This is a genomic window from Anabaena sp. AL93, from assembly GCF_001672085.1.
In the GTDB taxonomy this organism is placed as follows: domain Bacteria; phylum Cyanobacteriota; class Cyanobacteriia; order Cyanobacteriales; family Nostocaceae; genus Dolichospermum; species Dolichospermum heterosporum.
The window spans coordinates 1-50,143 of record NZ_LJOU01000034.1 but is presented as its reverse complement, the minus strand read 5'-3'; the positions used below and the strand labels follow the sequence as shown (position 1 = coordinate 50,143).

General features: G+C 41.1%; 34 protein-coding genes and 1 pseudogene. 22 read left to right on the top strand and 13 right to left on the bottom strand.

All coding sequences use genetic code 11. The annotated features are described in order from the left end of the window. Both AN486_RS10940 and AN486_RS10935 read left to right on the top strand, forming a co-directional pair. The coding region (locus tag AN486_RS10940) for an S-layer family protein (RefSeq protein ID WP_290600620.1) at positions 1-2,103 on the top strand (2,103 nt) is incomplete at its 5' end. A 17-nt stretch (positions 2,104-2,120) separates the two neighbouring features. Then, positions 2,121-4,949, top strand: a complete 2,829-nt coding sequence (locus tag AN486_RS10935) for a CHAT domain-containing protein (protein ID WP_290600618.1) — start codon at positions 2,121-2,123, stop codon at positions 4,947-4,949. A gap of 86 nt (positions 4,950-5,035) precedes the next feature. Here the strand turns inward: AN486_RS10935 and AN486_RS10930 are convergent, their stop codons facing one another. Beyond that, a complete protein-coding gene (locus AN486_RS10930) occupies positions 5,036-5,983 on the bottom strand; it encodes a DUF928 domain-containing protein (protein WP_168635012.1) in 948 nt (315 codons plus the stop codon). Between the two features lie 559 nt (positions 5,984-6,542). On the opposite strand from AN486_RS10930, the gene AN486_RS10925 reads away from it, so the two are divergent. The 9 genes from AN486_RS10925 (at position 6,543) to AN486_RS10885 (ending at position 12,823) form a co-directional block, all read left to right on the top strand. Beyond that, positions 6,543-6,983, top strand: coding sequence for a DUF2141 domain-containing protein (locus AN486_RS10925; RefSeq protein WP_290600615.1), 441 nt, complete (start codon positions 6,543-6,545; stop codon positions 6,981-6,983). A gap of 550 nt (positions 6,984-7,533) precedes the next feature. Beyond that, the gene (cysE, locus tag AN486_RS10920) at positions 7,534-8,265 is read left to right on the top strand and encodes a serine O-acetyltransferase (RefSeq protein ID WP_053540243.1); all 732 of its coding nucleotides are present in this window, start codon (positions 7,534-7,536) and stop codon (positions 8,263-8,265) included. Positions 8,266-8,293: 28 nt separating this feature from the next. Beyond that, entirely contained in the window at positions 8,294-8,548 is a 255-nt protein-coding gene (locus AN486_RS10915) for an Asr1405/Asl0597 family protein (RefSeq protein ID WP_027404317.1), read from the top strand. 269 nt (positions 8,549-8,817) lie between these two features. Then, a complete protein-coding gene (locus AN486_RS10910; RefSeq protein WP_027404318.1) occupies positions 8,818-9,024 on the top strand; it encodes a DUF2949 domain-containing protein in 207 nt (68 codons plus the stop codon). A 339-nt stretch (positions 9,025-9,363) separates the two neighbouring features. Beyond that, positions 9,364-10,494 (top strand): homocitrate synthase, encoded by a 1,131-nt coding sequence (gene nifV, locus AN486_RS10905; RefSeq protein ID WP_039201681.1) that lies wholly within the window; start codon positions 9,364-9,366, stop codon positions 10,492-10,494. Further along, positions 10,484-10,771 carry a nitrogen fixation protein NifZ gene (locus AN486_RS10900; RefSeq protein WP_015078853.1) on the top strand — a complete coding sequence of 96 codons (288 nt, stop codon included), beginning with the start codon at positions 10,484-10,486 and terminating at the stop codon, positions 10,769-10,771. The genes nifV and AN486_RS10900 overlap by 11 nt, the downstream gene beginning before the upstream one ends. Next, positions 10,746-10,949, top strand: coding sequence for a putative nitrogen fixation protein NifT (nifT, locus tag AN486_RS10895; RefSeq protein ID WP_053540244.1), 204 nt, complete (start codon positions 10,746-10,748; stop codon positions 10,947-10,949). The genes AN486_RS10900 and nifT overlap by 26 nt, the downstream gene beginning before the upstream one ends. 481 nt (positions 10,950-11,430) lie before the next feature. Continuing rightward, positions 11,431-11,970: a (2Fe-2S) ferredoxin domain-containing protein gene (locus AN486_RS10890; RefSeq protein ID WP_193896100.1), complete on the top strand. Its 540-nt coding sequence runs from the start codon at positions 11,431-11,433 to the stop codon at positions 11,968-11,970. A 484-nt stretch (positions 11,971-12,454) separates the two neighbouring features. Next, the gene (locus tag AN486_RS10885; protein ID WP_290600609.1) at positions 12,455-12,823 is read left to right on the top strand and encodes a hypothetical protein; all 369 of its coding nucleotides are present in this window, start codon (positions 12,455-12,457) and stop codon (positions 12,821-12,823) included. A 416-nt stretch (positions 12,824-13,239) separates the two neighbouring features. On the opposite strand, the gene AN486_RS10880 is transcribed toward AN486_RS10885, so the two are convergent. Continuing rightward, positions 13,240-13,686 (bottom strand): type II toxin-antitoxin system VapC family toxin, encoded by a 447-nt coding sequence (locus AN486_RS10880; RefSeq protein ID WP_290600607.1) that lies wholly within the window; start codon positions 13,684-13,686, stop codon positions 13,240-13,242. Further along, the gene (locus AN486_RS10875; RefSeq protein ID WP_290600605.1) at positions 13,683-13,928 is read right to left on the bottom strand and encodes a hypothetical protein; all 246 of its coding nucleotides are present in this window, start codon (positions 13,926-13,928) and stop codon (positions 13,683-13,685) included. The genes AN486_RS10880 and AN486_RS10875 overlap by 4 nt, the downstream gene beginning before the upstream one ends. A gap of 441 nt (positions 13,929-14,369) precedes the next feature. On the opposite strand from AN486_RS10875, the gene AN486_RS10870 reads away from it, so the two are divergent. Beyond that, a complete protein-coding gene (locus AN486_RS10870) occupies positions 14,370-14,906 on the top strand; it encodes a hypothetical protein (RefSeq protein ID WP_290600603.1) in 537 nt (178 codons plus the stop codon). 109 nt (positions 14,907-15,015) lie between these two features. On the opposite strand, the gene AN486_RS10865 is transcribed toward AN486_RS10870, so the two are convergent. Further along, positions 15,016-16,410 (bottom strand): 1-acyl-sn-glycerol-3-phosphate acyltransferase, encoded by a 1,395-nt coding sequence (locus AN486_RS10865; RefSeq protein WP_290600601.1) that lies wholly within the window; start codon positions 16,408-16,410, stop codon positions 15,016-15,018. Between the two features lie 215 nt (positions 16,411-16,625). Here AN486_RS10865 and AN486_RS10860 point away from each other — a divergent pair, with 215 nt between their 5' ends. Further along, on the top strand, positions 16,626-18,434 hold the full coding sequence (locus tag AN486_RS10860; RefSeq protein WP_290600599.1) for a proline--tRNA ligase: 1,809 nt from the start codon (positions 16,626-16,628) through the stop codon (positions 18,432-18,434). 267 nt (positions 18,435-18,701) lie between these two features. Next, a complete protein-coding gene (locus AN486_RS10855) occupies positions 18,702-20,372 on the top strand; it encodes a bifunctional serine/threonine-protein kinase/formylglycine-generating enzyme family protein (RefSeq protein ID WP_290600597.1) in 1,671 nt (556 codons plus the stop codon). Positions 20,373-20,375: 3 nt separating this feature from the next. On the opposite strand, the gene AN486_RS10850 is transcribed toward AN486_RS10855, so the two are convergent. Then, on the bottom strand, positions 20,376-21,140 hold the full coding sequence (locus AN486_RS10850; protein ID WP_190382197.1) for a Uma2 family endonuclease: 765 nt from the start codon (positions 21,138-21,140) through the stop codon (positions 20,376-20,378). Between AN486_RS10850 and AN486_RS10845 the strand changes: the two genes are divergently transcribed. After that, on the top strand, positions 21,115-21,249 hold the full coding sequence (locus AN486_RS10845) for a hypothetical protein (protein ID WP_267902164.1): 135 nt from the start codon (positions 21,115-21,117) through the stop codon (positions 21,247-21,249). The genes AN486_RS10850 and AN486_RS10845 overlap by 26 nt on opposite strands. Before the next feature lie 236 nt (positions 21,250-21,485). On the opposite strand, the gene AN486_RS10840 is transcribed toward AN486_RS10845, so the two are convergent. Further along, positions 21,486-21,866 carry a hypothetical protein gene (locus tag AN486_RS10840; protein ID WP_053540250.1) on the bottom strand — a complete coding sequence of 127 codons (381 nt, stop codon included), beginning with the start codon at positions 21,864-21,866 and terminating at the stop codon, positions 21,486-21,488. 343 nt (positions 21,867-22,209) lie between these two features. Here AN486_RS10840 and AN486_RS10835 point away from each other — a divergent pair, with 343 nt between their 5' ends. The 6 genes and pseudogenes from AN486_RS10835 (at position 22,210) to AN486_RS10810 (ending at position 28,317) form a co-directional block, all read left to right on the top strand. Then, a complete protein-coding gene (locus AN486_RS10835; protein ID WP_053540251.1) occupies positions 22,210-22,926 on the top strand; it encodes a lipocalin-like domain-containing protein in 717 nt (238 codons plus the stop codon). A 321-nt stretch (positions 22,927-23,247) separates the two neighbouring features. Further along, on the top strand, positions 23,248-24,000 hold the full coding sequence (locus tag AN486_RS10830) for an alpha/beta fold hydrolase (RefSeq protein WP_290600593.1): 753 nt from the start codon (positions 23,248-23,250) through the stop codon (positions 23,998-24,000). 338 nt (positions 24,001-24,338) lie between these two features. After that, entirely contained in the window at positions 24,339-25,706 is a 1,368-nt protein-coding gene (gene gntT, locus AN486_RS10825) for a guanitoxin biosynthesis MATE family efflux transporter GntT (protein WP_290600591.1), read from the top strand. Between the two features lie 273 nt (positions 25,707-25,979). Next, positions 25,980-26,222 (top strand): annotated as a pseudogene (locus AN486_RS10820) (IS4 family transposase); the annotation flags it as partial. 16 nt (positions 26,223-26,238) lie between these two features. Continuing rightward, positions 26,239-27,378 carry an alkene reductase gene (locus AN486_RS10815; protein WP_290600589.1) on the top strand — a complete coding sequence of 380 codons (1,140 nt, stop codon included), beginning with the start codon at positions 26,239-26,241 and terminating at the stop codon, positions 27,376-27,378. Positions 27,379-27,600: 222 nt separating this feature from the next. Continuing rightward, entirely contained in the window at positions 27,601-28,317 is a 717-nt protein-coding gene (locus AN486_RS10810; RefSeq protein WP_290600587.1) for an SDR family oxidoreductase, read from the top strand. 231 nt (positions 28,318-28,548) lie between these two features. On the opposite strand, the gene AN486_RS10805 is transcribed toward AN486_RS10810, so the two are convergent. From AN486_RS10805 to AN486_RS10775, 7 genes are all read right to left on the bottom strand, one after another. Beyond that, on the bottom strand, positions 28,549-29,214 hold the full coding sequence (locus AN486_RS10805) for a GNAT family N-acetyltransferase (protein ID WP_290600585.1): 666 nt from the start codon (positions 29,212-29,214) through the stop codon (positions 28,549-28,551). A 249-nt stretch (positions 29,215-29,463) separates the two neighbouring features. Beyond that, positions 29,464-32,685 (bottom strand): beta-ketoacyl synthase N-terminal-like domain-containing protein, encoded by a 3,222-nt coding sequence (locus tag AN486_RS10800; RefSeq protein ID WP_290600583.1) that lies wholly within the window; start codon positions 32,683-32,685, stop codon positions 29,464-29,466. 288 nt (positions 32,686-32,973) lie between these two features. Further along, complete coding sequence (locus AN486_RS10795) at positions 32,974-38,595, bottom strand: type I polyketide synthase (protein WP_290600581.1); 5,622 nt, start codon at positions 38,593-38,595, stop codon at positions 32,974-32,976. 1 nt (position 38,596) lies between these two features. Beyond that, positions 38,597-45,037: a type I polyketide synthase gene (locus AN486_RS10790; protein WP_290600579.1), complete on the bottom strand. Its 6,441-nt coding sequence runs from the start codon at positions 45,035-45,037 to the stop codon at positions 38,597-38,599. A gap of 57 nt (positions 45,038-45,094) precedes the next feature. After that, entirely contained in the window at positions 45,095-45,370 is a 276-nt protein-coding gene (locus AN486_RS10785; RefSeq protein WP_199308362.1) for an acyl carrier protein, read from the bottom strand. Next, the gene (locus AN486_RS10780) at positions 45,367-46,965 is read right to left on the bottom strand and encodes an amino acid adenylation domain-containing protein (RefSeq protein WP_053540261.1); all 1,599 of its coding nucleotides are present in this window, start codon (positions 46,963-46,965) and stop codon (positions 45,367-45,369) included. The genes AN486_RS10785 and AN486_RS10780 overlap by 4 nt, the downstream gene beginning before the upstream one ends. A gap of 12 nt (positions 46,966-46,977) precedes the next feature. Continuing rightward, positions 46,978-48,123: an acyl-CoA dehydrogenase family protein gene (locus tag AN486_RS10775; protein ID WP_168635029.1), complete on the bottom strand. Its 1,146-nt coding sequence runs from the start codon at positions 48,121-48,123 to the stop codon at positions 46,978-46,980. 1,324 nt (positions 48,124-49,447) lie between these two features. On the opposite strand from AN486_RS10775, the gene AN486_RS10770 reads away from it, so the two are divergent. After that, positions 49,448-50,059, top strand: a complete 612-nt coding sequence (locus AN486_RS10770) for a GerMN domain-containing protein (RefSeq protein WP_053540264.1) — start codon at positions 49,448-49,450, stop codon at positions 50,057-50,059. The last annotated feature ends 84 nt before the right edge of the window (positions 50,060-50,143 follow it).

The following is a 50,143-nucleotide window of genomic DNA, read 5'->3' as shown; positions in this document are numbered from 1 at the left end:
GGCGGTTATATTGCTATAAACACCTCTAATTTAAACCTGAAAGATGGTGGTGTGATTTCTACTAGTACCTATGGTCAGGGTTCTGCTGGGTATATTGATATAAACGCGACAGATGGTATCAATATTTCTGGATATGCTAAGGGTGAAAATAACAAACCTATTTCTGACAGTAACGTAATTTACTCGGAAAACAAACTTGCTTCTTCTAGGATTGAGAGTGAGGTAAAAAGGGGTGCTACGCGTGATGGCGGTTATATTGCTATAAACACCTCTAATTTAAACCTGAAAGATGGTGGTGTGATTTCTACTAGTACCTATGGTCAGGGTTCTGCTGGGTATATTGATATAAACGCGACAGATGGTATCAATATTTCTGGATATGCTAAGGGTGAAAATAACAAACCTATTTCTGACAGTAACGTAATTTACTCGGAAAACAAACTTGCTTCTTCTAGGATTGAGAGTAATGTAGAGTCAGGTGCCGAAGGTAATGCAGGAAAAATTAAAATTGACTTAAACGCAGGTTCTTTATCTTTAACTGATGGTGGTCTTATTAATACTAGTACCTTTGGTAAAGGTAATGCGGGAGCGATAGACATTACAGCAAAAGATAGTGTAAAAGCAGATGTAAAAATAGATGGTTCTAGCAGAATTGCAAGTAATGTAAATTCAGGTGCTAAAGGTGATGCAGGAAACATTAAAATTGACTTAAACGCAGGTTCTTTGTCTTTAACTAATGGTGGTTCGATAACGAGTCTTTTCTATGGTGAAACACGTAGAGACGATACAAGTGTTAAACCAGGAGAAAGAAAAGGCGGGAAGATCACCATAAAAGCTGGTGATATAAACATCAAAGGCCGTTACAGTGACAATAATAGTTCATTTTCTTCTCAAATTAATACTGGTACTCTTGGTATAGGCGATGCAGGAGATATTGACATTACAGCAAAAAATTTGTCTTTAACTAATGGTGGTCTTATTAATGCCAGTACCTTTGGTATAGGTGATGCGGGAGCGATAGACATTACAGCAAATGACATTACTATTGATCAGAGTCGTGTTGGCAATGTTGTAGGTGAGACAGCTACAGGAATGGGTAATAATATCACCATTACAACCTCTAATTTAACCTTGAAAAATGGTGGTGAGATTAATACTGATACTCGTGCTAACGGTGATGCAGGAAACATTAAACTTGACATCACAGACAACCTTAAATTAACCAATAGCACCATCTCCTCCGGGGCTACTTCAGATTCTACGGGAAAAGCAGGAAACATTAACATTGACCCCACACTGATAGAATTGGATGGTTCTCAAATCACTGTGAATAGTCAAGGATCAGGCGACGGTGGTAATATTACTCTAATAGGAAAAAACCTAAATCTGAATAATTCTACCATCTCAGCCAGTACCAAAAGTGGACAGGGCGGTGATATCACCCTGAATATTCCCGATACTATCCGTCAAAATAATAGCAAAATTGAAGCTAGTGCGGGGGAAAATGGTAATGGTGGTAACGTGACAATTAAAACTAAATTTATTATTGGTAATGGTGGTAACATTAGTGCCAACGCAACGCAAGGTAGGGGTGGGAAGATCGATATTGAGGCCAAAGGAAGTTTCGGATACAACGGGTATAGAAAAGATGAACCCAAAAAACCCAAAATTGACGCTAGTTCGGAAACAGGTGTTAATGGAGTTGTAGAAATATACTCCGGAGGTGAAGATCCTAGTCAAGGATTAATTGATTTACCGGAAAATTTACTGACTGCTACCATTATCACCAATTCTTGCCGTCAAGGACAAAGTTCACAAAATTCAAATTCATTAATAGTTAAAGGTCGAGGGGGTTTAGCCTTGACTTCAGATCAACTGCCTAGTAGTAGTGAGGTAGAAGTAAGTTTAATTGCGCCCACATCTGTAAAATCATCATCAGCAATTAACTCTACATCTGCAAACATGGAGAAAACAGCATTTAAAACCATTATTCCAGCCCAGGGTTGGGAAATCAATAGTCAGGGAGATGTGGTTTTGGTCGGTCATTCCACAGGAAACCCCGCTGAGAGAGTCAATACTGCTATTACTTGTGCATCAAATTAAGGTGGAGTTGAAAGAAAATGAGCATAAATCAGAAAACAACCCGGAAAACAACCCAGAAAAACAAATTTTCTCTGCAAAAAAGATTCTATCGTTCTCTTTTGCCACTGATTTTACTTTTTTGTTTTTCCCTGGCTATTACTCCCGTAATTGCCCAAAATCAGATAAATAAACCGGATACTGGCCAATTAATTCAACAAGCAAGCCAATTGTATAAAGCTGGGAAATTTGGCGAAGCTATCCCAATTTGGGAACAAGCTGTCCAGTCCTTACCCCAGGATTCTCTTAATCAAGCCTTAGTACGAAGTAATCTTGCTTTGACTTATCAGCAAGAGGGAAAATGGGAATTAGCTAAAAGCGAAATTAACCAAAGTCTGAAGACATTAGAGTCTGCTAAAATTACTACAGAACAACAGAGGGTTTTAGCTCAAGCCCTTGACATTCAAGGACAACTTCAGCAAAAAACCGGAGATTCTCAAGCAGCTTTAAATACATGGCAGCAAGCAGCACAACTATATCCCAACTCTGTAAATAATCAAATGGGGTTGATAAATCAGATTAACCAAGCTCAAGCTATGCAAGACTTGGGACTGTATCCGCGAGCTTGTCAAACTTTATTGGCTGTTCTTGGTTATACTGAGAAAAAATGTATGATTTCTGATGTAGAAATTAATACAATCAAGGATAAAATATCAGCTAATTCTGAGAAAACCTATCAAGCTAAGGCTTTCAGAAGTCTTGGTAATGTCATGCGTCTGACAGGTAATTTAGCAGAATCTGAAAAAATTCTCCAGGCTAGTTTAGATATTGCCAGAAAAAGTGGTTCTAGAGAAGATCAGAGTAAGGTTTTACTGAATTTAGGTAACACTCAACGAGACTTAGCTAATAGAAATATAGAACTAAATAATAAGGAAGGACTTGAATACCAAGAACAAGCCTTAGCTCAATATAAAGAAGCGGCTTCTCTTTCTTCTTCACCAACTGAAAAACCTCAGTCTCAGTTTCCTTCACCAACTGGAAAACCTCAGTCTCCTTTGCCTTCTTTACAGATTATAGAACTTCAATCTCAATTGGGTCAATTAGAAATCTTAATGGAACAGGAAAAATGGAAAGAAGCCACTGATTTAAAAAATCAAATCAAAGTTCCATTAACCTATTTATCCCCCAGTCGAGAAAGTATTTATGCTCAAATTAAATACGTGAAAAATTCTCTGTGTTTAGAGCAACAACAGCCGAATTGTCTGAAACCAACGACCCTAAATTTATCATCTGTGAAAGCAGAATCTTTCCAAGCAGCGGTGAAGATGTTAAATCAAACTGATGAAGTTGCCAGTCAATTGGAAGACAAGGGGACACAATCTTCTATCATGGGATTATTGGGTCAATTAGCCGAAAGTCGTCAAGACTGGAATGGTGCTAATAATTACACCCGAAAAGCATTAGATTATTCTCGCCAAGCTAAAGCACCAGAACTAACCTATCAATGGCAATGGCAAGAGGGACGAATATTTAAGGCTCAAGGTAAAAATAAAGAGGCTCTTAACTCTTATAAAACATCATTAGCAACACTGAAATCTCTGCGCCGTGATCTTGTTGCTGTTAACCGAGACAGTCAATTTAATTTCCGGGAGAATACTGAGCCTGTTTATCTAGAATATGTGAGTTTACTTTTGCAACCGCAAGAAGTACCACCAGAAGACCTGAAATTGGCTCGTGAAACCATTGATTCTTTAAAATTAGCAGAGTTAGAAAACTTTTTGCGATCAGCCTGTGATGATAATTCTAGCAGGTCAGTGAGTATTGATGAGGTGATTGATAAACAAGATCCTAACGCCGCGCTGATTTATCCTGTGCTATTAGAAGACCGTTTTGAGGTGATTGTCAAGTTACCCCAAAAGCCTTTAACTCGTTATACTTCCAAGATTGAGAAAAATAAACAAGATTTTGAGCGTCAGATTGCAGACGGAATAACTATTATTACCGCTGAAGATACTGGTAGTGGTCGTACATTACCCGTTATTGCCCAAAAATTATATGATTTGATCATTGGTCCTGGGGAAAAAGACTTACAGGAGAGTGGGGTGAAAACTTTAGTTTTTGTCCTGGATAGTTCTTTGCAAAACTTTCCCATGTCTGTGTTAAACAAGCGTCAGGAAAACGGTCAGCCAAAATATCTAATCGAACAGTATAATATTGCTTTAGCTCCTAGTTTGCAACTGGTGGACGTTCAGCGTTTCCAAAAGAAAAATGTCCCGGCCTTAATCGCTGGGTTGAGTGATTCACGAACTATTGAAGGTAGAGAGTTTGGTGAGTTAAAGTCTGTGAAGGATGAAATTAACAACATTAAATCCCTACTGCCTAATTCAACTAAGTTACTTAATCAAGAGTTTACCAGCAACGCCTTGACTAATAGGCTTAATTCCTCCTCTTTTTCAATTATTCATCTGGCCACCCATGGTGCGTTTAGTTCCCAACCTGATCAGACTTTTATTGTTACCTCCGATAAGAAGCTAAGAGTCAATGAGTTAGATAATTTATTGCGATCGAGAGATCCGGTGGAATTATTGGTGTTGAGTGCCTGTGAGACTTTAACGGGGGACAAGAGAGCATCTTTGGGATTAGCAGGTGTTGCTATCAGGGGAGGTACACGGAGTACATTGGGAACTCTGTGGCTAGTTGATGACAAGTCAACCTCCATGCTCATGGCTAAGTTTTATGAGGCTTTTAAGAATCAGAATATTAGTAAAGCCGATGCTTTGCGTCAGGCCCAACTAGCATTACTGCAAAGTCAGGACTACAAAGATCCTAATTTTTGGGCGGGTTACGTTCTTTTGGGTAATTGGTTGTAAATCCTCTTAAATCAAAAAGATCCCCGACTTCTTTAAGAAGTCGGGGATCTGGGTTAAGTATTTGCAAAAAAACTGCTCAATTATCCTCAATTCAGAGGTGGTTCTTGGGCAATGTTTGCCTCTTCCAAGTGTTTAACTGATGTTAATAATTGCTCCCAATAATCCTGAACCGTGGGATCATTGGGTTTTTGACGACGTAAATCAGCCAAGGTGGTAATGGCATTTTCCCAAATTCCAGATGCAGCATAAAGCATTACTTGCTCTATAGGATTACTGGTCTGTTGGATGGCATCTGAGAGGTTATCATCTTTAACAACCTGAATTACACCAGTTAAGGACAGGCCTGCTTGTTTGCCATAATTAGAGCAATTTGCTGACAACATCCAATTGTATTTCTGATCCAGTTTTAATGGGCGATGATCAGGGACTTTGATACTGAAAATGCCACCTTGGGGAGGTGTTTTGAAATTCTTGGTGTACAAGGGTTCATCAGCTTCATCTCTGAGGACAAATTCGAGAGATTGAATTGGTTCAGCAGTTTTAGGAATGTAGAAAAAGAATGTCGGATGATTTGATGTCGTCAGTTGTGAGCTATCAGTATCAGACATAGCTGTTAAGGCTGTCAATTCTGATTGATGATTTTTCCCATCCAAACTACTAACAGCATTTAAGCAACTTCTTGTTGATCCTGTTCTGGTTGCTCCTTGTCTCAGTCTCATGGGTTTGGTGGGAACAAAGCTAAGTCTAAGTACCTTACCCCGGCCAATGTAGGCTTGTACATTTCTGATAGCATTTTGAGCATAGCGATCGCCGGGAATTAATTGTTCAGCCTCCTTGAAAGAAAGTAAAGCTGCTTTAAAATTTCTAACTGCGGTTTTTTTGTACCCTTCCCGCATATACTGATTGTAACGTTCACGGTTCTGATTATTGGGAGTAGCTAGAGCAACAGATGAACCGGGGGTGTGACTGACCACCTCTAAAGGTAGAGATAGAAACCCCGCTAGAAGTAATCCTGTCAGAATGGAGTTTCGCATAAAACAGATAATGATTGGTTGAAAAGTCCTTTATTAATCAATCCTTAATGTCTGGAACCACCGAGATATGTAACTGTTAAGTTGCCGTTTATAGGGTCATTGTTCTGCAATCAGATAAAATCTGGATCTTTGCAGTTGGTTTAAGCTAGAACACAAAACATATTATACTCCATAATTTTAATGATGACGGATTTTAATTGATTAGTTTTAATTAAGTAAGTTAGCGTTAAAAATTGTCCTGATGACAAAGAAATAGGAAAGGGTGAACAGCGACAGAGAAGGCATTTTGGGCAATTTTACCTTCCGTTACTTATGTCGGTTTTCTGCTATTCACTTACTTATCAATTAATTTCTCTGTCAGCATATTAGACTGTAATCTCCATGATTTTCGACATCTTGTTACTTTTTGCTATACTGACACAGTAAGATTCTCGCATTTGTTACGCCATCAGAAAATCAACATGGCTAGTAGGTAACATATTAGTTTTATTTAATAGAGGGTAAATTAGTGAAGAAACAGTTAAACACTGTGTTACGGAAAACATCAAGTCTGGGGCTAATGTTACTACTCCCTATATTGGGAAATTTACTCTTTTTAGCTAATGCTAAGGCAGAGTTGAATAGTAGTCTGACAATTGAAGTAGAGGGACTCAAAAACAAATCTGGACAAATTTGTGCCACGCTTTTTGATAAAAGTCAAGGGTTTCCTCGTGATAGTAAAAATGCTTTACAATCCCAATGTATCAAGATCACAGACATATCTCAAAAACTGACTTTCAATAACTTGAAAGTGGGTAGTTATGCTGTTGGATTAATTCATGATGCCAATGAAAATGGTAATCTCGATACTGGTGCTTTTGGTGCGCCCATAGAAGGTTTTGGGTTTTCTAATAATCCAGAGGTTTTCACCGGACCGCCTAAGTTTAATGATTCGGCTGTTGCTGTATCTAAAACTAATACTGATATTAAGATTAAGATGAAATATTTCTTTGGTTCTTGATTGATATAGCAATCGTTCATACCCAGATCCCCGACTTCTAACATTGATTTATTATTTATGGACAGAATGAATCAAAGAAGTCGGGGATCTTATTACAATTTTGTATCCCCACATACAGCAAACAAATCCGAAAATAAAATAAAGAAATCCACCTTTCCACTACCAAAATAATAAAATAATAATAGTAGTAGGTAATACATAAAATCTATATTTACTGTCATCAAAACAGTGTTTATCAGGAAATGAGTACAACTAAATATATGGAAGAATATCTTGCCTAAATAGCTGTAAAGTCCTACAGGTTAAGAGGTTTCTGGTGAGTACAAAAAAGCTGCATCCCTGATCTGAAAATACCAGTACCCCTGTGATCAAAAGCTAGTACCCCTACCCCAAGAGAAAATGTAAAGTTCTGTTAAATAGGCAGTTAAACATATTGAGTACAAGCTTAATAAATTTAATAAATCTAATCTGCGTTGCTAATTCTGTCTGTTTGGAAGTTATCTGATATAAGCATGAAAACAGTACAGGATTTTTTCACCTAACAATACCAATGCACCAGTCATTAAACAGGATCATTAAGACTGAGACTGTAAATACAAAGCTACGTAAACATGAAGGTTTTAGATTTTTTTTAGAACCATTAATCAGTGATTTTCGGATTATTTTTGAGCGTGATCCAGCAGCACGTAATTGGTTAGAGGTCATATTTTGTTACCCCGGCTTTCATGCTCTGTGTTTACATCGTCTTGCACATTGGTTACATATCCACAATGTGAGTTTTATTCCCCGGTTGATTTCTCATTGGGGACGATTTTTCACAGGTGTTGAAATTCATCCAGGAGCAAAAATTGGTAAGGGTGTATTTATTGATCATGGCATGGGTGTTGTCATTGGTGAAACTGCCATTGTGGGAGATTATACACTCATTTATCAGGGTGTAACATTGGGAGGAACTGGCAAAGAAAGCGGTAAACGTCATCCGACATTGGGTAGTAATGTTGTTGTCGGTGCGGGTGCGAAAGTATTAGGAAATATCCAAATTAGCGATCGCGTCCGTATTGGTGCAGGGTCAATTGTCTTGCGTGATGTGCCTCCAGATGCCACTGTGGTGGGCATTCCTGGCCGGATTATCGCTCCTAAGTCTAGTAACCCCATTTCCCCCTTAGAACATGGCAAATTACCCGATATAGAGGCAGGTGTGATTCGTTCTTTACTCTCGCGGATTGAGCAGTTAGAACAACAAGTCCAAACTCTCACTAATCATCACCAAGATGATCAATAAAGTTAACTCCATAAATTGTGAATTACTGATGTCACCAAATTGTAACTTTTTAACTGTCGGTGAACAAATTTTGCAAGTTCCTTTAGGTGATAGATGGTGTATTTATCATCGGTTGCAAGAGTTGATGATTTCCTGTTCCTGTCCCCCGGATGGGTCTTTGCGCGTGCAAGTTAATAACCTAGAAGAAGCGATTCTTGTTCGTAGTACATTGATGCAATTTTTTGCTTCTCGTCATCAATTGGTGACATGGTTAGAGAATTGTTTGTGCAACGGTGTTGAGTAAAGATTGCTGGAAACAATCATGTTTTTTTTGATTAGTACGACTGATAACAATTAATAATTCTAGCCCTGTCTAATCCAAAGCATATCAGAGGTTAATTTTTAATGCAAGTCTGATTGATCTCAAGTCATTATTCACTCACAAACTATCTTGCATATTCCAGATAATTCACATAAGCTAAGGTTCACCCAGGTTACTAAAACTAAAAAATTAGTAATTGCTGATGGGAATAACTTGTACCTTATGTTGATTTCAATTGTCAATGTCCAATTATGGTAATTAATCGTATTGATAGGAAGTTACTGCAATTTCTCCAAAAAGAACTGGCACTTTCCCAGGCTGATATTGCTGTAGCAACACGACATCCTGAGTTCAATCATGGACCTTTACCGATGCTGCTTTGGCAATATGGTTTAGTGGATTTGCAACAACTAGACAGAATTTTTGATTGGCTTGCAGAACATCCTGAATTGAGGTAGATGAAAAATTACCAGTAAACATAAGAGGTAATAATTATGATTACTAGTTTGATTGCTGGCATGAGTATGTTATTTTTTACAGGATTTACTAATATTTGTATGGGTTATTGGCTATTAACGAAATCCACAAATAATACCACAAAAAATATTGGCTAAATTATACTTATTTTTTGTTTCTTGTCATACAGATGCAACAGCAATATTTAGTTAATAATTAAGGATCGTAAATCATGAATCATGATTTATTCGCTCAATTAACAATTCATTAGCCATCTACCACTATGAAGAATTGTAGCGAACAAGGATATTACAAAAAACTCCGCTAGAGGGACTTTGAAAATGTATCAAATCATGATTAATGATACGACATTACGTGATGGGGAACAGGCAGCGGGTGTTGCTTTTAACTTAGAAGAAAAAGTAGCGATCGCTCAATTCCTCGATACCATTGGTGTCCATGAATTAGAGGTGGGAATTCCGGCAATGGGAGAAGAAGAAATTCGCGCCATTGTTGCCATTCGTAACTTAGATTTAAACGCTAAACTATTAGGTTGGAATCGCGCTGTATTATCAGATATAAAAGCTTCTATAGCCTGTGGACTAGAGCGAGTACATATTGCTATTCCTGTGTCTGGAGTGCAAATTGCCGCTAAATTTCATGGACAATGGCGAGTAAGTTTACAAAAGCTCAAAGACTGTATTAGCTTCGCCTTAGATCAAGGTCTTTGGGTATCAGTTGGTGGTGAAGATTCTTCTAGAGCCGACGAAAACTTTCTCCAAGATGTTGCCATGTTATCGCAAGAATGGGGAGCATCACGTTTTCGGTTTTGTGATACAGTTGGGGTACTTGATCCCTTCCGAACTCACCTTAAAGTTAAGCATTTAGTATCAACTCTATCAATTCCTATTGAGATTCACACCCATAATGATTTTGGACTAGCAACTGCTAACGCCTTAGCGGGAATCAAAGCTGGTGCTGTATCTGTAAATACTACCGTTAATGGACTAGGAGAAAGAGCCGGAAATGCCGCTTTAGAAGAAGTAATCATGGCTCTAAAATGTATTTACGGTGTTGACTTAGGAATTCAAACTCAACACTTGTTAAAACTATCTCAATTAGTCGCTAAAGCCTCCGGTGCTAATGTTCAACCTTGGAAAGCAATTGTGGGTGAAAATACCTTTGCTCATGAGTCTGGTATTCATGCTCATGGTGTTCTGCAAAACCCCGTTACTTATGAACCTTATGCTCCTGAAGATGTGGGTTGGGAACGGCGTTTAGTCATAGGTAAACATTCTGGTCGGCATTCATTATCTAATCTCTTAGAACAGCATGGCATCTTTCTCGATTCTCAAGAAACCCAAGCTATTTTAGATGTAGTCCGTCAGCAATCAATCCTCAAAAAACGCAGTCTCACTACAGAAGAATTATTAAATTTAGTCAGCGAAAAAAGGTATTCCCATGCAACGTGATGAAATAGAACTGGACTCGCAACCCATTTTTGAAATTGGTCAAAAAGTTCGAGTTAAGAAACTAATCAAAAACGATGGAACTTTTCCCGGTAGAGAAATTGGGGAAGTTTTAGCAAAAATTGGTGATGTTGGTTATGTCTCCAGCATTGGCACATTTTTGCAAGCTTATTATATCTATGCTGTACATTTTTTGGAAACAGGGTACATCATCGGTTGTCGAAAAAGAGAACTAGAATCTGCTGAGGAAACACATGAAAGTAATGCTCCGAATGAATGATGCTGGTACTTTAGTTGTCTACGTCCCTAAAAAAGATTTAGAAGAAGAAGTAGTCAAAGAAAGAGATGGTGAAGCAGGTAAAATTCTCACTTTAACTAATGGTTGGGAATTAGAATTTAGTGAATTTCCCGATAAAAGTCGTTTACCCGTAACAGTGGAAGCTAAACGCCTTTCTTAACATTTCAATCCATCCTAAGAAGGTAAGAGGTGAAAATATCTTTTTCCTCTTCCCTCTTAATTGGAATCATCAACATAACTCCAGATAATACCGTTTCACTTTAATAATGAAACAAATACGTGGGTAAGTAAAAACCGCCTGGGAATCAATTCCCAGTCTAATAGCGAAAGTCATCTAAAGATGACTAAACATTAAGAAAATTTATGGCTCTTGCGTCTGTTTTATGGAGGTTGAGGATTGATTATCACAAAACCCTTACGGGGCAAGGATCATAAACTATAATGCCCATATTTTGAATGAAATGCCGACACAATAAGGCTTTCAATGATTTTGAACTGGGTTCTCCATAAAATTTACGCAAGAACCAAATTTATTAGTCCGTTTTAACGGACTTGAGCTATGAGACAGGGAATTTATTCTCTGGCGGGTGTGGAAGCCAACAGATAAGCTATTTCCTCTTGAAAAAATTGGGTTATCGCAAATGGGTGAAAAATATTTGACCTTATCGGAATTGAATATTGAAGGACAGTTTTTAGGTTTTGTTGGTAAAGACGCTGGGAAATGTAAACATTTACAGTTAGCAGTTCCTGGGGGAAATATTAAACTAAAAATTCCTAAAAATTTACGCTGTTCGCTAGGTTTATCCTTAGTTCCTGGTGAACAAATTCGCATAGATGCTATTAGTAAATTAAATCTCCGTAACAATAAACTCAAATTGCAACTTTATCAAATTCAAGCCATTGGTTTTTGTGTGCTGGAAAATTTCCTTCCGCAACCCAAAGCCAAAATTATGGTTTGTCAAAAATCTGGTTGTCTGAAACGGGGTGGAAAGGGGTTATTGTCAGACCTAGAAAAAACTTTAGGCGATCGCGGTTTATCTGATAAAGTGACAATTGAACACACCGATTGTCAAAAACGCTGTAGCAGCGCTCCCAATTGTGTTTTGATGCTAGGTAAAAAACAATACAAGAAAGTTCAACCAGAAGCCATAGCGTCCTTGCTAGAGAATCATTTGAGTTAACATAATACCCCGGCGATTAGAAATCGCGTCTACACAATCAAAGTCCACCTGCGTGGACTAAGAAAAAGTATTTTAACCCGCAAAGGCGGGTTTTGTCTGTGTAGCTGCGAATTCCATTCGCCAAGCTTCCTTTAAGGGTTTCCAAGTCATTTTAAGTCTTGTAAGTCATAAACTTTATACAGCAAGGGGTTGAGTCTACAAGGAAAGATTTAGTCTAAAATCCAATAAATTATTATGTTGACAAATAATTTTTTAGATGGTACACTAGCATAGTGTGAAGATGGAAAATACTGTCAATTTGATATTGACACATACCAAATCTTGCCCTATACTGAGGTTGTGGGTCTATAAAAATCTTACTAAAACCCATAAATTAAAAGTCAGCCTAGCCCATCATAGCCATGCTGACATTTGTTTTAAATCAAACTGTTCCTGATTTACCAGATCAGGGACTCCTCTTTAAAAAAAAGGAATCGTATCTATTATGACACAAAAGGCCAATTTTCAACCACTTCATGTTGAAATTAGCAATTCTGAAGTTTCGGCAAATCTAAAAGTCTGTGTCACCATAGACTTGAGGCTCATTAACCAAAAATATCCCAGAAAATATCTTAAAGCTGAAGATATAGCAAGAGAACTTAACAGTCGAACTGGAGAAGATTATTGGTCTGAACGCAAAGTTAATAAAAAGCTTGCTGAATTAGGATACCAGATAAAACCCTATCAAGCATGGCAACCCACTGAAAAAGGTAGACAGATTGCAGATTTTAGCAATCCAGTACCTAAATGGAGTCCACAAGTTATTGACTTAATTTTACAACAACTACCTCAGCAGTTAAGATTAGCTGTTTAAAGCAAATATCTGATGCTTTATTTTTCTTGAGTTTGTAGGGTGGGTTAGGTGCATTTCTAGAAAGTTATTATTGATAATCGAGGAAGCACCGTAACTCACCATTAAAGAAACTTTTCATAAAATATCTTTACACTGTTGCATGATTGACGATAAATAATATGACATCCTGAAAATCCTTAAATCCTATAAATTCTAATTTAGACAAAAAGAAACAATCTAAAAATACCCCACGTCAATAATGATTGATCATCCTTGTATTCTGACAAAGGAAATCATGAAAAATCTCTTTATCTCGTTCCCAGTCTCTGACTGGGAATGCTATCACAGAGGCTCTGCCTCTACTATTATTATTGAAGGCACAGAATCAGGATACCCAGGATTAAAGGATTTACAGGATAATTTTATTCACAATATTCTTAGCTATTCATACTTTGAGGATGAATAATCGTAATTTCTGGAACAGCTATAAAATCTTTGGGGTTTAAAGTTAAAATATGGCTGATATTATGAGCAAGCATCACTGCTAATATATGTATATCGTGAGTGCGTTTACCAGAAATATTATATGTTGTCACTAAGTTTAACCAAATAGAAAATACATCAGGTGTTTCTTCTAGTAAATCAAATTGATTTATTAGCATTTGTACTGCTTGAGTTGTTTGTTCTACAGTCCATCCTAATCCATTAACATTAACAGGACGAGTAGCAACAACCCAAAATTCAATAATTACTTGAGAGGTAATAAAACATTGACCACCTTGTAATAAAATTTCAGAAATAGTATTCTGTATAAGGTTATATTCCAGAGATTGAGAATTTGCAAATCTAAGAATAATATTGCTATCAAGTAAATAGTTTCTCATATTCCTCTATCATCATAAATATTTTCTCGACGCAGTGCTTCATCTGATAGGGTAATACTACTTTGAGGAAATTGAGATAACCATTCCTGAAATTGTGCTACTTTTTCTGCTGATGTTAAATTTTGCTGTTCTGCTGGCAGAATTATATTGATATGAGAAAGTTTAGATAAGAAAAGTTTCTGATCTTCTGGAGTTAATTTGGAAACAATTTCTACAAGGGAATCAACAAGTTGTACATTCATAATTATTTATGTTATTTACTAGGTTATGGACAATATTACACTGTATTTTAATTATAAACTCTAAGAGGATGTTTGAAAAGTGGTATTCCGTAATTTTCATCACATTGCTACCCCCCTTAGTCCCCCCTTGTAAAGGGGGGAAACAATAAAAATCCAGTTCCCTCCCCTTTACAAGGGGAGGGTTAGGGTGGGGTAAAAAATATTTGATACATCAACCATAACTTTTCAAACACCCTCTAAACTGCAAAATTCTTTTAGTCCGTTTTAACGGACTTTCGCTATAAGACTGGGAATTTATTCCCAGGCTGGTGATGATGCTTCATGAAGTATAATATTTTCATCATTAAATCCTATAAATTCTAATTCAGACAAAAAGAAACAATCTAAAAATACCCAACGTCAATAATGATTGATCATCCTTGTATTCTGACAAAGGAAATCATGAAAAATATCCTCATATTCACCACAATTCTATCTTTAGGTAGTGTAATAACTTTCAAATCTATGCCTGTTGTTGCTAATCCCAGCTACCAACAGTATCAAGTTAACAAAGACGTTAAAACCATCCAATCCGTACCAATTCCAGCCAATGAATTACCACCACCATTAGACAAAAACGGAGTATTTAGAGAAATTACCAGTGGGGGAATAGCTGGAAAAACCTATGAAACAGTTTTGCTCAAGGATGGTCAACTGATACGAACAAAAATAGGTGATGCTAACGACTCAGAGCGTAGCGTCAAAAAAGTTACTGAAGAACAAGTTAAACAATTTGAAAAATCATTAACCCAAGACAAATTTGAACAATTCAACAAATTGAGTTTCCCCGCACCTCCAGGTTCAGCAGATTATATCACCTATACCCTAACCAGTCAAAAAGCCACAACCCAATATAATGACATCTCGCAATCTCAACTACCAAACAAACTAGATAAAGTTGTCAAAGCCTGGAACGAATTAAAAAATAGTGCCAAATAACTAACCCAAATCCTCAACTATTGAAGTTGGGGATTTAAATCACACTTTTAATTTCTGTATTTCTTCCTTCCTTTGCGCCTTTGCGCCTTTGCGTGAGACAATTTATTTATCATCCCTTCTCAACCAAACCCTCCAAAACCTGTTGTAAATCAGTCGTCAACTCAGCCACCGATTGTCTAGCAGCGACGCGACTACCTTTATAAACCGCATAACGTTGAGAAATAGAAATGGGTTCACCCACAGTTATTCTCACCTGCTGCTTACCCAATTGTGGACGATTTAAAGAAATATTTCCCTTAATTTTATTAACCATATCCCATAAAAGTAAAGTCATTTCTGCAAATCTTTCCACCGTTGGTTTTTCGCGGATATACATCCCAGAAACAGCCACAAAACTCTCAACCAATCTCATGTGCCACATCCGAAAATATGCTTCTTCAGCAACTCTATCTCCCAAACTTTTCTCAATGAGTGATAATGATTTAATATCCTTAAAATCTTCCCTAAATATATAATTCCAACCGGCTTGTTCCACCCGTCTACATCTATCATTCCAATTCCCCCTAGATGGTAAATCAAAATATTGTTCAGCAATAAATAAAGCAATATTCATCACAGCTTGTAAACGATAAGCTAAAGCTTCATTTCTATCTATAATTTCCCCATTAGTAATTTTTTCATCTGGTAATGTTTGATGATAAAATTTAGTATAAAATTGCTCCATTACCGATAATAAATGTTCAGCTAACCCTAATAATCGGGGATAAAGCGCAGCAAAAGAAGCCTCAGTTTTCTCTTGATTCACAGATAAACCACTAGCCGCTTCTAATTCAGTTAACAAATTTGCTATATTATCCCAAGGTTCATTGACATAACTATATTTAATGCCAATTGGTAAAATTAAAACTTCCTCATCTCTTCCCGCTTTTTGCAAATCTTCCGCACACCAAAAACCCATCTGTGCGATACCCGGTTCTAAGGGACTAATAATCTCCGATAAACCATTTGTAGCACCTTCTGGCGCAGCAGCCATCGGAAACTGACCATTGACATACAAATCCCGCACCGAACGCAATCCAGTCCAATCAGCTTTACCGCGTTGAATCGGAGTTCCCCCCAAGTGGGAAATTACCCAACCCACATGATCACCAGCCCAGAGAGGAATGCCCCGATCATAGATAAAATGGGCATGAAGCGGATATTGTAGCTGTGTACCCCCAACTCGTGCTACTTTAGGCAAGATTTGGGACAGTAAATAAGTTAAACAAAGAGGGTCTGCTGTTTGAGGATGACGAAACGCCAACATAAACCGGATTTTACCATCCTGAAACCGTTGATAGCAATCCGCCAAAGTTTCAACATTGTCTGCTTCAATGTTGCTAATGGGTGTTTTCCAGCGAATCCAGTTAGGTAGCACTAGATGTACCAACTTTAACAACAAAGGGTTAAAAGCTGGCGGAATAAATTCTAAAGGTGGTTGCGCTTGATACATTATTTCAGACACAGTAATTATCTCCTCAAGTTATAACAAGTGACAGGTGATACCAATTTTATGTGAGGCTGCACAGAATAACAATCATTCATATTTATCTGCGTTTATCTGCGTTCATCTGCGGTTAATTATTCTGGAAATCTTATTCTATGGAGCTTCATTTTAATTTGGTATGACATAGGTTAATCTTCAATAATTGGCAAAATTAGCAAGTAAAGGTAAAAACAATGCGATTATCACAAATGTTATTTGTTACGCTACGGGATGATCCTGCTGATGCGGAAATCCCTAGCCATAAATTGTTACTCCGTGCTGGTTATATCCGTCGCATCGGTGGTGGGATTTATGCTTATCTTCCCCTAATGTGGCGGGTTTTGCAAAAAGTTTCCCAAATTGTGCGGGAAGAAATGAATGCTACCGGCGCACAAGAATGTTTATTACCGCAGTTACAACCTTCTGAATTATGGCAGGAGTCGGGACGCTGGGACACCTATACTAAAGCTGAGGGAATTATGTTTTCTCTCGTTGATAGGAGGGAACAACAATTAGGACTAGGACCAACTCACGAGGAAGTAATTACCACAGTTGCCCGTGATATGATTCGTTCCTATCGTCAATTACCTGTACATTTATATCAAATTCAAACTAAGTTTCGTGATGAAATTCGTCCCCGTTTCGGTTTAATGCGCGGACGAGAATTTATTATGAAAGATGGTTATTCTTTCCATGCTGATGAAGAAAGTTTGAAAAAAACTTACCAGGAAATGTATACTGCTTATAGTAATATGTTGCGGCGTTCTGGTTTGGCTTTTCGGGCTGTAGAAGCTGATTCTGGGGCTATTGGTGGTTCTGGTTCAACAGAGTTTATGGTCTTAGCAGATGCAGGAGAAGATGAAGTTCTCTACACTGAAGATGGTAAATATGCCGCAAACGTAGAAAAGGCAGTTTCTTTACCAGCAGATGCGGAAACTTCACATTTTACAACTTACGAAAAACGGGAAACTCCGGGAACAGAAACTATAGACAAAGTTTGTAATTTCTTGAAATGTTCTCCTACCCAAATTGTCAAAAACGTTTTATATCAAACTGTTTATGATAACGGTTTAACTGTTTTGCTGTTGATAAATATTCGCGGAGATCAGGAAATTAATGAAGTCAAATTACAAAATGAACTAACTAAATTAGCTCCTGAATTTGGTGCTAAAACTATCCTCACTTTAACTGTACCAAATGCCGAAGCCCAAGCAACATGGCAAGCAAAATCTTTGCCTTTGGGTTACATAGCACCAGATGTTAGTGATGATTATATTGCGGTCAATAAACAGGTAAATTCTCAATTTGTGCGGTTGGTGGATAAAACCGCTGTGGAGTTAAAGAACTTTGTCACTGGTGCAAATGAAGCTGGTTTTCATGTAGTTGGCGCGAATTGGGGTGAGCATTTTAAGTTACCTGCACTAACCGTAGATATTCGTAAAGCAAAATTAGGCGATCGCTCCCTGCATGACCCAAGCCAAACCCTACAAACAGCTAGAGGCATCGAAGCCGGTCATATCTTCCAACTGGGTACAAAATACTCTGAGGCGATGGGTGCAACTTATACCAACGAACAAGGGGAAGAAAAGCCTTTAGTCATGGGTTGCTATGGTGTGGGTGTGTCACGGTTAGCACAATCAGCCGTAGAACAATCCTATGATAAAGATGGCATAATTTGGCCAGTAGCGATCGCCCCCTATCACGCCATCATCACTATTCCTAACATTAAAGATGCCCAACAAATCGCCGTTGCCGAAAAACTTTACACAGAATTCAACCAAGCAGGAATAGAAACCTTATTAGATGACAGAGACGAACGGGCAGGAGTAAAATTCAAAGATGCAGATTTAATCGGTATCCCCTTCAGAATCGTCACCGGTAGAGCCATTACAAATGGTAAAGTCGAAGTAGTCAAACGCGCAACCCGTGAATCTCAAGAAATTGCCATTGACGAAGTTATCAATACATTGCAACAATGGATTAAAGACACAATAGAAAGTTAACTTTAACTCTCGTAAAGTGGGTATTGTGAGACTAAATCAGTCGAAGTATTAACCTTCCTGCTGTCATGAGGTACAGTTTTTTGTCTCAAATCCGTAGGGGTGGGGTCTCCCCACTCTAGATTGCATTTTATGAGAACAACAACCCCTGTATTTCATGAAATCATCAGAAATTTAAGTATTACAGAGAAAAATTTTAATCAATTAAAATAATTTTTACCTAAACTCATCCTATCATTATACTGAGATAATTAACTGCAAACCGGATTTATGAGTCAGTGCCTTAACCCCGTGTGTCTACAGCAAAACCCACCAAAAACTATCCTTTGTCAATCCTGTGGTAGTCAAATAGTGCTGAAAGAACGGTATCGCGCTATCCGCATTATTGGTGAAGGTGGTTTTGGGCGGACATTTTTAGCAGTAGACGAACAAAGATTAGATACCCGCTGCGTTATTAAGCAATTTCTAACCCAACAATCAGGAAGTGCTGCGCTCAAAAAAGCTACAGAGCTATTTGAACAAGAAGCATTCAGACTCAACGATTTAGGGAAACATCCCCATATTCCAGATTTACTCGCATTCTTTCCCCAAGAAGGCAGACTGTATCTAATTCAAGAATTTATCGAAGGTCAAAATTTATTAAACGAACTGCGACAAAAGGGGAAAATTAGCGAATTTGAAGTAAAAAAAATCCTAATTGAATTATTACATATTTTACAATTTGTTCATAACAATAAAGTAATTCATAGAGATATTAAACCAGAAAATATTATTAAACATTCGCAAACAGGCGCTTTATTCCTAATTGATTTTGGAGTTTCCAAAGAGGTAGGTAACAACGTTCTCACCAAACTGGGAACAGTTACAGGTACACCTGGTTATGCACCACCAGAACAATTTCGCGGCATAGTTTATCCCAACAGCGACCTTTATAGTTTAGCTGTAACTTGTATTCGATTATTAACAGGATATTTCCAAAAACCAGATGGTACTGATCCACTATTTGATTTAACAGTCATGCAATGGATATGGAAAAAATATATATTTGTGAATCATGACTTAGAAATAATATTAGATAAAATGCTGCAAGACCTACCCTCAAATCGCTTTCAGTCGGCAACAGAAATTTTATCAGCATTGCAACCACAGCAACTTTCACAAATAACCATTTCTTCTAGTCACTCTCAGCAAGTTACAACAACAATTGTTTCCCCGAAACAACCCATAGTTTTTAGAGACAATTTAGGAAATAATTTATTTTTGGAAATGGTAGGTATTCCTGGTGGCACATTCTCTATGGGTTCACCAGAAGGAGAGGGATATAAAAATGAAAAACCTCAACATAACGTGACAATTTCACCTTTCTACATCGGAAAATACCCAATTACCCAAGCACAATGGCAAAAAATCGCCAGTTTACCGAAAATAAACATAGATTTAAACCCTAAACCCTCATACTTCCAAGGTGCAAATCTGCCAGTGGAAAAAATATCATGGTTAGATGCCCAGGAATTTTGTGCTAGGTTGGGGGAACACACAGGTAAGATGTATCGCTTACCTAGCGAGTCTGAATGGGAATATGCCTGTAGAGCCAAGACTACGACTCCATTTTACTTCGGTGAAACCATTAATACAGATGTAGTTAATCATAATAACAAATACAAACAGACCACAGATGTAGGCGAATTTCCCCCTAACAACTTTGGTTTATATAATATGCACGGTAATGTATGGGAATGGTGCGAAGATTCTTGGCATAGGGACTATACAAATGCACCCAATGACGGTAGTGCTTGGACTGGTAACGATAGCAAACGCATATTGCGCGGTGGTTCTTGGCTTCAAGAGGCTGGGAACTGCCGTTGTTCCTATCGTAACTACATAGTTGCTGGTGGCAGTAACTACGGTAGTGGTTTTCGAGTCGCGTGTTCTTCTGGGTGATTCCTAATCTCCAATTCCCGCATCTCGTAATCGTTTCTCCAACTCCGCTAACCGTTGTAAAGCCTGCTCTTTTTCTCGTCTTTCTTGTTCCTTTTCTCGTCTTTCTTGTTCTTTTTCTCCTCGTTCCTTCTCAACCGACTCAAACCCCCACAATAATAAATTACCCTCCTTATCCCACCAGCGTAACCAATAACCATCACGGTTTTCGCGCTTTCCTTGCCATACACCAATAAATAAATCCATTTCCCCTAACCAATAACGGTTATTTTCATCAGGGGAACGTAATTGATATTTTCCTGAACTTTGTAAACGATGAAATTCCAAAACACCCGTATCAGGTGCAAAAATTAGATAATTTGCAACTTCTAACACCTCTTCATAAAAAAACCATTTACCAGGGGGAAAAGTCCTTTTACTGGAATATTCACTCCCATTTGCGTCAGAAAGAAATTCCATCACCACAACCGGTATTTCACCCTGTTTGTGAGGAGTATAACTACGTTGTATTTGCTCTCTAGGCACGGTAATTTTGGGTATGTAAGCCCAATCAGGTGCTTTGATGACAATTTTGCCATTAACTACGGTACAAATGCCGTAATTGGTCGTAGCCAGGGCTGTTTCTGGGAGTTTCCCTGCCAGTTGCAGGCTTTCCGTCAGTGCAGCGGCTAAAGAAGGTTGATTAACATTATCCACTGGTTCATCTTCTAAAACAAAATCTTCAGGCAAGAGTTCCCAGGTAATCTTGTGGGTCGAAGCAGTAACAACCATAACAACCACAAATAAGGGATTAATTACCTATTATAGTATTTATCAATTCATTTTTCGGGAAATTGCCCTGGAAAAGTTGATTAATATAGCAGATATGTATGGTGTGTAAAGCCATTGAGGGCATGGCTACGCTTCTTAGAGCGACAGCGCAACGCACCATTATTGAAAATTTAATGCCAAGTAGGTGAACACAATAAAACCAACCTGTGTAAAGAAACGTAAAATCGCTGAAAACTTCTTTACTCTTGCCTCTTGCCTCAATACTGCTCGGTTAAGGAAAATGGGGAGTAAAACCAATAGAAAAGTGTTCGCGTTTTATTTACGAGAACAAAAAAATTGAGAGACTTACTTTTTCTTTTTGAGGCTATCGTACAAATCAACCCAATTTTGTCGGAGAGAATCAATACATGATTGTAAGTAATCAACTTGGGTTCTCCTAGCTACTTGCATGACTGCATCAACGTGAGCCGGACTTCCAGCCTTGCCTAAATGCTTGTATTTACTCAATTTGTCGGGTTGAGTGGTAGGAAAAATTGGGTGATTAGCGTGTAATTTGTAGTACCAATAAACCCCTTGTTTACCCCGTGCTTGGTAACGGGAAACACAGCAACCAGATGGTGCTATTTCTCCACCAGCCTTAATTTGTTGAATCATCAGTTGCAACGTCGCAATGGCTTGTTGCAGCAGTTCCGCTCTGGAAATTAGATCATCTTCTTTCGTAGACATAATGAATTGAAAGGACCTGAGTTCGATATAAATAATCATCCTGAAAACTAATTATATCAGGCTTTTCTCAATTAGCAATGATTATTGACAATAAATAAACAAGAGAAAACAATCCAAAATTGAATATTTTGGACTCACAATTTAAGGTTGATACACAACTTTATCTTATTTTATTTTCAAAATGAGAATTGCTGTTCTTGACTTTAATATGTAGACACAGTGAATGTTCCTATGGTAGTATCTTCTGAGACACCAGCCACAGCAATGAGCTTCTGTCTAATTTCCCCAGAGGCTCATTGCTACATAATGCCTGGGACGATCACCAAATTATTGAGGAAGAATTATGAATCCTATTTCTAATGAGTCGATTGATGCCAGTGTTGAACAGCGCAAGAAAGCAAAAAAGAGTCCTATCCAGCGCTCTATTCAATGGTTTTCTGGAGGCTTAACAGCAGCCTTAATTTTGTCCTATGGTGGGGCTGCAATTAAGGCAGAAACATCAAAACCTACTGCCGCTCAAGAAGGTGTTACCAACTTAAAACAGGACGGAATTTCACCTAAGCAAGGCTCCACCCCCTCCGAGTTGGAACCCAATTCTTCCTATAAGATTTCCCGTGGTGAGTTGACAGCCCAACAAAAACAATTTGTAGGAAGCTGGCGATTGGTATCCTGGATAAATAAGGATGCAAAGGGGAACGTTACCCATCCATTTGGGAAAGATTCTGTTGGTTACCTTATGTACACTCCCGATGGACATATGTGTGTAACCTTTTCAAAAAACAAACGTCCTAATTTTCCTTCAGGAGATATTTTGGGGGGAACGCTAGAAGAACAGGCAAAAGCAGTACAAACATATATTACCTATTGCGGTAAATATGAACTCCAAAAAGGTAAAGTGGTTCATCGTGTTGAAGTCAGCCTGTTTCCAAATTATGTTGGTACAAATCAAGTACGCATTTATAGTTTTGAGAATGGCAAGCTAGTATTGACTCATGCTCCAGAGATGATGGATGGCAAGCTACAAACTCCCTTTATAACTTGGGAGCGCTTTTCAAAATAACAGTTCACGGAATTCCCAAACGTTATCGGGAAAAACAGCTACACTATTGCAATGCCTTGTCCATTTTTTGTAGGTTGGATTGGGTTACGCGACAGCGTAACCCAATCCAACCTACAAATCAAGACTTTTGTTGATTTGGATAAGGTATTGCTATTGATAGTAAATTAAAAGGCATGGATGTAAACTGCCTCATTTTCCGAATTAAAATTTGCCACTCTTGTTTCCAGAGATACTACCAACCACTCGTTGAGAATCTACCACTCTGGTAAACAAGCGTTGTATTTACAGATTCAATCGTGTCTCATAAGACAAATATTATTTATGAAACCAGAAATACCTAATCTTTGGATTAAATGCCCCCAATCCAATCCCCAAGCCAAGTTACGCTTATTTTGCCTACCCTATGCAGGAGGTGGGACATCCATTTTTCGTCTCTGGCCTCGAGAATTGCCCTCAAATGTAGAGGTTTGTGCGTTTGAACTGCCTGGAAGAGAAAATCGCATCAAAGAAAAACCAATTTCAAATCTTGAAATTCTGACAGAGAACTTAGTAGAGGTCTTACTGCAACATTTGGATAAGCCATTTGCAATCTTTGGTCATAGTATGGGATCGCTAATTGCTTATGACCTAGCTAGAAAACTCCGGCAAAGAAACGTCAATCCGGTTTATGTGTTTTTATCAGGTCGTCCTGCTCCTAACGTACCTGAATTATATCCGCCCCTTCATTTGTTACCTAATGCAGAATTTATTGAAAAATTAACCAATGATTACTCTGCCATACCAGAAGTAGTCCTAAAAGACCAAGAACTCATGGAGTTGTTCTTGCCTACCTTGCGAGCAGACATGACTTTAATAGAAACATATATCCATTCCCAAGTGGAGCTTCTTGATTGTCCCATTTTTGCTTTGGGTGGTCTTGAAGATCCGGAAGCCAGTTACGATAATCTTGTTAGTTGGCGTGATTACACCCGTTCCTCATTTTCAATAGAGATGTTCCCAGGTGGACACTTCTACCTCAATGAAAATAGACAAGCTTTGTTGCAGTTCATGTCTCAAACCCTGAAAGACTTATAACTTGCACAAAGTCATTGTAGCTTGATAGCTCTTTGACTCAACCTTTGACCTTTTAAGAATCGTCCTCAGTAACCATTGGTGACAAGTCAAACAAAAGCTGCCTTTATTAATCAGTAGCTATACTTGAATTTAGGCAAAATAATGTACTTAGATTAACATCAATACTGGATTTTCAGAATGCAATAGCGAAGCTGATCGAAGGTATCCCATCCTGAAAATCATGTTTTTTAGCTTAATTATCAAGATTTATTAAGTATAATTGCTTGTTGATAAATGGACAATAACTGTAACTTATCACCAATGCTCAGTAACACTGCCCATAACTCACTTCTCGATCTATGAACCAAACACTTCCAGCGCAATATAGCTTTATCCCCCGCTATTTCCGACTGGCTCTAGCCAACGTCCTATCCAGTATTATGATTCCACTGGCAAATATAGTCAGTGTCATCTTTTTGGGTCATCTTGAAGACATCCGTCACTTCGCTGGAGTGAGCATTGCTGGAAACTTGCTGAATTTTTTCTATTTGGCTTTATTCTTTTTACGCATGGGAACTACTGGACTCACAGCACAGGCAGTTGGACGGGATGACCGAGAAGAGATGTTGTTGGTGGGGCTGCGTAACGGCTTGATTGCTCTAGTCATAGGTATCACCCTCATCCTCTTACAATATCCTTTAGGAGAACTTGGGTTTGCTCTGCTAAATGCTGACCCAGAGATAAAATCTTCGGGTCTTGCCTATTTCAACACCCAAATTTGGGGAGCGCCTGCAATCTTACTCAATTTTGTATTGATAGGTTGGTTTCTAGGACGAGAAAAAAATAGCTTAGTTGTGCTAATTTCAGTCCTTGGTAATGGCAGCAAAATTGTACTTGACTATGTATTTATTATCCACATGGGATGGGAAAGTACAGGGGCAGGAATATCCTCTGCTACAAGCCAATATTTATCTTTATTCATGGGATTGATATTTTTTTGCCAGGAATTTCAGTGGTTGGAAATTCGATCTTTATCTGGAAAAATATGGGACATTTCAGCTATAAAATCTAACTTAGCTCTCAATATGAATATCCTGATCAGCAATTGTATTTGTCTGGTTACTACATTCATATTCAGCTATCAAGGAGTCCAACTGGGAACGTTGATTTATGCTCAAAATACCTTAATGTGGCAGATATTTAGCTTTAATACATATTTTGTAGAGGGAATGGGATTCGGTACAGAAGCTTTGGTTGGAAACTTTAAAGGAAAAGGATCTCGACAACAATTACCTCCCTTAGTAGGGTTTTCTATTTTAGCTGCTCTCGTGGTAGCAGTGTTTTTTGGTGGAGTATGTGTGCTATTTCCAGATACTGTTTTTAGTTGGTTCACTAACCACACTGAAGTAACCTCAAATATAAATACTTTTCTTCCTTGGTTACAACTTACCTTAGCTTTTAGTTCAATCAGTTTTGCGATGGAAGGATACTTCTTAGGTTTAGCCCAAGGATACACCCTCCGCAATGTTAGCTTAATTGCTCTTGTAGTTGGGTTTATACCTGCCATTTTCGCTGCCATTAAGTTTTCCAGCAACCATATCTTGTGGTTAAGTGTATCTTTATTTCATGCAGTCAGAATGGTGATGTTTTTGGTAAATCTGCCCAGTACATTTGGCGATGATATTAATGCCAGTGATGTCTCGGTTACGAATTTAGAGGTGAAATAGGAGTGCAACCGGGATACCTCCAAGTGCGATTTGTTCTGGAGAAACCAATTTTTTGGGAGGCTAAGAAAGGTAGATCGCCCAACATGAATGGGCTTAATAAGTGAGGAAAGATACTAGAACTTACGCATTGATACATGAGACAATAAATGCAGTAGTAAAAAACAGCTTAACGGGTGACAAGGCGGTTGAAGATGAGATGTGGCAATAATTTGAGAAAATAAGGGGGTAAAAAAAATAGGGGGAAGGAAGTCCCCAAAATAAAAAAATAAAAAAATTCTACCACAATCATATCAAACAATTTTCCGAAAGCATTTGAGTGAACAGCAGTATTTGACACTAAAGATATTGTTGTTATTGATACAGGCTCATCGCCAGGTAAAACTGTCAAAATTGGCGAGCTTGTTTCCCCAACCAATTAAATATGAAAGCAGGAAACGTAATCTACAAAGATTTTTAGGAATAGGTAAACTCTGCGTAAAATTATTATGGTTTCCGCTGCAACTACATCTCATCTCCACAAGACATAACCTTTATGACTTTTGAAAGTATCTCTCCTCACTTATTAAGCCCATTTATGTTGGGTGATCTACCTTTAAAGAATCGCGTGGTCATGGCACCCTTGACTCGTTCGCGGGCTGGAGTGGGGAGGATTCCCAACGCACTGATGGCTGAATACTATGCTCAACGAGCATCGGCTGGTCTCATCATTGGTGAAGCAACCACGATTTCCGAACAAGCGAACGGTTGGCTAAACTCACCTGGCATCTATTCCGACGAGCAAATCGGTGGCTGGAAACAGGTTGTCGATGCTATTCATGTTAAAGGTGGACATATCTTCCTCCAACTCTGGCATACCGGACGAGCTTCCCACTCCAGTTTTCACAACGGACAACTTCCAGTAGCACCCTCGGCAATTCGGATTAGTGCCTATGAAATTCACACACCGAGCGGTAAACAACCCCATGAAATCCCTCGAGTACTGGAAACCGAGGAAATTCCGGGGATTGTTGAAGACTACCGTAAAGCGGCTGAACGGTCTCAGGCAGCAGGTTTTGACGGAGTTGAGATTCACGCAGCCAATGGATACCTGATCGATCAATTTCTGCAATCCAAAACTAACCAACGCAGCGATCGCTACGGTGGCAGTCTGGAAAATAGATTTCGGTTTCTTCAGGAGATAGTAGAGGCGGTTCTGACGGTGTGGCCAGCCAACCGAGTGGGAGTCCGAATTAATCCCAATGGTGTAGATGGTGAAATGGGTTCACCTGATTTTCGGGAGACATTTCTGTATGTAGCAAAGCAGTTGAATATTTATAATCTGAGCTACCTCCATGTCATGGATGGTGACACCTCCGGCTTTCATGAACTGACCGACATCGGCTTTCATGGACTTGATGAACCTATGACCCTAGCAGAGTTTCGATCAGTGTTTGCGGGAGTTCTGATTGGTAACTCTGGCTACACCCAGGAGACGGCTGAAAAAGCAATTCAGGCTGGTTATGGTGACATGATTGCCTTTGGACGACTTTATATTAGCAATCCTGACTTGGTAGAGCGCTTCACCCACAATTTAGAACTGAATCCAATGGCAGACCCGTCTACTTGGTATGCGTTTGGGGCTGAAGGTTACACAGATTTCCCTATTTATGCAGATACGGCGTTGTCAAGTTAACTAAGGGTTTATAACTATAACAACACTATTGCCAATTTTCTCAAATATGTCTGAAACCCAATAAAATCGTGACGATATCAATAGGGTTTCAGGGTTGTGAGTTTGACTGGGGTGACAGTGATCCATTTGTTTTAAAAATTCAAATACCTCTCTACTTACAGTTTATGCCCTAACCGCCAAGGCGGTTGCTATAATATAGCATTTGGAGATTTGGAGATTTGTATGAATAGTCAGACACAACGCTGTGCTCTCATTACAGGTGCAAGTAGTGGAATTGGTAAGGCAACAGCATTAGCTTTTGCTGAAGCTGGAATTAATTTAGCACTGGTAAGCCGCTCGGGCGAAAAACTTGAACAAGTAGCAGAAGCAGCTAGAAAAATTGGTGTAAAGGCTAAAGCTTTTCCCTTAGACTTAGCCAAAATTGACGAAGTGCGAGAACAGATCAGGGCGATCGATACCACTTACAACCCGATCGATATTCTCGTCAATAACGCCGCGATGGGTTATACTGGGTTATTGCTAGAAACACCTTTAGCAGACTGGCAAAGGGTTATTGATCTAAATCTCACGAGCGTATTCCAATGTACTCAGGGGATTTTACCAGGTATGCGCGATCGCCAGTCTGGAATCATAATTAATGTTTCTTCCTATGCTGGTAAACAAGTTTTTGCTGAATGGGGAGCTTATTGTGTCAGCAAATTTGGGTTAATGGCTCTTTCTCAAACCCTAGCTGTAGAAGAACGTGCTCACAATATTCGCGTCAGTGTAATCTGTCCTGGTGATGTCAATACACCAATTTGGGATACAGAAACAGTCCAAGCTAACGTTGACCGTTCAACCATGTTAACCCCAGAAATGGTGGCTCAGTCAATTTTACATATTGCTCAATTGAACAATCCGGCAGTGATTGAGGAACTAACGCTGATGCCCAGGTCATGAAGTTTATACTAGTTAAATAAGAATGCCAGGTGCCATTATGATTTACAGGATGAAAGACTGAATCTGCTCACCTAAGAAAATGTGTAGGGTCGCAAGAGCTATACGCCCCTACTATATTTTCAATTTATATATTTTCATCCTCTGATTAAGCAATGCCATTTTTTCTTTGTTATAACTTGCCCAATCATAGCTAACTCAAGGATGGAGAAAATTTTTGGCATCACCAACGCGCTATTGTGGCTGGCGAATCATTCTGACAATAATCGGTGCATCACCAACTTGATACTGGTTAATTAACTCAAACCCTTGCTGTTTATAGAATGCTACGTTTTTGGTAAGACATTCCACACAGGCAGGAATACGATCGCGATCGCATTGTTCCAGAACAGGCCGCAATAGGGCTGAACCAAAGCCTTTACGTTGTTGAATTGGCTCTACACCCAAAAACGCCAGATACCAGTGAGGCTGACTAGGATGATCATCCCCCAATCGATCGAACAATTCAAATGCCTCTGCTTGGCGTGACTCAGCGATACCTTCTTGAAATACTTTCCTTAATGGTTCTGCATCCCATTCTATTCCTGGCGGAATCCATTGCACCGCACCCCCATAACCATCAACATAATAAGAAGTCTGGTGGGACAAGGACTCGTTCATATATGCTTCAAACATGAGTGGGAAATAAGTGAGATATTGATAGGGGTCAGGATACATCCAGCGGATCACAGGATCGTTGTTAAAGGCTAGAAGCATTGCAGCACTAATATGTCTCTGGTCGGAAGCTGATGCAGTTCTGATCTGAATGTCCTTCTGTTTTATTGAAGGATTGGTTTGAGCCGACTTTGTAGCAATGACGCTGTCGTCAATAGGATTTGTATTCATTTCGGAGGAAGTCATATAGTTGTCATTTAATAATATAAAACTAGTACAATACGGCGTAAATAAATCAACCATTCTCAATCGCCAAAAAGCTTGCTCAGTATTACTTTTGACTTTTGACTTTTGACTTTTGACTTCCGCCTTACTGTACTAGGGTTTAGATTAACTTGGGACAAAAGGGACGTTATGGCAAAGCGATTGCCGCCTATTCGTCTGGAGACGAAAACACTGCCCCGGAAGCGACTCCGGGGAGCAGTTTAACCCCTATTAATCATCAAACCTTACAAAAGTAGCAAGCACATCTTGAATCAAATAGTCAACTAATGCCTCTGCTGTTGGATATTTATAAAACAAGGTGGATGACAATGGGATGCCTATCGAGTTTTGCAAGCGATTTCTTAGCTCTATAGATGTCATAGAATCCATTCCTAAGTCAAAAAATCCTTGTGATAGGGAGAAAGTCCTCTCTTGTTTGTCTCCCAAAACCTGAGACAATAGAGATTGAATATGGGCAATTAACAGTGCTTTGCGTTGCTCTTTTTCAATTACCTTTAATTGTTCAATTAAATTGAGTGAAGTTTCTTCTCTCTCTTTCTTTTTGAGAATATCAGCTATCAAAGGTTTATCTTGTGGTTCCCACACTACCTGATCGGCAAAATCTTTTCCAGTGGCTTGCTGAGGTGATGGTTGACCCAGCAGAGAATGGGCAACGCTCTGGGTGCCAGATTGTGTTAGAGGTTGCGTATGTGTCACATCAATCCAGTAGCGCTCTCGCTGCCAAGGATAAGTTGGTACACTTACTTGGCGGTAGCCATAGTCACGATGGAAACCTTCCCAATCAATTGCCACACCCCGTACATACAATTGACCCACTGTCTGAAGTACCCCTTGCCAATCGCTTTGCTCTTGCTGTAACGTTGGCAGCCATGTTCCATAATCAGACGGTAAACAATGACGTGCCATACCCAGCAATATTGGCTGGGGGCCCATCTCCACAAATATCTCTACTCCTTCTGGGTGTAATGTCTCCACACCGTCAGCAAATCTTACTGGTTTGACCACATGATCTACCCAATATTCAGGGTCTGTGGGTAAAACACGCTCAAAATTGCCCGTGACATTGGAGATAAAATTGAGTTTGGGTTGGTGGAAAGTTACCTCTTGCACCACCTGGCGAAACTCAGCCAGCATTGGCTTCATTAATGCCGAATGGAAGGCATGGGAAACCTTTAAGCGCTTAGTTTTAATTCCCTTATGTTCTAACTTCTGCACTACTAAACGTACCGCTTCCCGTTCGCCAGAAATGACCACGCTCTCAGGCCCGTTAATAGCCGCGATGCTAACTAAGTCCGTACCTTGGATTGCTTCTGTCACTTGTTCAACCGAAGCTAATAGAGACACCATTTCTCCGTTATCCGGGAGTTTTTGCATTAAATGCCCTCTGGCAGCAATCAGTTTCAATCCGTCTTCTAACGAGAAAATCCCCGCTACACAAGCTGCTGCATATTCCCCGACACTATGGCCAATGACTGCGGTTGGTTCTAGACCCCAAGATTTCCACATCGAGGCTAGGGCGTACTCCAAGGCAAATAGCGCTGGTTGGGTATAAGCGGTTTGCTCTAGGAGAGAACTGTCATCGTTTTGGTAGAGGACGGAGAGTAAGGATTTTTCCTGATTCCCAATGGCATTTAAAATTTCCTGACAGCGGTCTAATGCCTGACGAAAAATTGGTTGTGTTTCGTATAGTTCCCGTCCCATCCCTAAATACTGGGAACCTTGACCTGTGAATAGAAAAGCGATTTGAGGTTGACTTTCGCTCTTGCTACCTTTAAACAGGTTGGTGTTTTCTGTTCCTGCTAAATTAGCTAATAATTTTTCCCGTGCTTGAGAAACTGAGTCAGCAACCACAGCTAAACGTTCGTGGAAATGAGTCCGCCGAGTGTTGGTGGTATAACAGATATCAGCCCACTCTAAGTTGGGATGAGTTGCTAAGTGCTTCTCGTAATTGCGAACCATCTGTTCGAGTGCGGGTTTGGTTTTGGCACTGAGGGTGAGCAGTTGTAGGGGGCGCTGCCAAGTTTTTGCCTCACTTTTTGCTGCTACTGGTGGTGCTTCTGAAAGGACAGCATGGACATTGATGCCCGTAAAACCAAAGGAACTAACTCCAGCAAACCTAGTTTTATCTGTTGCTGGCCAAGGTATCTGTTCGCTTGCCACTTTTATTGGCATTTCATCCCAAGCAATATAAGGGCTAGGCTCTTGGAAGTGTAGGTGTTGTGGAATCAGCTCATTTTGTAAGGACAGAACGATTTTGATCAAACCTGCTACACCAGCGGCTCCTTCCAAATGTCCGATATTAGTTTTCGCAGAACCTAAGATCAGAGGTTCTTCCCGTTGGCGAAAGACCTTGATCAAAGCATTTGCTTCAATTGGGTCTCCCAGAGAAGTACCTGTACCATGAGCCTCAATATAATTGACATCTTTGGGCTTAATACCTGCATTGGCAAGCGCTCTGCGAATCACATTTTGCTGAGAAGAACCGCTAGGTACAGTTAGACCGCTGGTTCTTCCATCTTGCCCATGTGCTGTGCCTCTAATTAAGGCTAGAATATTGTCACCATCAGCTTGTGCATCTGAAAGGCGTTTGAGAACGATTATGCCACAACCTTCACCGCGAGCATAACCATTTGCTCCTGCCGCAAAAGTTTTGCAACGACCATCTGGAGACAACATTCGGGATTTGCAAAGGTTGAGCCAATATTCTGGCGAGACGTATCGCTGTACACCTCCAGCTAGTGCCAGGTTACAATCTCCCCTTCGCAAGTTGGTAACTGCTAAGTGAATGGCAGCCAATGAAGAAGCACAGCCGGTATCAACGGCGAGACAAGGACCGGTAAAGTCGAAGAAGTAAGAAAGGCGGCCTGCCACTGGGCTATAGGCGTTCCCCGATCCTATGTAGAAATCTGTTTCTACAGGGTCTTGTTTGACAAGTTGCCAAACGTAGTCATTGGCACATATCCCCATAAAAACACCTGTCTGGCTGCCTGCCAATTTTTCGGGGACAAATCCAGCGTTTTCTAAGGCTTCCCAAGCTACTTCCATCACCAGTCTATGCTGGGGATCTAAACTTGCTGCTTCTCTGGCGGAAATCCCGAAAAAACTAGCATCAAAATCTGTGGGAGATTGGTTGAGAAATCCTGCACGCCGGATATACACCTTGCCTGGCACGTCTGGATCTGGGTCGTAATAGGGATCTAGATATGAATGATGACCCTTTGGGGCTTCTCGAATGGCATCTACACCATTGGCAAGTAAGTCCCAAAATGCTTCAGGATTATCGGCTTCTGCCAAGCGACAACTCATACCAACAATGGCGATTGGTTCGCGTTCTTTCTGCTTTAATCGCTCAATTTCGGATTGTAAATCAGCAATTTTTTGGGACGCTACTTTCATCAATTGAACATAGCGTTGTTCATTATTTTCACTCATTTGATTAACCCCATTATATACTGCTTAATTGTTCTACATTCATTGATATGAAGTAAGAATTCAGGGAACAGGGAACAGGGAAGATAAAAGAAAAATGTTATTCCTTCTTCCTGAACTCCTGATAGCAAAGCGTGGCGTTAGCCATACTTCTGAACTCCTGAACTCCTGATAGCGAAGCGTGGCGTTAGCCATACTCCTGAACTCTTACGATATGAACATAGCGCTGTTCATTATTTTCACTCATCTAGCTAGATACTCACCTAAATGAGTATCTAGATTTGGGTTCATCTAGTTAACCCATTGCATACCTAATTGTTCTGCAAATTGTTTTGCAATTTCATCGGCATCATCATTTTCCTCTAGGGGCTGGAATGTGAGGGCTTTACTATCTATTTGGAAGGACTGCTCGGAGACATCTACATCCTCATCTTCATCAGCCTCTTCTATGAACTCTGCCATCAGATAATCAACCAACTTTTTAATAGTTGGATAGTCAAAAGTTAGCGTAGCGGGCAAACGACAGCCTAAGCTATTTTGCAAATTGTTTCTCAACTCTACAGAGGTCAAAGAACTCATTCCTAAGTCAAAAAACCCTTCTGAAACAGAGAATACGCGATCTTTCTGGTAGCCCAAGACTTTGGATACTTGAGATTGGATGTGAGCCACTAAAAGTGGCTGGCGTTGCTCTTTTTCAGCAGCCTTTACCGTTTCCAGGAAATTAAGTGAAGTTTTTTGTTGCTCTTTCTTTTGATCAGTAGTTTTGCGGAAGTCAGTGAAGAACGCACTTTCTACCGTATATTTCGACCAGTTTATTGGCATCGCGCCCACTTGTGGTGCCTTGGCGGTGAACAAGTTAGCAAATAGATGCGCTCCTTGACTGGGCGGAATCATCCCAAAACCTATTGCCTCCCAACGACTTTGAATATTTGCATCCAATTGAGTGGCCATCCCAGAGGTAGCCCAAGGGCCCCAGTTGATGCTGACAGCGGGTAATCCCAATGCGTGTCGGTGATGGCAGAGTGCATCCATAAAGGCATTGGCCGCAGAATAATTTCCTTGACCTAGCGCGCCTATAACTGAAGTCATAGAGGAGAAGCAGACAAAGAAATCTAATGGCATTTCTTTGGTCAGTTTGTGCAAGTTCCAAGTACCTTGAACCTTGGGGTTCATCACTTTTAAGAAGCGCTGCCGGGTTTGATTCCTGAGCATTCCATCATCTAAAACACCTGCTACATGAACCACTCCCCGTAAGGGGATATCAGTTGCGGCAATTAGCATTGCTACACTATCGGGTTGGGAAATATCAGTTTTGACAATCTTTACCAACGCCCCTTTATCTTCTAACTGCTTGACTCCTGCTTGTGCTTCTGGGGATACTGCCCCTTGTCGTCCCACTAGCAGCAGGTGGCGTGCGCCTTGTTCCACAAGGTAGTTGGCCACTTGAAGACCCAACGCTCCAAATCCACCAGTGATTAAATAACTACCTGATGAATCAATTTTTGCTAATTGGCTGATAGTTTTAGCCTCAGCACGTTTTAATCGAGCGACATAACGCTCTCCATTCCGAAAAGCTACTTGCTCTTCTTTTTCTGGGAAGAGCATTTCTTGGAGCAGCATTTCGATTTCACTAACTTGGTCTGAGCCAATATCTATACAGACAGTTTCCAGTTCTGGATGTTCTAAAACAATCACGCGGGCTAGTCCCCACAATGGCGATTGTTCTACTTGTAGGGGGGTTTTTGTCACTGCTTGGGCATTGCGAGTGATCAAGGATAAATGAGGTATCTTTTTGCCCCAATGATGGGGAGGAATTGCAGATAATGCTTGAACCAAATACAACACACTAGAACATAAATTTAGTGCTGTTGTTGGCACATCTGACATCTCCAGCTTTTGATCAAGACCCCATAAGTAAACTATCCCACGGCAGACTGACTGATCTTGCTTGACTATTGCGGAAAGTAGATTCTGGAAGTCTTTTGGTTCGGCAGGGTTGATTTGATAGCGATCGCTCTCTAATAATGAAAAAGACGATCCTTGTGAAACGAAAATACAGCGCTCGCCCTGTTTGTTGAGCATATCGGCTAGGGAACTGCTTACTTCTCCTCCATCGCTGAAAATCAGCCAATTACCTGCTTTAGAGGTTTTGTTATTCGCCTTAGCAAAGGACGAGCTTGCTGCCAAAACACGCGGTTTTACTTCCCAACCAATTCTGTATAACCAATCATCTGTTTGATTGGCTAGGAGCGCAGTTTGATTAGCACGCCGCACCTGTAAATTAATCAGATCGGCTACTGCTATTCCATTCTCATCAACCAAATGTAAATCGAAGGAAGTCAGTATACCGGGGCTTCGCTGACTTGACTGATGAACGTGACACCAAATGCTTGTACTAGGCTGCTTGAAGAAACTCAGACGCTCTAAACCGACTAGAAAATAAGTCTTGGTATCGCTATCAGGGCCATCTTCAAGAGCCGCCGCCAAAAGCTGCAAGCAACCATCTAACAACAGCGGATGCAAGCTGTCATTTACACTACTCTCTACCATCTCAGGTAATTTAATCTTACCTAGCACTTCTTGTGAGTCACCCTGAGAACGCCACAACTTCTCAATTACTTGGAAGTTCGGGCCGTACTCTACCCCCAAGTCGCTGAATTTCTGGTAATAGTCCTTAATTTCAAGCTCTTGGTTAACTGTTTGCTTCAGGGCGGCCAAATCTAGCGGCGCTTTTGCCACCGGAGCTTTTCCACTCAAAAGATAACCTTGGGCATGACGAGTCCATGTTTCATCATCATCAACATCATTTGAGTTTTTGCGGCTAAAAATCCCAAATTCATACCCTGATTCATTGGGTGTTAATACTAATTGAACGGAGACTGTTTCTTCAGGATTCAAAACTAGCGACTGCTCAATCAGAAACTCCTCAACTAGCAATGATGGGTGATTCTCCTGCGCCCCCGCTCCAAAGATTTGCGCTCCTGCGGCTAGGACTATCTCCACATAAGCTGCGGTGGGGAAAATGACTTTCTCATAGAGAGCATGATCCGCTAAATATACAGGGAAATCTGAGGTGAGTTGACTTTCAAAAACTATTTGTTGATTTTTTAGTGCTGCACTCCGAATTCTTTGACCCAGTAGAGGATGATGCCCGTTCTGCATTCCCGATTCCGTCTGAGGTTGTCTTTGGGCAACATCAATCCAGTAGCGCTCTCGCTGCCAAGGATAAGTTGGTACACTCACTTGGCGGTGGCTATAGTCGCGGTGGAAGCTCTCCCAATCAATCGCCACACCTCGTACATACAATTGACCCACTGCCTGAAGCAGTCCTTGCCAATCGCTTTGCTCTAGCTGTAGTGTCGGCAGCCAGGTTCCATACCCTGATGGCAAGCACTGACGACCCATTCCCAGTAATATTGGCTGGGGCCCCATCTCCACAAATATCTCTACCCTTTCTCTGTATAATGTCTCCATTCCAGAGGCAAATCTTACTGGTTTGAGGACGTGATCTACCCAATATTCTGGGGTTGTGGGTAAAACGCGCTCAAAATTGCCCGTGACATTGGAGATAAAGTTGAGTTTGGGTTGGTGGAATGTTACTTGTTGCACTACTTGGCGAAAATCTGCCAGCATTGGCTCCATCAATGCTGAATGGAAGGCATGGGAAACTTTTAAGCGCTTATTTTTTATGCCCTTGCTTTCTAATTCCTGCACTACCCGACGTACTGCTTCCCCTGCACCAGAAATGACGACGCTATTGGGACCGTTGATGGCTGCGATGCTGACTGAGTCGAGTCCTTGCAGTGCTTCTAATACTTGTTCTGGCGAAGCTAATAGCGATACCATTTCGCCGTTGGCTGGCAGTTTTTGCATTAAACTGCCTCTGGCTGAAATCATTTTCAAACCGTCTTCTAAGGAGAAAATCCCTGCTACGCAAGCTGCTACATATTCCCCAACGCTATGACCGATGACTGCGCTTGGTTCAATGCCCCAGGATTTCCATAATTTGGCTAGGGCGTACTCTATGGCAAACAAAGCTGGTTGGGTGTAAGCAGTTTGCTCTAAAAGGGAATTGTCGTCATTTTCGTAGAGGATTGAGAGTAGCGATCGCTCTTGATTGCCGATGGTATTTAAAATTTCCTGGCACCGCTCTAGGGATTTCCGAAATGTTGGTTGTGTTGCGTATAGCTTCCGTCCCATCCCTAGATACTGGGAACCTTGACCTGTGAATAAAAAGGCAATTTCAGGTTGACTTTCGCTCTTGCTGCCTCCGTACAGATGAGTGGTTTCCGCTTCTGCCAGATGAGCTAATAACTTTTCCTCTGCTTGAGAAACTGAATCAGCAACCACAGCTAAACGTTCGTGGAAATGAGTTCGCCGAGTATTAGCTGTGTAACAGATGTCAGCCCAATCTAAGTGGGGATGAGTGGCTAGGTGTTCTGAGTAGTTGCGAACCATCTGCTCCAGTGCGGGTTTGGTTTTGGCACTGAGGGTGAGCAAATGTTGGGGGCGCAGGGCAGTTTCGGACTCGCTTTTTCCTGCAACTGGCGGTGCTTCGGAAAGGACTATATGAGCATTGGTACCGCTAAACCCAAAGGAACTGATTCCAGCAATTCGTTGATTATTAACTGTTGACCAAGGGGTTAATTCGGTGGGAACTTTGAGCGGTAGTTGATCCCAAGCAATATAAGGGTTAGGTTTCTCAAAGTGTAGGTGAGGCGGAATCTCTTTGTGTTGCAAGGAGAGAACAACTTTGATCAGACTTGCCATACCAGCCGCTGCTTCTGGGTGTCCGATATTGGTTTTAACGGAGCCGACGATTAAGGGTTCTTCCCGATCGCTAAAGAGGCTACCCAAGGCATTTGCTTCAATTGGATCTCCCAAGGAAGTGCCTGTACCATGGGCTTCAATATAGCTAACTTCCTGGGGCTTAATACCTGCATTTTTCAATGCCTGACGAACTACTGCTTCCTGAGAAGGTCCGCTAGGTACTGTCAGTCCCCCACTTGCCCCATCCTGATTGAGGGCAGAACCTCGAATTAATGCTAAAACGTTATCTCCATCACGGATAGCTTGACTAAGACGCTTTAGAACAACAACGCCACAGCCTTCGCTACGGACATATCCATTTGCACTAGCATCAAAGGTTTTACAACGACCATCTGCCGCCAGCATCCGTGCCTTTGTGAAATTGATGCTGAGGGTTGGTGCTAGGAGTAAGTTCACACCTCCGACTAAAGCTAGGTCGGATTCCTTGTTACGCAAGCTGTTGGCTGCCAGATGCACTGCCACGAGGGAGGAAGAACAAGCTGTATCTACTACCATGCTTGCTCCTTTCAATCCCAAACTATAAGACAAGCGCCCTGCTGCTGGACTCAAAAGGGTTCCTGTGCCTAGATGAGCGTCGATTTGCGATCGCGCTTCCGACAGACGCATAGCATAGTCAAAGGTGCTAATGGCAATAAATACGCCAGTGGGAGTGCCAAATAGCTTTTCTGATGACTGACCGCCATTTTCTAAGGCCTCAAAACTTACTTCTAGCAGTAGCCGCTGTTGTGGGTCAAGGGACATTGCTTCCCGTGGCGAGATCCCAAAGAAGTGCGCGTCAAACTTATCCACTTCCGATAAAAAGCCACCATAACGGCTAGACATCTTGCCGGGCGCGTCTGGATTGGTATCGTAACAGGCATCAATCTTCCATCGGTTGGCAGGTACTTCCTGAATCGCATCTACGCCATTTGAGAGCAGATGCCAAAAAGATTCTGTATCTTTTGCGCCTGGAAAACGGCAACTCATGCCAATAATGGCAATCGGTTCTTCTTTTGCTTGCTGAACTGCCTGTAGTTTAGTACGTGCTTCCTCTAGGGCGTTGAGCAACTGTAATGTTGTTGGTTTGGCGGGAGTTTGTGTCATGTTAAATATTACCTAGTAGTTTACTGAGTTCTTCGTACTTACTAGCAAGTAAGATGTCCGCTTCCTCTTCTGGAAGTTCTTCAAATACTTGGGTGGATGTCGTTTGGTCTTCTGTTTGCTGGACACTCATATCCTCTAGAACTAGAACCTCTTGCAGCAGATAATTCACCAATGCTTCTAAGGTTGGATAGTCAAAGAGTAGAGTTGAGCGCAAGGAATGTTCGACACTTTTTTCCAGATAGTTTCTCAATTCCACCGCCATTAGGGAGTCAAGTCCTAAGTCAAACAAAGACTGTCGCGGTTCAATCCTTGTGCTGGCATTTAATCCGATCACATTTCTAATAGCCGCACGAATATGCTCCATCAAAATTGTTCGGCGCTCATGAGCCAGAGTAGCTTTTAGTTGGGAAACTAAGGCTGGTCGCTCTTGAGATGATGTAATATTTGTCTGGAAATTTTCTAAGAATGGCGTAATTTCTGGTAGTCGTTCCAAAAATTTCGGCCAGTTCATAGGCAGTACACCTACTTGAGCGCTTTCTTCGTTCTTGACCAAGTAGTTTAATGCTTGCAAGCCTTGTTCAGTTGGAATAATACCCCAACCTTGGGCTTTCAAGCGACCAGCAAGAGTGGCTGCCATTCCTACCTCACCCCAAGGTCCCCAATTTACACTCAAACTTGGTAATCCTTGCGATCGCCGATAATGAGCTAAGGCATCAAGGAATGTATTAGCTGCGGCATAGTTGCTTTGACCTGCATTGCCTATCAAAGAGGCAACTGAGGAAAAACAGACAAAAAAGTCTAAGAGTAAATCTTGAGTCAAGGTATGCAAATTCCAAGCTCCTTGTACTTTGGATGCCATGACTTTTTTGAAGCGAGTAGGTGTTTGCTCCTTCAACAAACCATCATCTAAAACACCTGCGGTATGAACAATTCCACGTAAATTAGGACATTCATTCAGTATTTTTTTGACATCCTCCTGATTAGAAATATCCGCATTAATGACGGAGATTTTAGCACCTGCCTGCTCTAATTTTCTGATGGCTTCATTTGCTGCTTGTTTGACACTGCTTCGTCCTGTCAGAACTAGATGTTTAGCACCTTGTTCCACCAGCCACTCAGCCACCTTTAATCCTAATGCGCCCAATCCTCCCGCAATTAGGTAGCTGCCGTCTTGACGAACCGAGCAATTTTCTGGATTCTGAAAACTTAACACCACTTTACCGATATGCTTGGCTTGCTGCATATAGCGGAAAGCATTGACAAATTCAGTAATTGGGAAAACTTTGGCAGGTAATGGTTTGAGCTTACCTTCCTTGAACAAAGTCATCAGTTCCAACAACATGGCAGGAATGATCTCCGACCCATTCATCTCTCCTAAATCAAAGGGGAAATAAGCAGCATCAGGGCGTAATGCTTGCAATTTCTGCTCATCCCAGATTCCCAATTTACCGATTTCTACAAAGCGCCCTCCTTGAGCAAGCACGTCAAAGCTTTGATCGATAAACTTGCCAGCTAGACTATTAAGGATGACATTCACGCCTTTGCCATTGGTGTCAGTCATTACCTGCTCGGCAAACTCAAGGCTGCGTGAACTGTATATATGTTTAATTCCAAGTGACTTGAGAAAATCCCACTTGGGGGGGCTGGCCGTCGCAAAAACTTCTGCTCCCTTTAATTGCGCTAATTGAAGAGCCGCTTGACCTACACCTCCGGCCGCATTATGAATCAATACTCGGTCTGTTGGACCAATTTGAGCGCGTTTTATTAGTCCGTAATAAGCTGTCAAAAAAGTAACAGGAATTGTAGCCGCCTCTGCAAAACTGAGTTCAGGTGGCTTGGGAACTACCAATTTTGCTTTAGCCTTGACCACACTTGCTAAACTACCTGATGCGTAGGCAATGACAGCATCGCCCACCTTGAAGCCAGATACTTGTTTGCCAACGCGCTCAATCGTGCCTGCACACTCAAATCCAAACAATATATCGCTGGCCGTTGCCGCAATACCTAAAGACTCTTCGATTTCCCGCATCATGCCTAACGCACGCAGCACATCTCTAAAATTAAGTCCGCTCGCCTGAACTTTGATCTCGACTTCATCAGGTGCCAAGGTTGAGGTAGCCAGGGGAACCAAGGTCAAGTTGTCGAGGGTGCCGTAGCTGGTCAGTTTCAGTGCTACAGGAGCAATGCTTGGTGCCTGTATAGGGTGGAAAGGCTCTAATCTAGCTACATAGCGTGTCCCGTTTCGGTAGGCAATTTGGTCTTCTCGATCCGGTGCAAGTAGTTCTTGGAGTAAAGACTTAGCTGTTTCATGGGAGTGTTGACCAGAGGGCAAGTCTAAACAAGTAGTTGAAAATTCGGGGTGTTCCAGAGAGATTGTTTTACCCAGTCCCCAGATAGGAGCTTGCCAGACAGCAATATCATCATCCTTGAGGGCCAACTGCGCCCCTTGGGTAACCAACCACAATTGAGGGGATATCTTGGCTGAAGTCAAGGCTTGAATTAGATGTAGTATTTGCTCGCAGCTAGAATCACAGGAGTCATTTTCATCAAGACCCCAAAGGTACACCACCCCTTGATAGGATCTATTAGCCAACAATTGCTGCCAGTCGGATGGGTCTGTCCAGTTAATAGTATGTTGCTCTGGCTGATATTTCCCATTAGCCTTTTTGGTATAGACGAGGTGCGATCGCTCTCCACTGGCATTTAACAATTCAGCCAAGGTTTCAGCTAGACTAGTGCGGTCTGCCAAAATTAGCCAATCACCTTTGGTTTTTGGGTTTGCAGTCCCTGCTGTCTTTTTGACTTCTTTCCAGTCCACTTTGTAAAGCCAATCTTTCCAGGGGTCTTTCTGCTGTAATGCTTGTGATCGAGCCTTTTTCAGTTGCAGTCCGAGAGCTTCGGCATAAACTTGACCATCTTTGCCAATTAACTGCAAGTCCGCCTTCAAGATTTCTTGACCAGGCTGAGAATGAAGTTTAACGTAACTGAAAACCTCTTTGTTGGGATGCTGCCAAAATGTGAAATGCGGGTAGCCAATTGGTAAATAAGTTTCTGAAAAGTCGGCAGGTAGTGCCGCTAAAAGGATTTGGAAACATCCATCCAAGAGAGTTGGATGCCAATAATAGGGCTGGTTAAGAAAATTTTTAGACAGATGAATTTGTCCAAGGGCTTCTCCATCAGAACGCCATAAGCGGCGCACGGTTTGGAAGCTTCCTGCATAGACCATTTCTTGAGTGGCGACTTTTTGATAGAAAGCTTTTATGTCCTTGTATTCTTCCAGTCCAGCTTGTAAAGCAGTTAAATTTGCGTTTAGTTCGGAAATTGATATATCTTTCCCTATAGCAATCTTTCCGGCGGCGTAGCGCGTCCAAGTTGGCTCTTCATTAATGAAGACCAAACCGAAAATTTGCCATGAATAGCCGTCTTGATCGGGAGTTAAGACCAACTGCACTGTCTGAGGCTCTTCCAGCTTGAGAGCTTTTTCAATTGCTACATCCTTAAAGGTGATAGGGCGGTTGCCAAAAAGTTGATTTCCCGCTGCCAAAACCATCTCGAAGTAGGCACTAGCAGGCATAATTGCTTGACCGAAAGCGCGGTGTTCTGACAAATAGGGCAGATCGTCGGTAGAAAGATAAGCCTCAAACTGAACTTCTCCCTGCTTGAGTACAGATGAATAGATCCTCTCTTGTAGCAAGGGATGAGCAGATATTTCACTACTCTTTCTAGCAACGCGCTCCTGTTTTACCTCAACCCAACAGCGTTCTCTTTGAAAGGGATAAGTTGGTAACACCACTTTCCAACGGTGTTCGTCTGGGAAAAACTCTTGCCAATTGATATTGACACCGCGAACATACAATTGAGCTAAACTTTCGGCGATGGTGGATGATTCTGCACCAGGACGGATGCTAGGTAGCCATGTGAGGCGTTTTTCTTCATCAATCAGGCAACTAGCTCCCATCCCCAAGAGAATTGGTTTGGGTCCGATTTCTATAAAACATTCTATCCCCATTTTTTGGAGGGTATTCATGCCGTCGGCAAATCTCACGGGTTGACGAATATGACGAACCCAATAATCAGCGGTTGCTATATCGTCCGTTACCTGGTCGCCTGTGATATTGGATATCAGGGGTATTTTCGGTACAGAGTATAAAACCTCCGCCGCGACTTGAGAGAACGGCTGTAAAACTGGCTCCATTAACGGCGAATGGAAGGCGTGAGAAACTATCAATTCGTGAGTCTTGATCTGCTTAGTTTTCAGTTCGGCTACAATGGAGTCTATGGATAGGCTGTCACCTGAGATAACTATGCTCTGTAGACCATTGACTGCGGCCACAGAAACTTTTGTCCCATAGGATGCGATCGCAGAGTTTATTAAGTCTTCATTGGCCATGGTGCTGACCATTTTGCCATCTGCTTCTTGTGGCAGTTGCTGGATCATTCTTCCACGGGTTGCTATCAGCTTTAAGCCATGTTCTAAGCTAAACACTCCTGCCACACAAGCTGCGACATACTCACCCACACTATGTCCCATGACGACATCCGGGACTATCCCCCAGGAATTCCACAACTCGGCTAAGGCGTATTCAAAGGCAAACATCGCCGGTTGTGTATAGGCTGTCAGATCGATGATATTTTCTGCTTGATCGGGATAAAGTATGGACAACAGGGGTCGGTCTAAATGAGAGCGCAGTATTTCATCGCATCGCTGCAACGCTTGGCGAAATACAGCTTGCGTTTCATAAAGTTCGCGCCCCATATCAACGTATTGAGCGCCTTGTCCGGTGAACAAGAAAGCGATCTTCGGTGCTGCTTGGTAAGCATCACCTTGAATTGTGCCTGTAATTTTTTCACCCTTGATAAAACTATCCAGTTGCTCCCGACTATGTTCTTTCGATCTAGCAACAATAGCTAAACGATGGGCAAAATGGGAGCGTCCAGTGGTAGCTGTGTAGCAAATATTTGCTAAAGCATCCTCTGTTTTTTCTAAGAAGGTTAAATAACGATGTGCGAGATCGTTTAGGGCTTTTTCGCTCTTGGCAGATAAAGTAAGTAAATGGGATGACGGTTCAATTCCCTGGCTAGAAAGCTCAACTTGCTGTAGCTGTGGTGCTGCTTCTACAATTACATGAACATTGGTTCCACTCATCCCAAATGCACTAACACCTGCCAGCTTGGGTTCATGTTCTGGCCAAGGCATCAATTCAGTTGGTACGGTAACTGGCAATTTATGCCAAGGAATGCGTCGGTTAGGCTTATCGAAATGTAAATTAGGAGGAATATGATTATGCTGAAGTGAAAGCACAACTTTAATTAAGCTGCCTACACCTGCTGCTGCTCCCATGTGACCCATATTGGTCTTCATAGATCCAATGATCAATGGGTCTTGACGATCTTGACCTAATACTTTTGCCAAAGCTATGACTTCAATGGGATCGCCTAAAGGCGTTCCTGTTCCATGGGTCTCAACATATTGCATCTGCTTAGGTTCGATGCCAGCATTTTCTACGGCTTGGCGCAGCAGTGCTTCCTGGGAGACACTAGCAGGTGTTGTCAGGGTTAGGCTGTACCCATCGTGATTGACTACTGAACTTTTAATTGTAGCCAGGATCGGATCGCGATCGCGCAGAGCATCAGAGAGACGTTTGAGAATAACAATACCACAACCCTCTCCTTGGACGAATCCATCTACTGAGTCTGAAAAGGTTTTGCAGCGACCATCTTTGGCTAAGACATTCATTTGACAGAAACCGACTGCTAGCTTAGGAGAGAGTAGTAGACTGACTCCACCAGCTATAGCTAGGTTAGATTCCCGATTGTGCAGAGATTGACAAGCCAAATGGACTGATACTAATGCGGAGGAACAAGCTGTATCAGTTTGCATCGTTGGACCATGCAAGTCCAACAGATATGCAATTCTTCCTGCTGATAGACTTCGTAAATTACTTAAGGTGGGGTAAGCATTAATTTCACTCGGCTTCACTGTATAAAAACGCTCTGCCGAGTAATCATCCCAATGAATACCAACAAACACACCTGTTTGACTACCTGCCAAAGATGTAGGTGGAACTCCAGCGTGTTCGAGAGCTTCCCAACTTACTTCTAGCAGCAACCGTTGTTGTGGATCTAAACTCGCTGCTTCTCGCGATGCCATGCGAAAAAACTCGGCATCAAAGTCTTCTATCTCATTTGTATCTAAAAAACCTCCAGCACGTGTATAAATCTTGCCAGGTGTAGGAGTTGGATCATAGTATCTCTCAAGATCCCAGCGAGAAGAGGAAATGTCTGTGACAGCATTTACACCATTACGCAACAATTGCCAGAATGCTTCTGGGGTGTCAGCCTTTCCAGGGAAGCGACATCCCATACCAATAATCGCAATTGGTTCCTCATGAGGATTTTCCAGAGGCTTAGACTCATGGTCTGAATAATCTATTTTGTTCATAATTGATTTTTTGGAAACATGGTTAAGAGCAGTAAGTTTTCTGACTATTCAGTCATGCTATGACATCAATTTGCGGAGTATATAAGCCGTAATATTGTCAATTGTTTCAAAGTTTTTTAATACAAGTTCTTCAGGTTCCCAAAAAATTCCAATTTCTTCTTCAACAAAGCGAACTAATCGAAAAAGATCCATTGAGTCAACGATCCTTTGCTCAATTATCTTTAAATTGTTGGTTAGAACCAAGTTGGGTTGGTCGTATGCTAACTCTTGGCTGATAAATTCTTTGAGCATTTGTTCGATATTTTCTGCTGTCATGGTAGTGTTTTCGGTCATGATACTGTTTCCTGAGATAATTGAACTTTGTCTATCTTGCCAGTGGAAGTTTGGGGTAAAGAGCTACGGAACTCAAACAAATCGGGAACCATATATTTAGGAAGCCGTTCTGCACAAAAGGATTTTAAAGTCTGTACATTAAGAATTTCCGTGTCTTTGTTATCACCACGCGTTACTACAAAAGCCTTGATCCGGTTACTAATCTCATTGTCGGGAATGGGAATTACTGCGACTTCTGCGAGTGCGGGATGGCTATATAAAACACTCTCTATCTCACCTAATTCAATCCGGTAGCCCCGACTCTTAATCATGCGATCTCTACGACCTAAAAAGATATAATCACCCTCTGGAGATTGTTTAACAAGATCCCCCGTGCGGTAAATCATCTCCGATCCCAATCCATGATGCAATGTAAAAGGAACAAGGACTTGAGCAGTCTTTTCAGGCAAATCCCAATAGCCTGTCATCAACCCAGGACCGCGCACGCAAAGCTCACCCACTTCACCTCTAGCTACCAATTCATTACTTGTACCCAAGACAAAAACTTCAGTGTTGGCACAGGCTTGTCCAATAGGAACTGCTTCACTTGTTTCAATATCGGGCGGTGAGACTCGGTAATATGTGCAGACATTTGTCTCCGTCGGACCATAGAGGTTGTAATAGCCAGCATCTGGAATATGCACCATCAACTGATGCAAATATTTGTTAGGAAAAACTTCACCTGCAAACAGAATGCTTCTAAGATCGGGGTAGGTATGTTGCTCTAACCGACCATATAGGACTAAATTTGTCAGAATAGAGGGGACTGAATACCAGATTGAAATCCTTTCTGCGGCAATAAATTTGGCCAGATTAATTGGAAAGACTGATAAAGCCGCCGAGAGCAAAATGACCGTACCCCCTGCTTTGATAGTTGTGAAGATATCAAAAATGGAAAGATCAAAATGGAACGGTGCATGACTGGAGACACGGTCTTCCGCAGTCACCTGAAACGTATCATAGGCCCAATTTACAAAAGTAAGAGAGGCACGATGGCTAATCATCACCCCTTTGGGGGTTCCTGTTGAGCCAGATGTATAAAGAATATAAGCTAAGTCGTTTTCAATCAGATGTGGGTCTAGTGGCGGGCTGCAAGGAGCTTGTAAAACCTCTGACCATGGGAAGACTTTTCCGAACAACTCACTTGTTCGCTCATCCTCATCTGTCAAAATTACACTACTGAGACTATGTAAGTCTGCCAAGGAAGTGTTTCCTAAAGCATCTATTCTTTGCTTGGTCGTAATCAGTATCTTAATCTGGCAGTTTTTAACAATAAAGGCAATCCGTTTAACTGGGGCGTTAGAGTCTAGCGGTACATAGGTGGCGCCAGCCTTTAATATGCCAAATATAGCAATAACAGATTCAATTGACTTATCTAAGTAAATGCCAACTCGGTCTCCCCGTTCTATCCCTGCATAGTTCAAGGTATTTGCCAGTTGGTTACTTATTTCGTCTAACTGAGTGTAGGTAATGGCGCGCTCTTGCTGCTGTATAGCAACGGAATCGCTATGGGTTCGAGCGCTACTTGCGAGAAGATGGTGTAGTAAATATAGCATAGTGGTGCTGCTTTACAATCCTAAGAATTTGCTAATAACGAGTCGCTGAATATCGGAGGTACCAGAGTAGAATTTGCTACCGATAGCATCTCGCAATTCTCGTTCTAACTCTGTATTCGTTAAATAACCATACGCACCGTGAACCTCGATCGCTTCCATACATAACTGAACCCAAGCTTCACTAATATACAGATTGGCCATGGAGGCTTCTAGAAGAGCCATTTGCCGATTTTGTTTCATCCAAGCAACTTTATACAAATAAGACTTGGCATTCTCCAACCGCAGCTTCATCTCTACTAACCTGTTGGCAACTAATTGGAATTTGCCAATTGCTTGACCAAATTGCTTATGGTTTCTAGCATAACGAATTGACTGCTCCAGCAATCGTTCCATTGTTCCCACAGCACAGGACAGAATAAATCCCCGCTCCCACTCCATGCTATGATTAAATATGGCTAGACCTGCTCCTTCCTCACCTAAGCGATCAGCGACAGATACTTCGCAATTTTCCAAGGTTAGTTCTGTTATTTCAGCGGTACGTACTCCCATAGTAGACATACGTTTGTGGACAACCAGACCAGGCGTATCTTTTTCGATCATAAATGTCGTCAAACCCTCTTTCCCCAAAGCTGGATCTAAGGTAGCAAAAATGATGAAGAGGTCTGCAAAAGTTCCATTGGTTACATAGTGTTTGTGTCCGTTGAGAATGTATTTATCTCCATTCTTTTGGGCTGTTGTCTTGAGGCTATAGATATCAGACCCCGCTTGTGGTTCAGTGGCGGCGTGGGCTGCAATCCAACCTTCTCGACAAAGCAATGGGAGATACTTTTGCTTTTGTGCTTCACTCCCAAAGGCCAACAGGGGCATTTCACCAGCCCAGATATGTGCGTTCATTGCAAACATCAATCCATTGTCTTTGCAAGCATAACCTAGTGCTTGCAAGCCATAAGCCGTAGTAAGTATATCTAGCTCTTGTCCGCCATAACGGGCAGGAATAGGCCATCCGTGAATACCAAAATCGCAGCATTTTTGCCAGACATCACGATTAAATATCCCCTCTTTGTCCTGCTCAATCAGATCGGATACTAATGACTGTTGAGCAAAATGAATCACCTTTTTTTTAAATTCAATTTGCTGATTGTTCCAAGCAAAATCCATGATGCCCTCTACGATTTTAGTTGATTAATTGGTTGTATTGTATATATCCGCATACAAGATTTTTCATCAGAGTATTCTAATTGCGGCTATGTCCTGTGTCTATTTACCAAATTGCACATCTAGTTTTTCCGTTGACACTCTCCGGTCTAAAGACGCGGAGATTCTATAGAGAGTTTCAGTCTATATCCCTCAGTTATCCCAGTTTCAGGCACTGCCTTAAATATTTGGGTTCTTGCCCTGATTTCGTTTGCCCTGGCGGGCAAAATCATATCTGACAAGCGTAACTTTCCGAGAGTCCCTCGGTAGCTTTTTATGTCTTTAGTGACAATGTAGTTATATCACGAATATGGATTAAAATCAATGCAGGATAAATCCTGCCTCTAGCCTTCATCCCTTGTCTAAAGCCCAAATGTGGCTTCCTGAGTCACCCACATTTTCAAGGGTTTTCGGCGTTCTTCCTTATAAAACACTGATACCCTCTTGCCTTGCTATAACGACAATTTTCAACGCCAACCTACTTATTTGATTTGCTTACCATATTTTACTGAAGTCTAATTTAAAAGGGTTCTTCCGTACCTGTTATGCCAAATATGAGTTTATTTACCCCACAACCCATATAAATAAAGGATTTTATTGTTTTTGATACCAAATTTCTCAAAATAACCAATAAATTAATGTAAAATCCTTATATAACAAGGATCTTGGGATTTAAAAAAAATAATTTAGCATAACAAGTACCGAAGAGCCTTTAAAAGTTTTTTCAAGAAACCATAAGATTTAGATAAAGGGAAAGGTAACGGACTTGTAAAGATCACTCTACAATTGGAGTGGCAAGAGGCAAAACTAGCAATAACAGTTCATGTCCAGATCAAAAGCCAAGATTTGCACCGGGGAATAACGTTTATAAACAGGCTACTTATCTTACAAATACTATTTCCATCCTCAATCTAGTAGGTTTTATATTGTCAGTAACCCAGCCCTAAAGGAACTGAGCTTGCAAGAAATTGCAAGCTGTACTGACCAGACCACTCTAAGCGTAGTCCAAGGGTAGCCGTTATTTGAGTCACGACACCTCGAAATGCGTAGCCAGTTTCCGGCTCTGTCGCTGTAAGTTAAACAGTTCTAAGGTAACAGGAACAGTGCTTTCAGCCTAACAAGCTCTTATAACAGGTCAAGGCTAACATTACCCCAGAAATGGGAGTTGGTTTCCAGATTCCAATCAAAAATCTGGTTTCAATTTTAACATCCACAGCGGTCAAAACCGCTCGTGTCGCTTCCCTCTCAGGTCTAAAGACGCTGAGTTTCCCACTTACCGCGAGGTTTTATGAATAACCAACAAAGAACTAACGGCGTTTCTTCTGGTCTGATAGCAGCTATTTCCGTAGCAGTGGTGGTGGTAAGCGGTGGTATGGCTTGGTTTTCTGCCCATACTCCTAATAATTCTACACCTGATAACTCTTCACAAACCATTAAACAGCCTATCAAGCAATCAACAACTCAACAAGGTAATGAACAGACTGCTAGTATATATTGGCTCAGATCCAAGGAAAATCGCCTGGATTTAGTTCCCCAACCCTTTAAAGTTGCTGCTACCCAACCCAATCAAGTTTTAGAAGCAGCATTTAAAACTTTATTAGCAGGTCCAAGTGAAGGCACAGACTCTACTACTATTCCCCAGGGTACTCAACTATTGGGACTCAAAGCAGAAAATAATGATGTTCATGTGAATTTGTCTGAAAACTTTACCACTGGTGGAGGTAGCACTTCTATGATGGGGCGTGTCGGACAAGTTGTATATACTGCTACTAGTTTAAATCCTCAAGCCAAAGTATATATTGAAGTCAATGGCAAACTTTTAGAGGTTTTAGGGGGTGAAGGTGTGGAATTACAACAACCTCTCACCCGCGAAAGTTTTCAGAAAAATTATCCGCTTTAGTCAGTTGTCAGTTGTCAGTTGTCAGTTGTTAGTTGTCATTGGGAAAATTCTTTCTCCCCCCTACTCCCCCCTACTCCCCCTACT

What these genes read in the sequence shown, in the direction of transcription:
- nifV (WP_039201681.1), top strand. Translation starts at nt 9,364, where the DNA reads ATGTATCAAATCATGATTAATGATACGACATTACGTGATGGGGAACAG.
- AN486_RS10915 (WP_027404317.1), top strand. Translation starts at nt 8,294, where the DNA reads ATGTCACCAAATTGTAACTTTTTAACTGTCGGTGAACAAATTTTGCAA.
- AN486_RS10935 (WP_290600618.1), top strand. Translation starts at nt 2,121, where the DNA reads ATGAGCATAAATCAGAAAACAACCCGGAAAACAACCCAGAAAAACAAA.
- AN486_RS10910 (WP_027404318.1), top strand. Translation starts at nt 8,818, where the DNA reads ATGGTAATTAATCGTATTGATAGGAAGTTACTGCAATTTCTCCAAAAA.
- AN486_RS10770 (WP_053540264.1), top strand. Translation starts at nt 49,448, where the DNA reads ATGAATAACCAACAAAGAACTAACGGCGTTTCTTCTGGTCTGATAGCA.
- AN486_RS10875 (WP_290600605.1), bottom strand. Translation starts at nt 13,928, where the DNA reads ATGAATGTACAACTTGTTGATTCCCTTGTAGAAATTGTTTCCAAATTA.
- AN486_RS10840 (WP_053540250.1), bottom strand. Translation starts at nt 21,866, where the DNA reads ATGTCTACGAAAGAAGATGATCTAATTTCCAGAGCGGAACTGCTGCAA.
- AN486_RS10780 (WP_053540261.1), bottom strand. Translation starts at nt 46,965, where the DNA reads ATGCTATATTTACTACACCATCTTCTCGCAAGTAGCGCTCGAACCCAT.
- AN486_RS10790 (WP_290600579.1), bottom strand. Translation starts at nt 45,037, where the DNA reads ATGAACAAAATAGATTATTCAGACCATGAGTCTAAGCCTCTGGAAAAT.
- AN486_RS10805 (WP_290600585.1), bottom strand. Translation starts at nt 29,214, where the DNA reads ATGACTTCCTCCGAAATGAATACAAATCCTATTGACGACAGCGTCATT.
- AN486_RS10835 (WP_053540251.1), top strand. Translation starts at nt 22,210, where the DNA reads ATGAATCCTATTTCTAATGAGTCGATTGATGCCAGTGTTGAACAGCGC.
- AN486_RS10890 (WP_193896100.1), top strand. Translation starts at nt 11,431, where the DNA reads ATGGGTGAAAAATATTTGACCTTATCGGAATTGAATATTGAAGGACAG.
- AN486_RS10885 (WP_290600609.1), top strand. Translation starts at nt 12,455, where the DNA reads ATGACACAAAAGGCCAATTTTCAACCACTTCATGTTGAAATTAGCAAT.
- AN486_RS10830 (WP_290600593.1), top strand. Translation starts at nt 23,248, where the DNA reads ATGAAACCAGAAATACCTAATCTTTGGATTAAATGCCCCCAATCCAAT.
- AN486_RS10785 (WP_199308362.1), bottom strand. Translation starts at nt 45,370, where the DNA reads ATGACCGAAAACACTACCATGACAGCAGAAAATATCGAACAAATGCTC.
- AN486_RS10850 (WP_190382197.1), bottom strand. Translation starts at nt 21,140, where the DNA reads ATGGTTGTTACTGCTTCGACCCACAAGATTACCTGGGAACTCTTGCCT.
- AN486_RS10810 (WP_290600587.1), top strand. Translation starts at nt 27,601, where the DNA reads ATGAATAGTCAGACACAACGCTGTGCTCTCATTACAGGTGCAAGTAGT.
- AN486_RS10870 (WP_290600603.1), top strand. Translation starts at nt 14,370, where the DNA reads ATGAAAAATATCCTCATATTCACCACAATTCTATCTTTAGGTAGTGTA.
- AN486_RS10930 (WP_168635012.1), bottom strand. Translation starts at nt 5,983, where the DNA reads ATGCGAAACTCCATTCTGACAGGATTACTTCTAGCGGGGTTTCTATCT.
- AN486_RS10900 (WP_015078853.1), top strand. Translation starts at nt 10,484, where the DNA reads ATGCAACGTGATGAAATAGAACTGGACTCGCAACCCATTTTTGAAATT.
- AN486_RS10795 (WP_290600581.1), bottom strand. Translation starts at nt 38,595, where the DNA reads ATGACACAAACTCCCGCCAAACCAACAACATTACAGTTGCTCAACGCC.
- AN486_RS10880 (WP_290600607.1), bottom strand. Translation starts at nt 13,686, where the DNA reads ATGAGAAACTATTTACTTGATAGCAATATTATTCTTAGATTTGCAAAT.
- AN486_RS10775 (WP_168635029.1), bottom strand. Translation starts at nt 48,123, where the DNA reads ATGGATTTTGCTTGGAACAATCAGCAAATTGAATTTAAAAAAAAGGTG.
- nifT (WP_053540244.1), top strand. Translation starts at nt 10,746, where the DNA reads ATGAAAGTAATGCTCCGAATGAATGATGCTGGTACTTTAGTTGTCTAC.
- AN486_RS10925 (WP_290600615.1), top strand. Translation starts at nt 6,543, where the DNA reads ATGTTACTACTCCCTATATTGGGAAATTTACTCTTTTTAGCTAATGCT.
- AN486_RS10855 (WP_290600597.1), top strand. Translation starts at nt 18,702, where the DNA reads ATGAGTCAGTGCCTTAACCCCGTGTGTCTACAGCAAAACCCACCAAAA.
- AN486_RS10860 (WP_290600599.1), top strand. Translation starts at nt 16,626, where the DNA reads ATGCGATTATCACAAATGTTATTTGTTACGCTACGGGATGATCCTGCT.
- gntT (WP_290600591.1), top strand. Translation starts at nt 24,339, where the DNA reads ATGAACCAAACACTTCCAGCGCAATATAGCTTTATCCCCCGCTATTTC.
- AN486_RS10800 (WP_290600583.1), bottom strand. Translation starts at nt 32,685, where the DNA reads ATGAGTGAAAATAATGAACAACGCTATGTTCAATTGATGAAAGTAGCG.
- AN486_RS10815 (WP_290600589.1), top strand. Translation starts at nt 26,239, where the DNA reads ATGACTTTTGAAAGTATCTCTCCTCACTTATTAAGCCCATTTATGTTG.
- cysE (WP_053540243.1), top strand. Translation starts at nt 7,534, where the DNA reads ATGCACCAGTCATTAAACAGGATCATTAAGACTGAGACTGTAAATACA.